Source organism: Desulfovibrio sp. SGI.230 (genome assembly GCF_050313065.1).
Taxonomy (GTDB): domain Bacteria; phylum Desulfobacterota; class Desulfovibrionia; order Desulfovibrionales; family Desulfovibrionaceae; genus Desulfovibrio.
This window is the reverse complement of the sequence record NZ_JBNPKS010000001.1, coordinates 56,580-114,092: the sequence shown is the minus strand read 5'-3', so window position 1 is coordinate 114,092 and position 57,513 is coordinate 56,580. Positions and strand designations below refer to the sequence as shown.

Sequence of the window (57,513 nt, the reverse complement as noted above, 5' to 3'; positions counted from 1 at the left end):
GCTTCTGCTGGCCTGCGGCGGTGCCGCCGTCTACTGGTACTGCTGGCATGAGCGCCCCCTGACACCTGTCCAGGGAACGGCAGCCACCGCTGAGAACATCGCCCTGCTGACCATGAAGGACGTGCGCCAGTACTATGTGAACAACGAAAAGATGGGCAAGATCCTGGTCATCGAGGGCAGGGTGGTCAATGAATTCCCCCAGCCCGTGAGCATGATCACCGTGGAAGCCGTACTTTACGGTCAGGATCAGAAGGTCATCGCCTCCAATCGTCAGACCGCCGGCAACCAGCTGACCCCCTTGCAGCTCTCCGTACTGGACAAGGAAGCCATGGCCAGCCGTCTGGCCGACCCCGAGAAAGAGCAGGGGGCCAATGTGACCCTGCTGCCCGGTGCCAGCGCTCCCTTCATGGTCGTGTTCGACAGCCCGCCCAACGATGTCAGCGAGTTCTACGTCGCCATCGTGGATGCGCAGAAGGGAGTGCCCCTGCCCCGCTAGACATCCCGGCCAAACTGCTCTCAAGCCCCGCAAGGGGCTTTTTTTATGCCCTTGGGATACATCGGTGATGCCGGAAAGCGGGGCGGATAGGCCCCAGAAACTCTGCAATGCCGCGAAAGGGCGCATCGGAAAGAACTATGGGAGTCATGTGATAAAAAACACAAATAGTGATGCACAGTCATGACGCAATTCCGCATCATGACTGCATCCGTGACGGCGCGATATTGCAACACACCGAACACAAGAGCTGAACTTTGCTGCACATGCTTGCATGGGCTGCACTTTTTTTTTATTTTTATGCCATGGCTAAAACGAGAGAAGTCTTTATCTGTTCAGCCTGCGGCGCGCAGACCCTGCAATGGCGTGGTCAATGCCCCGGCTGCCATGAGTGGAACACCCTTCAGGCCGCGGCACAGCCCAAGGCCCTGTCCCGCAGCAACACCAGGGTATCCGTCCCTGCGGGCAACCGGCCTGTTCCTCTGCAGGACGTAGCCGAGACCGGGCATCATCCCTATCCCAGCGGCATCGCCTCACTGGACAGGGTGCTGGGCAAGGGTCTGGTGCCGGGTGCGGCCATCCTCATCGGCGGCGAGCCGGGCATCGGCAAATCCACCCTGCTGCTGCAGGTGGCTGGGCTGGTCGCTGCCCAGGGGGGCAGAGTGCTTTATGCCAGCGGCGAAGAATCCCTGCCGCAGATCAAGGCGCGGGGACAGCGGCTCGGCATGCTGCATGACAACCTGCTGGCCATGTCCACCTCCAGTGTGGACGAGGTCATCGCCGCCCTGGAGCTGGCTCCGCCCCGTTTGCTGGTGGTGGACTCGGTACAGACCATGAGCAGCGTCGATGCCGAAGGCCTTCCCGGCAATGTCAATCAGGTGCGTGCCGTGAGCATGGCCCTGCTGGAAGCCTGCCGCCGTCTGGGCGTCACGCTGGTGCTGGTGGGCCATGTGACCAAGGACGGTGTCCTGGCTGGTCCCCGCCTGCTGGAGCATATGGTGGATACCGTCATCTCTCTTGAAGGCGACCGCCGCCAGATGTTCCGCCTGCTGCGCGTCTTCAAAAACCGTTTTGGCCCCAATGAAGAGCTGCTGGTCTTCCGCATGGGGGGCCGGGGCATGGAAGTGGTGGATGACCCCTCCACCTTTTTCCTGGGCGATCGCGACGCCTCCCTGTCCGGCACGGCGGTGGTCATGGCCGTGGACGGGCAGCGCCCGCTGGCGGTGGAAGTGCAGGCCCTGGTGGCCCGGACCTTCCTCAGCATCCCCCGGCGTGCGGCCCTCGGCTTCGATGCCAACCGTCTGCATTTGCTGCTGGCCGTGCTGGAAAAGCGCCTCAAACTCAATTTCGGACAGGTGGACATCTATGCCAAGGTCGGCGGCGGCATGAAGCTGCAGGAGCCCGGGCTGGACCTGGCCCTGGTGGCGGCGGTGCTGTCGTCGTATTATGACGTGCCGCTGCCGGAAAAGTGTGTCCTGTGGGGCGAGGTGGACCTCAACGGTCAGGTGCGGCCCGTGGCCGCCCACGACCTTCGTCTGGCCCAGGCGCGCCGTCTGGGCTTCGAGCCCGTGATCCATCCCGGCAAGGGCGGCATCGCGACCATCGCCGACCTGCAGCAGAAACTCTTTCATCGCAAACAGTGAGCATGCCATGGCTCTTGAAATAGAACGCAAATATCTCGAGGTCGATTTCGACAGCTTGCGCCGTCGCCTGCGCCAGTATGGTGCGCAGGGAGGTGACGTCCATCTGGAGCGGAACCGCATCTATGACCTGCCTGACGGCTCCTTGCGGGCCGGGCATCACCTGCTGCGCCTGCGCTCGCAGGAATGGCCGGACCATGCGCAAAACGTGCTGACGCTCAAGCTGCCGCCCGTCTCCGCGCCGGATGCGGCCTTCAAGGTCCGTGAAGAGCGGGAGACCCCCGTCACCGATGCCGCGCAGATGCACAGCATCCTGGAAGGCCTGGGCTATGTGGTCCGTGCCTGCTATGAAAAGATCCGGGAGACCTGGACGCTGGAGCATACCAGTATCGACATGGATATCGTCCCCTTTGCCCGCGTGGTGGAGCTGGAGGGGCCCGAGGAAGAGATCCTGCGTCTGGAAGCTCTGCTGGGACTTGACGATGTCCCGGTTAGTACTCAAAGTTATCATTATCTTCATCAGGAGTGGCGGCAGCGGAATAATCTGCCGCCCGACCTGTCGTTTGTGTTCACGCCCGAAGAACTGGCCCGCTGGCGCCGGGATCTGGGCCTGCCTACCGTGGAGGATAGCCCTCATGGCCGATGAAACCTGGAACGAGCCGGGAACGGATACTGCCACCATCGTCAAGAAGAAGGTCAAGGAACCGGACCGTTATGTGGTCCTGCTCCACAACGACGATTATACGAGCATGGATTTCGTCGTCGGCGTCCTGTGCGATATTTTCCACAAGACACCGGAAGAAGCCACGGCCATCATGCTGGCCGTCCATCAGCAGGGCATCGGCCAGTGCGGCGTCTACACGCATGAGATAGCGGAAACAAAGGTGGCGCTCGTCAGGCGGCGGGCCCGCGCGGCGGGCTTCCCCTTGCGCTGCACCATGGAAAAATATCGTTGAGGATCATATGCTCAGTGCTGCTGTTCAGGAAGTTTTGAAGGTTGCCGTCCAGGAAGTGCAACGCCGCAGGCATGAATTGCTGACGGTGGAGCACATCCTGTTCTCACTGACGACCGTGGCCCCCGGCCGTCTGCTGCTGGAAGGCAGCGGGGCCAGTGTGGCGGTGTTGCGCGAACAGCTGGAAGGCTTTTTCCGTAACGAGATGCAGGTGCTGCCGGATCAGGGCGAGCACGAAGTCCATCAGACCGCCGGCGTGCAGCGGGTGCTCGAACGGGCCCTGGGCCATATCCACGCTTCGGGACGGAGCCAGGTGGAACTGGGCGACCTGTTCGTGGCCATCCTGGATGAAGAGGACAGCTATGCCCACTACTTCCTGACGCGTCAGGGAGTGGATCGTCTGGACGCGCTGACCTTCATCTCGCACGGTATGCCGGAAGGAGGCGGATCCCGGGGCGTGTCCCCCGATGCCGCCAGGGAGAAGGAAGAAGGCGAAGCCGGGGAGAACGTTCTGGAAAAGTACGCCACCGAGCTCACCGCCCGTGCCCGTGACGGCAAGATCGACCCCCTGGTGGGCCGTCAGGAAGAACTGGACAGGGCCATCGAGGTCCTGTGCCGCCGCCGCAAGAACAATCCCCTGTTCGTGGGCGATCCCGGCGTGGGCAAGACAGCTCTGGCCGAAGGTCTGGCCCTGCGCATCGCCCAGGGCCAGGTCCCCAAAAAGTTCAAGGACGTCAAGATCTACGCCCTCGATATGGGCCTGATCCTGGCCGGTACCCGCTATCGCGGCGAATTCGAAAGCCGCCTCAAGGCCATCGTGGAAGAGCTCAAGAACATCCCGGATGCCGTGGTCTTCATCGACGAGATCCACACCATCGTGGGCGCCGGGGCCACTTCCGGCGGTTCCATGGACGCCTCCAACCTGCTCAAGCCCGTACTGGCCAGCGGGGAGCTGCGCTGCATCGGCTCCACCACCCATGAGGAGTTCCGCAACCACCTGGAAAAAGACCGGGCCCTGACGCGGCGCTTCCAGCGCATCGACGTGGGGGAACCCAATGCCGAGGATTGCTTTGCCATCCTCAGCGGCTTGCAGTCCCATTACGCGGGCCATCACCGCGTGCGCTACAGCGAGACCGTGCTGCGCAGCATCGTGGACCTTTCCAACCGTTATGTCCGTGACCGTCTGCAGCCTGACAAGGCCATCGACGTGATGGACGAAGTGGGGGCCGCCGTGGACCTGCGCCGCAAGGATGAAAAGCGGACGGCCGCCGTCACGGTGTCCGACGTGGAACGCATCGTGGCCCGTATGGCCGGCGTGCCCGTGAGGACGGTCTCGGGGCAGGAGCGGAACCGCCTGGCCAATCTGGAAAAGAACCTCAAGCAGATCGTCTTTGGGCAGGAAGAAGCCGTGGAGCAGACCGTGCGCGCCATCCTGCGTTCGCGTGCGGGCCTGGGGCAGCGTCAGCGGCCCACGGGCGCCTTCCTTTTCTATGGCCCCACCGGGGTGGGCAAGACGGAGCTGGCCCGCGGGCTGGCCCAGACCATGGGCGTGGAGTTCCTGCGCTATGACATGAGCGAATACATGGAACCGCACACGGTCTCGCGCCTCATCGGTTCGCCGCCAGGCTATGTGGGCTTCGACCAGGGCGGCCTGCTGACCGAGGCCGTGCGCAAGGCCCCGTATTCCGTGGTCCTGCTGGACGAGATAGAAAAGGCCCATCCCGACATCTTCAACATCCTGCTGCAGGTCATGGACTACGGTACCCTCACGGACAATTCCGGCCGCAAGACGGACTTTTCCCACACGGTGCTCATCATGACTTCCAATGCCGGGACGTTCGAGATGTCCAAGGCCAGCATAGGCTTTGGCAAGGCCGCGCCCGAAGATGCGGCCCGCAAGGCCCTGGGGGCTGTGGAACGGTTGTTCACGCCCGAATTCCGCAACCGTCTCGATGCCATGATCCCGTTCCGGGCCCTCACGCCTGCCATGATGCAGCGTATCGTGGACAAGTTCCTGCGTGAGATCGGGAACAGCCTTGCGGAACAGCAGGTCACGTTGGCCTCTACGCCCCGTGCCCGTGCCTGGCTGGCGGAAAAGGGCTATGATCCCGCCATGGGCGCGCGTCCGCTGCGGCGTTTGCTGCGCAGCCGGGTGGAAGACGCCCTGGCCGGTGAGCTGCTCTTTGGCCGTCTGCGCCACGGCGGGCTCGTCCGCCTGGGGGTCAAGGACAATGAACTCGTACTCCAGTTCCCTGACGCGGCCCCTGCACAGGGCGCGGAAGCGGAGGAGGGGGATGACGGCCGCAACGATGCGTAAGCAGATAGCCCTGTATGCGGCGCAGTTCCCCTCGCCGGGATGCTGCACCGCGGAAGGGATATTGTGTGCCGGTGGCGATCTGCTGCCGGCACGTCTGCTGGCAGCCTACAGCCGGGGCATCTTTCCTTGGTACGGTGAGGACATGCCCCTGCTGTGGTGGTGTCCTGATCCCCGTTGCGTGCTGCCGCCGGATGCCTTCCATCTGCCGCGCCGCAGTGCCCGGGCCTTGCGCAACCATCCGTTCGAGCTGCGCATGGATACGGCCTTTTCCCGCGTCATCCGGGCCTGCGCGGCGCCCCGTCGCGACAGTGGAGGGACATGGATACTGCCCGAGATGATAGCGGCCTATGAGCGCCTGCACGCCCTGGGCTATGCCCATTCCGTGGAAGCCTGGCGGGATGGGGAGCTGCTGGGTGGCCTGTACGGTGTGGCCTTAGGGCGAGCCTTTTTCGGGGAATCCATGTTCCACCTCTGTCCCGAAGCTTCGCGGGCGGCCCTTACGGGCCTGGTGGCGTTCCTGCGCGAACGGGATTTCCTCCTGCTGGATTGTCAGCAGGCCACGCCCCACATGCTGGCCATGGGCGCGCGGGAGATCCCCCGCAAGGAATTCCTGGCGCTCCTGCGGCAGGCTGTGCCCGTCCCTGATCCTGAACCTGTCTCCCAGCTGCCGTGGCGGCCGTGGCGGATGTCTTTTCGCCATGATGCTGCCCTGGGCTGGCTTCCCGACGAGCGATGATGAACCAGTCTCCTTTCAAGCTCCATAGCGCCTATGTTCCCACAGGTGACCAGCCGGAGGCCATCGATTCCCTGGTGGCCAATCTGGAAGCCGGCGTGCCGGAACAGATCCTGCTGGGCGTGACCGGCTCCGGCAAGACCTTCACCATGGCCAATGTCATTGCCCGCTGCGGACGCCCGGCGCTGGTGCTGGCCCCCAACAAGACGCTGGCCGCCCAGCTCTACAACGAGTTCCGCGAATTTTTCCCGCAGAACGCTGTGGAGTATTTCGTCAGTTATTACGACTACTACCAGCCGGAAGCCTATGTGCCCGCCTCGGACACCTACATCGAAAAAGATTCGTCCATCAACGATAATATCGACAAATTGCGCCATGCCGCGACCCATGCCCTGCTGACACGGCGCGATGTGATCATCGTGGCTTCGGTCTCCTGCATCTACGGCCTGGGTTCCCCCGAATTCTACGCCCGCATGATCATCCCGGTGGAAGTGGGGCAGCATATGTCCATGGATGCCCTTATCACCCGTCTTGTGGAAGTCCAGTACGAGCGTAACGACTATGACTTCCATCGCGGGACCTTCCGTGTGCGCGGGGACGTGCTGGAGATCATCCCCGCTTACCATCACGAGCGGGCCCTGCGCATCGAATTTTTTGGGGATGACATCGACTCCATGCGCGAGGTGGATCCCCTGACCGGGGACGTGCTGGCGGAAGTGGGCAAGACCGTCATCTATCCGGCCAGTCACTTCGTTTCCGCCCAGGACAACCTCAAGCGGACCACGGCCGACATCCGGCAGGAGCTGCTGGAACGACTGACGGCCTTCAAGACCAGCGGGCACCTGGTGGAGGCGCAGCGTCTGGAGCAGCGGACCCAGCTTGATCTGGAGATGATCGAGGAGCTGGGCTACTGCAACGGCATCGAGAATTATTCCCGCCATCTGGACGGCCGCAAGGCCGGGGAACCGCCTTCCTGCCTGCTCAACTATTTTCCCGAGGATTTCATCCTGTTCGTGGACGAGTCCCACATCACCGTGCCGCAGGTGGGCGGCATGTTCAAGGGTGACCGCTCGCGCAAGCAGACCCTTGTGGATTATGGTTTCCGCCTGCCCTCGGCCCTAGACAACCGTCCCCTGCAGTTCGACGAATTCCGTTCCCTGCTGCATCAGGTGGTCTACGTTTCGGCCACACCGGGCAAATACGAGATGGACCAGTCCCAGGGCATCATTTCCGAGCAGATCATCCGGCCCACGGGGCTGGTGGACCCGGAAGTGGAGGTGCGTCCCACCAAGGGACAGATGGAAGACCTGCTGGGAGAATGCCGGGAACGCATCCGGCGCGGGGAGCGGGTGCTGGTGACCACCCTTACCAAGCGCATGGCCGAAGACCTGACCGAGTATTGCTGCAATATGGGCGTCAATGCCCGCTATCTGCATTCGGATATCGACACCCTGGAGCGTTTGCAGATCATCAGGGCCCTGCGGCAAGGGGAATTCGACGTGCTGGTGGGCATCAACCTGCTGCGCGAAGGTCTGGACATCCCCGAGGTCTCGCTGGTCTGCATCCTCGATGCTGACAAGGAAGGCTTCCTGCGTTCCACCGGATCGCTCATCCAGACCTTTGGCCGTGCGGCGCGCAACGTCCACGGGCATGTCATCCTGTATGCCGATACGGTCACGGCCTCCATGCGCGCGGCCATGGACGAGACCGAACGGCGCCGGGCCAAGCAGACCGCCTATAACACGGAGCACGGCATCACGCCGCGGAGTACCCGAAAAAGTCTTGAATCTCCGCTGGATGCCTTGTATGTGGATACCAGTTCTTCATCCCGGGGCAAGGGCAGGGGGCGTGCGTCCCGTCAGGACGATGCCGTGCCCCTGACTGCCGAAGATACCGCGGCGCTGGTCCAGCGTCTGGAAAAAGAGATGCGCGAGGCGGCCCGGGAACTGGAATTCGAGCGTGCCGCCGCCCTGCGGGACCGTATCCGGGCCCTGCGTGAACGCCTTATCGCCCTGCCGGAGTGATCATGAGTCCAGAACAGCTTTCCCTTTTCGGTGCCCCTGCCGCGCCTGCCCCCAAAAAACGGGCCGAGAAAGAGGCTGCGGAAAAAATCGTCGCGCCGTCTGCCGCATCCGCAGCCCCGGCGTCTGTGGATCCTTTGAGCTTGCCCGAACCGCCAAAGGACAGGCCCCAGGAGCGGATGGCCTGGCTGACGACCATCCTGGAGCACCACAATTATCTGTATCATACGCTGGACAAGCCGGTCATCAGCGACGACCAGTACGATGCCCTGTTCCGGGAGCTGAAGGCGCTGGAGGAAGACCATCCGCAATGGCGCAGTCCCCATTCGCCCACGCTGCGCGTGGGGGGCGGTTTGCTGGGCGGTCTGCCCAAACAGCGCCACCGTCAGCGCATGTACGGTCTGGACAACGTCTTTTCCGCCGAGGAGTGGCAGGAATTCGTGGCCCGCATGCAGCGCGCCCTGCCCGAAGCGCCGCTGGCCTTCTGGTGTGATCCCAAGCTGGATGGTCTTGCCCTGGAGATCATCTATGAGGATGGCGTCCTGCAACAGGCGCTGACCCGCGGTGACGGGGAAGAGGGCGAAGTGGTCACCGAGGCCGTGCGTACCATCCGTACGGTCCCCTTGCGGCTGCGCGGGGCCGGACCCTTCCCGGAACGGCTGGAGGTGCGCGGCGAGGTGGTCATCTACAAAAAGGATTTTGCCGCCATCAACGAGCGTCGGGAATCCCTGGGCCAAAAGCTTTTGGCCAATCCGCGCAATGCCGCTGCCGGGGCCTTGCGCCAGCTGGATGTGGCCAACACCCAGCAGATGCCCCTGCGATTCCTGGCTTACAGTCTGGGCGAGGCCCGCTGGGGACAGGCGGAACCCTGTCATTTCCAGCACGAGCTGGCGACCCGGCTGCGCGATTACGGCTTTTTGACGCCGCCCGACGGCAAACTCTGCGCCGATCCGGCCGCTGTGGAAGCCTATGTGGAAAGCGTGCGTCAGGGCAGGGCGGATTTTCCCATGGAGATCGACGGTGCCGTGGCCAAGCAGGATGATCTGGAGGCACAGGAGGCCCTGGGCTTCACGGCCCGCGCGCCGCGCTTCGCCATCGCTTTCAAGTTCCCGGCCATGCAGGTGCATACCCGTCTGACCGGTATCGAGATCCAGGTGGGACGTACCGGTGTCCTGACCCCTGTGGCCCAGCTGGAGCCGGTGGCCGTAGGCGGGGTCATGGTCACCCGCGCCACTCTGCATAATGAAGACGAGATCCTGGCCAAGGACGTGCGGGTAGGAGATACGGTCATCGTGCAGCGGGCAGGCGATGTCATCCCCGAAGTGGTGGGCCCGGTGCTGGAGGAACGCCCCTCGGGTGCAAGGCCGTTCGAATTTCCGCATATCTGCCCCGTCTGCGGCGAGCCGGCCCACCGCGAACCCGGTGAAGCGGCCTGGCGTTGCGGCAATATCTCCTGTCCGGCGGTGCGCTTGCGCTCCATCTGTCACTTCGTGTCCAAGGCCGGTCTGGATGTGCAGGGCGTGGGACAGAAATGGATAGAGCAGCTGGTCAGCAGCGGGCATGTCACCAGCCCGGAACAGCTGTTTCGGCTCACGGTGCAGGATCTGCTGCCCTTCGACCGTATGGGCGACGTGCTGGCCCGCAAGATCGTGGATGCTTTCGACGATGCCCGCCACAATGCCACGCTGGCCCGCCTCATCAGTGCCCTGGGCATCCGCCATGTGGGCGAGCAGACCGCCCGCATGCTGGCTGCGCATTTTCACGATATGGATGCCCTGGCGGCCGCCGATACCCAGCGCCTGCTGGAGCTGCCGGATGTAGGGCCCGAGGTGGCCAGCTCCATCCGCAGCTTTTTTGAAAGCCCGGCCAACCAGCATATGCTGGCCGGATTGCGCGAGGCAGGCCTGTGGCCCGTGGCTGCGGCAGAGCCTGCCGAGGCAGTCGGGGAGGGCGGTCCCTTGCAGGGGAAGAACATCCTCTTCACCGGCACCCTTTCCATGGCGCGGGGCAAGGCCAAACAGCTGGCCGAGACGGCCGGCGCCGTAGTGCTGGGCAGTGTGAGCAAAAAACTGGATATCCTTGTGGTGGGCGAAAATCCGGGCAGCAAACTGGAAAAAGCCCAAAGCCTGGGGATCACCGTCCTTGATGAAGCAGCTTTCTTGAATCTGCTCGCTGACAGGATGGACGCATAACTTTCAACAGAACAGGACAGGTGAAGCAATGAGCACGCCGATCATCGTCATGGGTGCCAATGGCCGTATGGGCCGGACCATCTGCACGCTGGTGCAGGAAGACCCCGCCTTCACGCTTGCGGGCGTGGTGGAACGCAGCGAATTTGCTGCCGGTCTGGCCGCGTTGTCGTGCCCGGTGAGCCAGAATGTGGAAGAGCTGCTGCAAAGTCTGGACGGCAAAGCTGTCGTCGTCGATTTCACCGCTCCCGAGGTCAGTCTGGCCACGGCCCGCAGTGTGGCCAAGTTCGGTGCCGCTCATGTGATCGGCACCACCGGCTTCACCAATGAACAAAAGCAGGAACTGGCGAAGCTGGCCGAAAGCTGCCGCATGTTCTGGGCGCCCAATATGAGCATCGGCGTCAATGTGCTGCTCAAGGTCCTGCCCGAACTGACCCGCGCCCTTGGGGAAAAGTACGATATCGAGATGGTGGAGCTGCACCATAACCGTAAAAAAGACTCCCCCAGCGGTACGGCCCTGCGTCTGGGCGAATGCCTGGCCGATGCCCGGGGCTGGGATCTGGACGACGTCCGCTGTTCCGCCCGTGACGGTATCATCGGTGAGCGTCCCAAGGCGCAGATCGGCATCCAGGCCATTCGCGGCGGGGATGTGGTCGGTGTTCACACGGTCTACTTCATGGGCCCCGGCGAACGCATCGAAGTGACGCATCAGGCCCACTCGCGCGAGACCTTCGCTCAGGGAGCCCTGCGGGCCGCTGCCTGGCTGTGCGGACAGCAGCCGGGACGCCTGTACGGAATGCAAGACATTTTCTAGAAAATGTCTTGAACTTTGGCGGGGCCTGCGGTAGGCTTCCTGTAAACAACGCAGGAAAATGGCGTCGCAGACGCCTACGGGGGCCCCATGCCACAGGTAGCAGCACGCATCAACGACGAGCAGGAACGCTGGCTCAAGGATTACTTTCGTACCAAGAGCGCCGGAGCTGAATTCATCCTGCCCTGGGCCGTGGATACGTTTTTCCGCGCCATGGCCAATATCAAGCAGATGTTCACCGCAGGCGAACTGAAGACCATCGTGGAAGCGCACAAGGATACGCGCCTGCTGCCTGACCACACGCGTTTGTCCTATCTGCTGCTGCGGGTCAGTGATGCCTGTGAGCTGAACAACCTGCACACCCGGCATGGCGCCAGCCGCTCCAGCCTGGAAAGCAAGCTCAAAAGTCTGGACGACACCCAGGCGACGGCCCTTATGGTCTGGGCATCCGCTTTCTGGGTGAGCCGGAACTGTTCCGCCGGCAGCCTGGACGAATACATCAGCGCTTACTAACAAGGACGCCCTGCGCAAGCAGGGCGTTTCTTTTATGTTTTTTCTTCATTACCGGGCCTTCACAGGCCTTTTTTTCGGCCTTATAACTGAAAAAGACCCGCCGCATGGCGGTCATTTTTTCTCCACTGCCGTATCCGGCATCAAACCGGCCTTCATCTCATGCGCGTACTTCATACATCGGACTGGCATCTTGGCCGCTCGCTTTTCGGCCAGAAACGCTACGAGGAATTTTCGGCTTTCTTGGACTGGCTTGCCCGTACTTTGCAGGAAAAAGAAGTGGATGTCCTGGTCGTTTCCGGGGACATCTTCGATAGCGGCACGCCCAGCAACAGGGCCCAGCGCCTGTATTATGATTTTTTGCGGCAGGTCTATCTTTCCTCCTGCCGACATGTGGTCATCACTGCCGGCAACCATGATTCGCCCTCCATGCTGGGGGCTTCGCGCGAGATCCTGCAGGTGCTGGATGTCCATGTGGTAGGCAACCTGCCCGAAGATCCCGCGGAAGAGATCAAAGTCCTGCGCGATGCCCAGGGCAAGGTCGCGCTCATCGTCTGTGCCGTTCCCTTCCTGCGCGATGCCGACATGCGTCTGGTGGAAGAAGGGGAGAGCAGCGGCGACAAGGAAAGCAAGATGCAGGAAGCCATCCGCCGGCACTACGCGCAGGTTTTGGAAGAGGCGGCGGCGCTGCGGGACCGCCTGGCACCTGACGTCCCCCTGCTCTGTATGGGCCATCTGTTCACTGCCGGAGGCCAGACCGTTGATGGCGATGGCGTGCGTGACCTCTATGTGGGCTCGCTGGCGCATGTCCCGGCGTCCATCTTCCCGCCGTGCATCGATTATCTGGCTCTGGGCCATCTGCATGTGCCGCAGCGGGTAGGAGGCATGGAGCATATGCGCTACAGCGGCTCGCCCCTGCCCATGGGCTTTGGTGAGGCCTCGCAGCCCAAAAGCGTCTGCCTGGTAGATTTTACCGGGCGTTCGGCCCGTGTGGAGCTGCTGCCTGTGCCGGAATTTCAAAAGCTGGAGCGCGTGAGCGGCTCCATGTGCGAGATACTCGGCCGCCTGGCAACACTGCGGGACAGCGACAGTTCCGCCTGGCTGGAAGTTGTCTATATCGGCGATGATCTTGAGGGCAGCCTGCGCCAGCAGGTAGAGACGGCTGTGGCCGGGAGCGGGCTGCGCGTCCTGAAGATCCGCAATGCACGTCTGCTGGACAGCCAGCCAAGCCTGGACGATACGGGCAGGAACCTTGAAGAGCTGAGCGAGACGGAAGTTTTTTCGCGCTGCCTTGCAGCCCGGAAGATAGAAGGCGCCCAGGCCGACTTGCTCATGCGCCTGTACGGCGAGATCCTCACCGCCATGCACGAAACCGACAGTAACGCCGAATAGGGGCCGCCATGCGTATCCAGAACATACGTTTCCAGAACCTCAATTCCCTGACCGGCATCTGGGAGATAGACCTCACCAGGCCGGATTTCGTATCCGCCGGTATCTTTGCCATCACCGGCCCCACAGGTGCCGGTAAAACGACCATCCTGGACGCCATCTGTCTGGCCCTGTACGGGCGGACGCCGCGGCTCAAGACCCTGAGCGACAGCGAGAACGAGATCATGTCCCGCCAGACCGGGGAATGCATGACGGAGGTGGTCTTCCAGATCGCCTCCGGGCGTCGTTACCGTTGTCACTGGAGCCAGCGGCGGGCCAGGAAATCCCCGGAAGGCAGGCTCCAGGCGGCACGGCACGAGATCGCGGATGCGGACAGCGGCCAGATCATCTGTGCCCAGAAAAGGGATATGGCCAGAGTGGTCACCGAGATCACCGGCCTGGACTTCGACCGTTTCACCCGTTCCATGATGCTGGCGCAGGGCGGTTTTTCGGCTTTTCTGGATGCTTCGGCCGACAGCCGGGCGCCCATCCTTGAAAGCATCACCGGCACGGAAAAATACAGCCGTATCTCCATGCTGGTGCATGAACGGCACCGGCAGGAAAAGCTCCTGCTGGAGGATATGCGCAAGGAACTGGCCGGCAAGCCCCTGCTGCCCGCGGACGAAGAGCAGGCCCTGCGGCAGCAGCTGTCCCGGCTGGAAGAGCAGGACCGTCAGTCCAGGAGCCAGGCGCAGCAGCTGCAGCAAGCCTTGCAGTGGTTGCAGGGGCTCGATACGGCCCGGAGCCAGCTGGCCCAGGTAGAAGCGGAAGAAGAAAAATTGTCCCTCCGGGAACAGGCATTCCGCCCACAGGCTTTGCGGCTGGAGCAGGCCCAGCGGGCTGCCCGGCTGGAAGGCAGCTATTCTGCCTTGCTGCAGTTGCGCCACCAGCAAAGTCTGCTGACAGAGCAGCGGCAGAACCACGCTACGGAGCTGCCCCGTTTGCAGGAAAAATTGCAGGAAGCCCGGCACAAGCAGGAGGAGTACGCTCGTCAGCTTGAACAGGCCAAAGCGGAGCAGACCCGCCAGACGCCGTTGCTGCATCAGGTCCGGGCCCTCGACATCCAGCTGGAAAGCTCGGAAAAGGAAGTGCGCCGCGTCCTGCTGGAAGTGCGCCAGCAGGAGCAGGCCCTTGCCTCCTTGAAGGCCCGTCGCGACAGTCGGCGGCAGGCTCTCGACGACCTCCTCCGGGAGCAGGCCGCCGTGGAGAACTGGCTGGGGAGCCATGCGACAGATGCCGGACTGGTAGAGCAGCTGAGCGGCATCGAGGCCGGTATCCAGCGGGTGCATGATCTTGAGCAGAAGCAGCAGCAACGGAGTATGGCCCTGCAACAGATCAGCCAGCAGCTGGAGAATGGAAAAGCCCGGCTGGCGGAACGTCTTCGTCATCAGGAAGTCGCCGCTGCCGAACTGGCGCAGCTAGAGAGCCGGCGGCAGCAATTGCTTGAAGAAAAAGAAAAACTTCTGGAGGGGCGTTCCCTGCTCCAGTGGCAGGAGGAATACAACGGTATCCAGAAAAAGATCCTGCTGTTACAAGCTGTTGAAAAATCTCTGAAGGATGTTTTCCTGTACCATACCGAGGTGCGGCGCTGGCGGCAGAAGTTGCAGCAGTGGCAGGAACAGCACCAGCAAAGCAAGGCTCTTCTGGAACAGCAGCAAGCTTTGCGAGATGCACTGGAGATCTCGCTGGCGAGCCTGGAACGTGAACGTATGCTGGCCCTGCGTATCGCCAGCCTGGAACAGCATCGTGCTTCTCTTGAGGAAGGACATGCCTGCCCGCTGTGCGGCTCTCTGGAACACCCCTACCTCCTGCAGGGCCTGCCGGCTTCCGACAACTGGCAACAGGTGGAAGATGTTCGCCGGCGCTTCACGGTGACGGATCAGCAGTGTGCCGCCTTGCGGGAACGGTTGACGGGCCTGGAGCAAAGTCTGCTCGTTGGAATGGAGGATGCCCGGTCGCTTCAGAACAAGCTCCAGGAAGCGCAGAATTATCTTGCCCAGCTGGCAGAGAAGGCCGGGTTGCCTTCCCTGCTGCGGGAATCTCCGGAAAATGCCGTCACGTTCGTGCGGGAACAGCAGGGCAGGATGGACGAATTCCTTCGGGAGCTCTATCAGCGGATCTCCACAGTAGACAAGCTCGAAAAGGCCTGCCAGATGCTGGAGAGCAATCTTCCCCGTCTGCAGGAACAAAAGACGATGCTGGATCAGACCGTCGAACGGCTCAAGCATGAGCTGGACATGGTCACTGCCGAACAGCAGCGAGTACGGCAGGAAGCCGGGCAATTGCAACAAGAGGAAGAGCAGGGGAAACAGACGCTTGATACGATGCTGGCTGCCTACGGTCTCGGCACAACCGATACCGAACTCTTGTCCATCTTGTCTGTCTTGAAGGCCCGCCGTGCGGAATGGGAACGCCGGACGGCAGAGATGACGCGCCTGACCGCTTCGCGGCAGGAGCTCGAGCTGTCGGCAGGCCAGCATGATCAGGAAGTGAAATCGCAACAGGCTCATCTGGAGTCGCAGCAACGGGAAGCCCGTGAAAGGGAAGGGCAGTGGAAAACGCTGCACGAGCAGCGTCTGGCGCTGTTTGCTGAAAAAGATGTCCAGGAAGTCGAAGCCGATCTGGCCCAGGCCGTGTCACGGCATGAACAGCGGCTTGCCGATCAGACCGCCGCAGTCAGCAGGATGTCGGATGTCGTCACCATGACGGAATCCGCCATCAGAGAAAAAGATGCCCTGCTGGCCAGCATAGCCGAACAGAGCGTGCATGCCGGGCAGGCCTTTGCACAGGGCTTGGAGCAAGAAGCCTTTGCCGATGAGCGGAGCTTTTTACAAGCCTGTCTGCCCGCAGAGGAACGGGAAAGCCTGGAGCGTCTGTCACAGGAACTGCACGCAGCCCGCATGGAACTGGCAGGGCGGGGCAGGGCGGCCAGGGAACATCTGGCCACCGAGACCGCGAAGGCCCTGACGACAAAGGACAGGGAAGAGCTGGGGCAGGAGCTGGCAGTACTGGAGCAGCATCAGGCAGCGTTGCAGCAGGAACAGGGCTCCTGCCTGCAACGACTGGCTGACAATGAGCGTTTGCGGCAGGAGCAGCGCGTACTCGTGGAGCGCATCGAGCAGCAGGAACGTGTGTTCGAACAGTGGTCCGCGTTGCAGGAGCTGATAGGTTCCGCTGACGGGAAAAAATTCCGGAACATCGTCCAGCAGATGAATCTTGAGTTGATGGTCGCCCATGCCAATCGGCAACTGGTCAAAATGACTGACCGTTATTTGCTGGAAGTGGGCAACGGGACGCTGGAGCTCAATATTCGCGACAATTACCAGGCCGGGGAGCTGCGCAGTACCAAGAATCTTTCCGGTGGAGAAAGCTTCCTTGTCAGCCTGGCCCTAGCCCTGGGGCTCTCCCAGATGGCCAGCCGTACTACCCGGGTCGATTCACTGTTCCTTGATGAAGGTTTCGGCACGCTGGATGAGGATGCCCTGGATACGGCACTGAGTACCCTGGCCAGCCTGCAGCAGCGAGGGAAACTCATCGGCATCATTTCCCATGTGCAGGGATTGAAGGAGCGGGTCCCCACCCAGATAGAAGTCCTTCCCATCGGGGGTGGCAGAAGCCGCATCCTTGGTCCCGGGTGCCGGAGCAAAACAGATCTTGATAATTGATAATCGCTCTTGCTTATAGCAATAAAAATGACAAAACTCCAGAAAACGGCCCAAAATCGATTTTAAGCCGTTTTCTGGAGTTTACGATTATTGGGTCGAAAAAAAATTTTTAAGGGCTTAAAATCAAAATTTGAGCTATGTGTTTTTGAGAATGGTTCCGAAAAATTTGTTTCCTGCAGCACGTGAGATATGGATACCGGACATATACGGTCGGCCTGCTCTTTTAAATCCCTTTTTCTTAAAGTTCTACATTAATTTTTTGCAAGAATTGTTTTCTCTGCCGTCCTGTCAGAGAGCATCGTCCAAAAATTGTCCACCTGTCCAAAAATTAGCCATATCCTGTGCCGGAATTGCTGCCAGCATCTTTGTTGTTTTCTGGCGGTGAATGCGCTATACAAGGGAACTTCACAGGAAATTATTTGTTTAAGGAGCAAATATACCATGACTGACGAAAAGAATCTGTCCACCTTCGAAGAAGGCAGCGAAGACTTCGCCGCCATGTTCGCGGCCCAGGAAGCCGGCACTGTGCGCCTGCAGCCTGGTCAGAAAGTGACGGGCACCATCATCACCATCACCGGTGACTCTGTCTTTGTGGATGTGGGCATCAAGCTGGATGGTATCATGGACCGCAAGGACATCCTCGATGCCGAAGGCAACGAAAGCGTTGCCCCCGGTGACAGCATCGAAGTCTATGTTGTGGGTACCTCCGCTGGTGAGATCCGTCTGTCCCGCTCCATGAGTGGCGCCGGTATGGCCGCCCTGGAAGACGCCCGCGACGCCGGTGTGCCCGTGGATGGCCGCGTGACCGGTACCTGCAAGGGCGGTTACACTGTCAGCGTGATGGGCAAGAATGCCTTCTGTCCCGGCAGCCAGATGGACAGCGTGAGCGTGGCTGACGCCGAAGCTCTGGTGGGCCGCACCATGCAGTTCCTCATCATCCGTGTGGAAAACCGCGGCCGCAACATCGTGGTTTCCCGCCGCGCCCTGCTGGATCGCGAACGTCAGGAAAACCTGGAAAAGGTCCTGGCTTCCCTCAATGTGGGCGATACCGTGGAAGGCCGCATCACCCGTCTGGCCTCCTTTGGTGCCTTCATGGAACTGGCCCCCGGTGTGGAAGGCATGATCCATCTTTCCGAACTCTCCTGGTCCCGCGTGAACAGCGCTGACGAAGCTGTGGCCGTGGGCGACATGGTGCGCGCCAAGCTGCTGTCCGTCAGCAAGGACGACAAGGGCCGCACCCGCATCTCCCTGTCCCGCAAGAAGGCTGAAGGCGATCCTTGGCTGCAGGCCGCTGACCGTCTGGCCGCCGGTACCGTGGTGGAAGGCAAGGTCGTGCGCATCGCTCCCTTCGGTGCCTTCGTGGAACTGCTGCCCGGCGTGGAAGGCCTGGTGCACCTTTCCGAAATGTCCTGGACCAAGCGCGTGAACAAGGCCGAGGACGTGGTGAACGTGGGCGACGTGATCTCCGTCAAGATCAAGGAGATCAATGTGGAAAGCCGCCGTATCTCCCTGAGCCTGCGTGACGCCGAAGGCGATCCCTGGCAGGATGCCGACCAGCGTTTCGCTGCCGGTACCGTGGTGACCGGTACGGTGGAAAGCCGCAGCCAGTTCGGTCTGTTCGTGAGCCTGGCTCCCGGCATCACCGGTCTGCTGCCCGCCGGCGTCATCAAGAACGCCAAGAACAGCGGTGAATTCTCCAAGCTGGACAAGGGCGACAGCGTGACCCTGGTCGTGCAGTCCGTGGATACCACTGCCCGCCGCATCAGCCTGGCCCCCGAAGGCATGGAAGAAGCTTCCGCCGCCGAAGACAAATCCTGGAAACAGCACACCAGTTCCGCTCCCAAGGATGCCGGTATGAGCATCATGGCACAGGCTTTGCAGAAGGCTCTGCAAAACAAACGCTAAGGAGTGTGCCCTGTATGAGGATTAAACACTTTCTCCCTGCCGTGCTGACTCTTGTCCTGTTCACGGCAGCGCAATTCGCCCAGGCGGCCAGCCTTCCTGAGTTCAGTGAACTGGCTGCCAAATGCGGCCCGGCTGTCGTCAACATCAGTGCGGAGCGGACCTCCCCGGCTGCGGCCGGTCCTGAGGAATTCTTCGGCGAGATGTTCCGTGGCATGCCGCCGGGAGCGGACCGCTTCTTCGAATTCTTCGGCGGTCCCAATGCGCGCGGAAAGCGTCCTCCGCAAAAACAGATGTCGCGTGGTTCCGGTTTCATCATCTCGCCTGACGGCTACATCGTGACCAACTATCACGTGGTGGCCGATGGCGACAGCATCCAGGTGACGCTGGACGAAAGCAACGGCAAGACTGCCCCTCTGACGGCCACGGTCGTGGGGACGGACGAAGATACTGACCTGGCTCTGCTCAAGGTCGAGGCCAAAAAGGATCTGCCTTTCCTCAAGTTCGGTGATTCCGACGCCCTGCTGGTAGGGGAATGGCTGCTGGCCATCGGCAATCCTTTTGCTCTGGACCACACGGTCACGGCCGGCATCCTTTCGGCCAAGAACCGTAATATCCATGCCGGTCCGTTTGACAACTTCCTGCAGACGGATGCCTCCATCAACCCCGGCAACAGCGGTGGTCCGCTGCTGAACATGAAGGGTGAAGTCATCGGCATCAACACGGCCATCATCGCCAGCGGGCAGGGGATCGGCTTTGCCATCCCCAGCAACATGGCGGCTGGCATCGTGGAACAGATCAAGAGCGGCAAAAAGGTCAGCCGCGGCTGGATCGGTGTGACCATCCAGGATGTGGATGAAAATACGGCCAAGGCCCTTGGCATGGAACATCCTTCCGGTGCCCTGGTGGCCAGTGTCCTGGACGATGAACCGGCGGCCAAGGCCGGCATCGAAGCCGGTGACGTCATCACCAAGGTCAACGGCAAGAGCGTGGAAGACGCCTCGGCCCTGCTGCGAGCCATTGCGGCCCACAAACCCGGCACTTCGGTGACCCTGGACGTGTGGCGCAACGGCAAGGCCGTGACCATGGATGTGACGCTGGGCGATCGTCAGACCGGCGTCAACAGCGGCAAGCCTTCCGAAGCCGGCCAGAAGCAGCAGAATCAGGGCCAGCTCGGCCTGACGGTGCGTCCCATCAAGGATGAGGAACGCCGCGAACTGAAGCTGGAAGGCAAGGGTGGCCTGCTGGTCCTGGATGTGGATCCCAGCAAGCCTGCTGCCGAAGCCGGTGTCCGCCCCGGTGATGTCATCGTCAAGGCCAACCGTCAGGCGGTGTCTTCGCCCGAAGACCTGTCAAAGATCGTGGCAGGCGAGGGCAGCAAGCGAGGCGCCGTCATGCTGCAGATCAACCGTCGTGGTGAGAACATCTTCCGCGCGGTTCCTGTCAGCAGCGGAAAATAATCCGGATATGCAATCGAGAGAGGGGGGCTTCAAGCCCCCCTCTTTTTTTGCCCGGGGCTTGCGGGCCGACAGGGTAAACGATAGAAAGGGGCAGGAGGATACATCATGGCAGTACATCCCCATGCCGGCAAACTGCCGGCGCCCGAGACTCTGGAGAATATCCCCGCGCTCGTCAGTGCCTACTATACGGAATCGCCTGACCCGCATCAGGCCGCACAACGTGTGTCTTTTGGAACGTCCGGGCATCGTGGTTCTTCGTTGAAGCAGACCTTCAACGAACGCCACATCCACGCCATCACCCAGGCCGTCTGTGATTACCGCAAACAACACGGCATCACCGGTCCGCTGTTCATGGGCGGAGATACGCATGCCCTGTCGGAGCCGGCCTTTCGCAGTGCGCTTGAAGTCCTGACGGCCAATGATGTACAGGTCCGCATCTCCCACGACGGTTCCGCCACAGCGACCCCTGCGGTCTCCCATGCCATCCTGTGCTGGAACAGCGAGCACGGCGGTCAGGCTCTGGCTGACGGCATCATCATCACGCCGTCTCACAACCCTCCGGCTGACGGTGGTTTCAAATACAATCCGCCGCATGGCGGCCCGGCCGAAACAGCGGTGACCGCCTGGATCGAAAAGCAGGCCAATATCTATCTTGATCACCTCAATTGTGACGTCCATCGCCTGCCGTACAGCAGTGCCCGACGGTCTTCGCTGGTGCAGGGCTATGATTTTACCGCCCGCTATGTGGAAGACCTGCCGCGCATCCTGGATATGGACAGCATCGCGGCTTCCGGTATTTCCCTGGGGGTCGATCCTCTGGGGGGAGCCAGCCTTTCCCTATGGGAGCCCATAGCCGAGCGCTACAAACTGCGCCTGACCGTGGTCAACAAAGTCATCGACCCCACATTCCGTTTTGTTCCCTGTGACAAGGACGGCAAGATCAGGATGGACTGCTCTTCGCCGTATGTCATGAGTGGCCTGCTCGATATGCGCGACCGCTTCGACTTGGCCTTTGCCTGTGATCCGGACTCGGATCGTCACGGCATCGTGGCCAAAAGCGGTTTGATGAATCCCAACCATTATCTGGCCACCGTTGCCTGGCATCTGTTCCGCAGCCGCTTCCAGTGGCAGGCCGATGCCGGAATCGGCAAGACTCTGGTGACCAGCGCCATGCTGGACAGGGTAGGCCAGGAGCTGGGACGCAAGGTCATCGAAGTCCCGGTCGGTTTCAAGTGGTTCGTGCCCTATCTGACAGACGGCAGCTGCGGCATGGGCTGTGAGGAAAGTGCCGGCGCTTCCTTCCTCTGCTTTGACGGCAGCCCCTGGAGCACCGACAAGGATGGTCCCTTGCTCTGCCTGCTGGCAGCGGAAATGGCCGCACGCGAAGAGCGCGGGCCGGACGAGATCTATCGCAGCCTGACCGAACAGTTCGGCGCTCCGCTGTACCAGCGCCAGGATGCTCCGGCCGACGATCACGTGCGGTCCTGCCTCAAATCATTGAAGGCAGAGGATGTCCAGATGCGGACGGTAGCGGGATCCCCGGTCACTGAGATCCTGACGACAGCGCCGGGGAACGGAGCTGCCATTGGCGGGGTCAAGGTCTGCAGCCGGAACGGCTGGTTCGCCATCCGGCCTTCCGGGACGGAGGCTATCTGCAAGGTCTATGCGGAAAGCTTCCTTGGAGAGCAGCATTTGCATGCCCTGCATGAAGAAGCCCAGGCCTTGCTGCAGCGCTTGCTGGCCTGAGCAAATAAGCAAATTTGAACCGCAAAAAAAGGACGCCGTCAGGCGTCCTTTTTCATACTTCATCCCATGTGCGTGGGCTATTGGGTATCTGCCATCCGGGACAGAACGTCCCTGTGCTCACTCACCATATAAGGTTTTCCTTAAGCTGCTGATATCAGGCCAGCACACTCTCCTTATGAGCGCCGGATCTCCGCAGCCTGGAGCAGGGCAGCGGTCTCTGCGGCTGACAAAAAACGGCACTCGCCCACAGGAAGATCGCCAAGGCCAAGGGGGCCGAGACGGATGCGCTTCAGACGCAGGATGGTCAAGCCAAGATCCCGGCACATGCGGCGGATCTGGCGGTTGACCCCCTGATGCAGCACCATCCGCAACCGCGTATGCCCATTGGCCTGCAAGCGGCTTTCCACTTCGACTGGGCGCAAATGCTCTCCCTCAGCCAATGTCATGCCACGGCGCATGGTTGCCAGCGCGGCAGCCGGGACAGTTCCCCGCACAAGGACATCGTAGGTCTTTGGCTGATGATGCCGGGGATGCATCAGGCGCTGTGCCAGCTCGCCATCATTGGTCAGCAGCAATAGCCCCTCAGAAAAATAGTCAAGCCTTCCAACAGGATAGACTCTATTCCGCCGCATCTCCGCTGTCAGGCAATCCAAAACTGTAGGCCGCCCCTGCGGATCGTGTGCCGTACACATGACCTGGATGGGCTTGTGCAGCATGATATAGGAAAAAGAGGCGGGCAGAGCCGCCAGTTGCTGGCCTTCGACCTGGATGAGGTCATCAGGAAGGATGCGCCTGCCGGGAGAACGTTCCACCACCCCGTTGACCTGGACAGCTCCGGCAAAAATAAGCTCATCGGCCTTGCGGCGAGAGCAATAGCCGGAAGCTGCGATGAGCTTGTTGAGCCGGGTCCCGTCCTGCAGATCTTCCTCTAGCCCAGATGGAAAAGAGCTGTTGTTCCGTGGAGCAGGGGAGGAATGACCATTTTGGGGCGATCTGGGGGCAAGCTGATTGGAACGACGCTGGGGGCGTCCATCGCGGCTGCGGAAAAAAGAGGATTTGGCGTGCATGCCTTAGAGGTGTGGCAAAAAAGCAGCCATGTCAAGCGTACGGGGGAATGCCATAGACGGCAGAGTCAGACGCCAGAAAAATTCAGGTACATGCTGACTGGCCCAAGACTATTCTTAAAGTGCAGCTTGAGCAAAAATATATGGCGAAAAATTTTCTGTCTGATCCTGGAGAGAGGAGTGCCTACTTTGTCGTCTCATGGATAAAAGTTTACATAATTATCATTATGGGACATTTATAATAGTTAATGCTTACACATGGTTATCATGTATTTTACGAATAAGGGGTTTTCATACCGAAAGCCTTTTTCCTCACCATGGGCTCTGCTGCTTTGAAGGTCGCAGCAGAGATTCCCATATGGGAAATGGAAAAATGGACGCTGAGATTTGAAGCGATCTCATGTCCCACAGCTCCCACAGCTGCTTTTCCATGCCCATATGTGATCCGAGTTCCCCAAAATCGTGAATGCCCCGCGTGACGCTTGTGAACCGCCTCTTTGACATCTAATAATCGGTATTAATAAATATATGGATCATCCGGATGCGCCTTGCCCCAGCTACCAGAAGCCTTCTGGAAATGCTCACTGTGGCTCCCCGGCGAAAAATCTTCCTGCTAGGCCGATCCAGGCCTTTGTCCTGCGCCGGCGATGACGCATCCACGGGCTACCTGACTCAAATATCCACTGCGTATATTATATAATGTTGCATCTGCCCTGCCCCACGGAAATCCACAGGCTTCGGGCTTGCAAGAATCTGCCGCACTGCGTACAAGAATGACACGCCTCCTGGCGCATATCACAGAAAGGAGCCAGTATGGGTTTTTGTAATGCTTCGTGCAGCTTTACCCGTTTCAGGATCATCGACCCCATCCCTTCGGAACTTTGGACGCAGATCCCCGACAAGCTGCGCCAGTTCGCCTTCCGGGACATCGACGACCTGCCCGAGATGCAGGCCTATGGCTGGGTATGCTTCGAGGATATGCTGGACTCCGAATGGCGGACGGCCCCGCCGCACAAAGGTGCCTATCTGCTCTTCTCCCTGCGTCTGGATACCCGGCGCATCCCGGCCGCTGTCATCAAAAAGCATCTGACCCTGGCACTGAAGGCCGAAAAGGAAAAAATGCAGGAACAGGGCAAAAAGTTCATTTCCCGTGAGCGCAAGAAGGAACTCAAGGAACAGGTCCTGCTTCGCCTGCGGCAGCGCTTCCTGCCCATCCCGGCCGAGTTCAATGTCATCTGGGCAACGGATCGTAATGAGGTCTGGTTTGCCTCCACCCAGGGGAAGATGATCGATCTGTTCATGGAGGCATTCCTCAACTCCTTCGAACTGCATCTTGAGCAGATCACCCCGTACAGCCTGGCCGAGACCATGCTCGACGAAGCGGCCATGAGCCGTCTGGATCGTATCGAAGCCACACAGTTCGCCGCCCTTTCCTGATTCACGAGGTCATCCCATGAGTGATACACCCTGTCTGGATTCTACGGACAACATTCTTGGCCAGGAGTTCCTTACCTGGCTGTGGTACCAGAGCGATGTGGCGCCCGGGGCCTTTGTGGACAAGGAAGGCCAGCCCTTCTCTGTCTCCATGGAACAGCGTATCGTCGTCCAGGGCGGCGAAGGGGACGCCAAAGAAACGGCGACCGTTGCCGGGACGCTCTCCCCTCTTCGCGAGGCCCGTTTCGGCCTTGGCACGGGGAAAAAAGTCACCCGCGCCCTCATCCGGCTTGAAAAGGAAGAATTGGCCTTCCAGTTCACCCTCAAGGCCGAAGACTTCACCCTGGGCAGCCTGAAGACTCCCAAGGTGGAAAAGCCTGAAGAGGATGACGACCCGGACGCCATGCTGCTGGAAAAGATCTACCTGATGGAAGTCTGCCTCGGCCTGCTGGACAGCCTGTATGCCCGCTTCCTCCAGCTGCGCCTTTCGCCGCAATGGCAGCAGGAGGTGGCCGACATGCGGCAGTGGATGACCCGGACGGAATAATAACGGAGGATATGCGTGCAGGCGGTCTGTTCATCCCGCAATGCGGCCCTGCTGCAGCTGACGTTGCGCATCGTGCGCAAACTGCTGTGGATGCTGCTGGTCTTATGGGGGATCACCCTCATCAGCTTTTGGGTCATCCATCTCGCGCCAGGTTCGCCCACCGATATGGAAACGACCCTCAATCCTCTGGCCGGTGAGGCGGCCCGCCAGCGGCTGGAGGCCCTGTACGGCCTGGACAAACCCCTGCATGTACAATATCTGGACTGGCTCTCACGCCTGGTACGTCTGGATTTCGGCCTGTCCATGTCAGCGGACGGGCGGCCCGTGCTGGACAAGATCATGGAGCGCCTGCCCCTGACCGTGGGCATGAACGTCATCTCCCTGATCCTGACGCTCATCATCGCCATCCCCATCGGCATCCTTTCGGCCTGCCGCCAGAATTCCCTTCTGGATCGGGGCGTGACGGTCTTCGTCTACCTCGGTTTTGCCATGCCCTCGTTCTGGCTGGCATTGCTGCTGATGCTGTTTTTCGGTATCCATCTGCAATGGCTGCCTATTTCCGGCCTGACGTCCATGAATTTCGACAGTCTCGGGCCTGTGGACAAGGTGCTTGATCTGGCGCAGCATCTGGCATTGCCGATCCTGGTCTATACCATCGGCAGCCTGGCGGGCATGTCCCGCTACATGCGGGCCTGCATGCTCGAGGTCCTGCGGCAGGACTACATCCTGACAGCCCAGGCCAAAGGCTTGTCCCCCCGCACGATCATCTGGCGCCATGCCCTGCGCAATGCCCTGCTCCCGGTCATCACCCTGCTGGGCCTCTCGGTCCCCGGGCTCATCGGCGGCAGCGTCATCATCGAGTCCATCTTCGCCCTGCCGGGGCTGGGGCAATTGTTCTATGCCGCAGTCATGGCCCGCGACTATACCATGATCATGGGCAACCTGGTCCTGGGGGCCGTGTTGACCCTGCTGGGGAACCTGCTGGCGGATGTCTGCTACGGCCTGGCCGATCCGCGTATCCGCAGCAGCCGGGAGGTTCGCTGATATGTGTGGTCCCTTGCTGCGTCGCTTTCTCGGCCGCCATCTCATGCTCTGTCTGGGGCTGGGTATCGTGCTGGTCATGTCTCTGGCAGCGCTGTGCGCTCCCCTGCTCGCGCCTTATGATCCCAATGCCCTGCATCTGGATCACATTCTGGAGCCGCCGTCCTCCATGTTCTGGCTGGGTACGGACCGTCTGGGGCGGGACGTTTTTTCCCGGCTGCTCTACGGCGGACAGATCTCGTTGTGGGTCGGCTTTGTCGCTGTGGGCATTTCCGTCAGCATCGGGACGGGGCTGGGCCTGATCAGCGGCTATTTCGGCGGTCTGGTGGATGAAGGGATCATGCGCGGTGTGGACATCATGCTCTGCTTCCCCTCGTTTTTCCTGATCCTTTCGGTCATCGCCTTTCTGGAACCGAGCCTGACCAACATCATGATCGTGATCGGCCTGACCTCATGGATGGGGGTCGCCCGTCTGGTCCGTGCCGAGACCCTGAGCCTGCGCCAGCGGGATTTCGTATCGGCGGCGCGTTTGTCCGGCTGCTCTACCTGCCGGATATTGCTGCGCCACATCCTGCCCAACACGCTGGCCCCGGTGCTCATTTCCGCCACGCTGGGCGTGGCCGGCGCCATCCTGGTGGAATCGGGGCTCAGCTTCCTCGGGCTTGGTGTCCAGCCGCCCGCGGCCAGCTGGGGGAACATGCTCATGGAAGGCAAGACCGTCCTGGAAGATGCCCCCTGGCTTTCCTTTTATCCGGGTGTCGCCATCCTGGTGACCGTGCTGGGCTACAACCTGCTGGGCGAAAGCCTGCGTGACCTCCTTGATCCCCGTCTCAAAAAATAGGTCCTATCCATGCTGGAATATTTGCGTATCCGCAACCTCGCTCTCATCGAAGACGCCGAACTCGACTTTGCCCCGGGCATGAACGTGCTCACCGGCGAAACAGGGGCAGGAAAAAGCTTTATCCTCAAAGCCCTGGGCTTTCTGCTGGGCGACAGGCTGGGCGCCGATATGGTACGGCAGGGAGCGGAAAAGGCCCAGGTCGAAGCACAGTTCCAGATGGACGGACGGGAGATCGTCATCCGGCGCAGCCTGCTGGCCGAGAGCGGCCGCAGCCGCCTGTACGTTGATGATGCCCTGCGCTCCCAGGAATGCGTGCGTTCCCTGCGGGAACAGCTGCTGGCCCATGCCAGCCAGCACGGACAGCAGCAGTTGCTGCAGCCTGCCTTCCAGGCCCGGCTCATGGAAAGCACCTTGAAGGATCCCGACCTGTTGCGCCGGCGTGACGAGCTGCTGGAACAGCTGCGCTCCGTGGAAGCCCGCCGCAAGGAGCTGCGGGCCCGGGAGGCCCACCTTCTGGAACGCCGGGACATTCTGGAGATGCAGCAGCAGGAGATCGACAGGGTCGCCCCTGAAGCCGGAGAAGAAGAACGCCTTGAAGAGCAGCGGGCCATCGTCCGTGCCGCCGAACAGACCCGCGAACAGTATGAGCTGGCGCTGGGCCTGCTGCATGGTGAGGAAGAACCCGGCCTGCTCGATATGCTGGGACGGCTGGAGCGCTGCCTGCACCAGATGGCGCGGACAGACGACTCCGTCAGCGAAGATGCCGATGCCGTCACGGCCCTGCGTCAGCAGCTTTCCCATCTGAGCGGCCGTTTGCGTCGTCCTCCCCTGCCGGAAGACATGCCCGATGTGGAACAGATGGAGGAGCGGCTCTACGCTTTGGCCCAGCTCAAGCGCAAACTGCACCGTTCGCTGGATGAGATCCTGGAGCTGCGCGAAGAGATCCGTGAAAATATCTCCTTCCTCGATGCCTGCGCGCTGGACATCACTCTGCTGGACAAGGAAGAAAAGCAGCTGGCCGCCCAGCTGCAGGAGGTGCTTTCCGCCCTGCTCCCCCAGCGCCGCGAAGCTGCCGCGGACTTCGCCCGCCAGCTGGAAGAAGAACTGCGCCAGCTGGGATTCTCCGAACAGGTCCGGGTCATCCCCGATTTCATGCCGCAGGAAGTCTGGCCCGGCCTCATGGATGAAAAAGTGCGTATCCTCTGGGCCCCCAACCCCGGGCAGGCTCCCCAACCTCTGGACCGGATCGCTTCGGGCGGCGAGCTTTCCCGTTTCCTGCTCGCCCTGATGAGCGTCCGCCCCAAAGCGGAAAGTGCGACCTACATCTTTGACGAAGTGGATGCCGGCGTGGGCGGTCTTACATTAAACAAGCTTGCGGAAAAGCTGGAAAATCTTGCAAAGCAGCGGCAAATGCTGGTCATCACGCACTGGCCGCAGCTGGCAGCCCGGGCACAAAAGCATTTCCAGATCAGCAAGACCATTCGGGACAATGCCACGTTCACGACCTGCGTCCCGCTCGATGCCCGCCAGCGCCATGCGGAACTGGTGCGCATGGCAGGGGGAGGCCAGCAGGGCGAAGCCCTGGCGGCCAGCCTTGAAGGGCGCAGTTATCAGCTGACGATGTTCTAAACGCTCGATTCTTAAAGTATCGCTTTAATCTTCAAGCACGCTCTCACCTCAGTCGCTGGAGCTTCCGGCGCATTTGTCCGGCGCATGCGCGTGTCGTGCCGTGCGCATGGAAACACGCCGGCTGTGCGTACGGCACAGCGACATGGACAGCAAAAGGGCTCTTTCCCCACAGGGAAGGAGCCCTTTTTTCATCAGAGCTGCTCTAAAGGTTTGTTTCAGGCAGCGCTGCCCTGCGTTCCCTGAGGGGTGCCCGGCATGCTGCGCACCGGCAGGACAGCCCGCACGATATTCTCCAGGCCATCGACCGCCGCTTCCAGCTTGCCGGAATTGTCGATGCGTACGAGCCGCTCCAGGCCAGCGGCAGGCAATGGTGCCAGCGCGCGATGCAAACGTTCTTCCAGGTCTTTGCCCTGCTCTCTTCCCCGGGCCAGCAGGCGTTGCCGCAGGATGGCCAGCTCCACCTCCACCAGCACGGGAAGAAGATCAGGATAGCGCCGCAGGGCTTCCGGCAGATATTCCCGAGAACCGTTGACGATCACGCAGATGCCGTGCTCCAGACTGCCGTCGATGGAGCGGCCGATGCCGTACTGGCAGCCGTGGCTGCTCCAGCGCATGGCCAGACGCCCCTGAGCTTCCATGGAAAGGATGCTCCCGGCGGAAAGGGCCATATGCTGTTCTCCCCCGGCGCAGGCAGGACGGCTGATGTAGCGCCGGGCAAAGGCTACCGGCAGGCCGCGCAACCGGGGCCGCAGGGCCGACAACAGGCTGTCCTTGCCGGATCCCGACGGTCCCATGACATAGATGAGTGTGCCGCGCATCAGTACACCTGCACGCCCTGACGCCAGACATTGCGGACCACCGGCATGTCGTCCATATGGTGGACGCGGACCATATCCGCACGGCGTCCGGTATCGATGCGGCCGCGGTCATCCAGTCCCACGCTTTCGGCCGGATTGGCGCTGACCAGATTGACGGCTGCGGGCAGGGGCATGATCTCCTTGGCGGCCAGCTCAAAGACCGCGGCCAGCAGGCTGGCGGGCACGTAGTCGGAGGACAGGGCCCCCAGATGCCCTTCTTTGGCCACGTCCAGAGCCGAGGCATTGCCGGAATGGGACCCGCCGCGCACGACATTGGGGGCCCCCATCATGACCAGCATCCCGTTTTCCGAGGCGCAGCAGGCAGCCTCCGTGGTGGTGGGGAATTCGCTGATGGAGATGCCGTTGCTCAGGGCCTCTTCCACATGTTCCACCAGCGTATCGTCATGGCTGGCCATGGGCAGATGGCGCTGACGGCAAAATTCCATGACCGAGGCGGCATTGTCGTTGGCGCAGCTGTCCCGCACCTCTTCCAGCTCGTGCATCATGGCCGTGAACTCTTCATCGGTCCAGGATTTGATATTGCTGTAATAGGTCCGGTAGGCCGTGGTATCGCGCCACTGGCGCTGTCCGGGCGTGTGGTCCATCAGGGAGACCAGCTTCAGGCAGGGCGTGTCCGACAGGGGGAAGAACAGGTCCCGCATGCGGGGATCGGCCACTTCACAGCGCAGATGCAGCAGGTGGTCGGCACGCAGCATGCCCGACTGGCGGCAATGGTTCAGGGCATCCACACCGCGGCCCAGCATGGCGATGCGCCCCTTGTCGTGGTATTCGCCCACGGACAGGGCATCGAACACGGTGGTGATACCGGCCGCCACGATCTGGGCATCATGGGCGAAAAAGGCGGGTTCCGCCTGCGGCCAGACAACTTTGGGACGGGGCACCAGATGCTTTTCCAGATTGTCGGTGTGCAGTTCCACAAAACCGGGCAGCAGATAGTCACCTTCGCAGTCGATGCATTCCAGGGCGGCAGTGGGCTGGATGTCGCCTTCGTCCACATCGGCAACCAGGCCGTCACGCACCAGCACATGGCCATGCATCACGGTGGTGGGCGTCACCACCCGGGCGTTACGCAACACATATTCTTTCATGGATGATCTCCGATTATGCTTCTGTGATCGTTGGTTCTTGCGGATCGGCGCGGTTACGGCCTGTCCATGGGGACGATCCTGTCCGCCACGGCATTGCGGGCCACATCATCATGGAAGATGCCCACGATGGCACTGCCCCGCTGCCTGGCCTCATGGATGAGGTCGATGACCACCTGCCGGTTGATGCCGTCCAGAGAGGCGGTGGGTTCGTCCAGCAACAGCAGGGGCATGGGCCGGATGAGCCCGCGCGCGATGTTCACACGCTGCTGCTCCCCGCCGGAGAAGGTAGCCGGGGCCACATGCCAGAGGCGCTCGGGCAGGTTGAGGCGGGTCAGCATCTTCTGCGCGGCATCAAGGGCCGTCTCACGGTCTTCACCGGCATCCAGCAAAGGTTCGGCCACCAGATCCAGGGCACTCACACGCGGGATGACACGGAGGAACTGGCTGACATAACCGATGCATTCCCGGCGCACACGGCTGATGGCACGCGTGGAGGCCGTGGCCATATCCGTCTCGCAGTCTTCGCAGCGGACGATCACCTGCCCGGAACTGGCCAGATAGTTACCGTACAGGGTCTTGAGCAGGGTCGACTTCCCGGCCCCGGAAGGCCCGTGCAGGGCCACACATTCTCCGGCACGCACGTCAAAATTGACGTCCTGCAGCGCCTGGATGCGGATGCCGCCCTGCTGGTGCAGGACAAAGGTTTTGCACAGGTGACGCACCTCCACCACAGGAGCGTCGCCGGCAGGATGATTGAACTGATGCATGTGAACGCTCCTTGTCAGCACTGCAGGATGGAAGAGACCAGCAACTGGGAATAGGGGTGCTGCGGATCGTCCAGTACCTGATCCGTCAGACCGGTCTCCGCCACTTCACCGTGGTACATGACGATCAGACGGTGCGAGAGCAGCCGGGCCACCGCCAGATCGTGGGTCACAAGCACCACGGCCAGTCCCATGTCGCGCACCAGATGGCGCAGCAGGTCCAGCAGGCGGGCCTGGACAGACACGTCCAGACCGCCGGTAGGTTCGTCCATGAAGACGAGGCGCGGCGTGGTCACCAGATTGCGGGCGATCTGCAGACGCTGCTGCATGCCGCCGGAATACTGGGACGGCGTATCGTCCACACGCTGCACGGGGATCTCCACCCGTTCCAGCCAGTCCAGAGCCGTGGCCCGCAGGTTCCCGTAATGCCGGGCTCCGTTGGCCATGAGCCGCTCGCCGATATTGGCGCCGGCACTGACCGACATGCGCAGACCGTCGCGGGGATGCTGGTGGACGAAGCCCAGTTCGGTACGCAGCAGACGGCGGCGCTGGGCTTCATCCAGGCTGTGGATATCCAGTACCTTGCCGTCAGCTGCCGTGTAATGGACATGCCCGGCGGAAGGTTCCAGACGGCCGGAAAGCATGTTCAGCAGCGTGCTCTTGCCGGAGCCGGATTCGCCCACGATGCCGAGGACTTCCCCGGGCCACAGATCCAGTGAAACGTCCTTGCAGCCGATGCGGCTGCCGTAACGCCGCGTCAGCTGGCGGGCGGAAAGGACGGGATCAAGATTGGTATCCAAGAGGCTCACGGCTATTTCTCCTCCCTGGGAGCGGCAGTACCGCCCTGCCCGGCCACGCGCCGGGCACAATTGTCGGTATCGGAACAGACGAACATGCGCGTCCCGGCGTCATCCATGACGATCTCGTCCAGATAGGTGTCTGTGGCGCCGCAGATGGCGCAGCACTGATCCCAGCTCTGGGGCGTGAAGGGGTAATCCTCAAAGTCGAGACTGACCACATCCGTATAGGGCGGGATGGCGTAGATGCGCTTTTCCCGGCCGGCACCGAAAAGCTGCAGCGCCGGGCATTGGTGCATCTTGGGATTGTCGAAACGCGGGATGGGCGACGGGCTCATGATGTAGCGGCCATTGACCTTTACGGGATAGTCGAAGCCGGTGGCGATATCGCCATGCCGCATGATGTCCTCATACAGCTTGATGCTCATGATGCCGTACTCTTCCAAAGCATGCAGGGTACGGGTCTCTTTTTCGCTGGGTTCGAGCCAGCGCAGGGGCTCCGGCATGGGCACCTGGTAGACCATGATCTGATCCTCGCGCAGGGGCTGCTCGGGGATGCGGTGACGGGTCTGGATGATGCTGGCTTCTCCGGTGTGGGTGGTCGTGGTCACGGCCGCGGTACGTTCGAAGAAACGACGGATGGAGACGGCATTGGTCGTATCGTCCGAGCCCTGGTCGATGACCTTGAGCACGTCGTCCCGGCCGATGATGCTGGCCGTGACCTGGATGCCGCCCGTCCCCCAGCCGTAGGGCATGGGCATCTCACGGCTGGCAAAAGGCACCTGGTAGCCGGGGATGGCCACTGCCTTGAGCAGGGCCCGGCGCACCATGCGTTTGGTGCCTTCATCAAGATAGGCAAAGTTGTAGCCTTCCAGCCCGGAGGCCGCAGGCGTGGTCGTCAGGTTCTCAGGCATGGCTGGCCTCCGCATGTTTTTCGGACGCGGCAGCAGCCTGCTCTTCCGCGTGCTTACGTTCCCGCAGCTGGCGGATCAGGGAAAGTTCCGCCTGAAAGTCCACATAGTGCGGCAGTTTGATGTGCTGCACGAAACCGGACGCATCCACGTTATCCCCATGCATGAGCACGAACTCGGGGTTCTGGGCAGGACCGATCTGGTCTTCCTGCAATTCCCGGGCACGCAGGGCGCGGTCCACGATGGACATGGACAGGGCCTTGCGCTCGTTGTTGCCGAAGACGAGCCCGTAACCGCGGGTGAAGCAGGGCTCGAGGGCACGGCCGGTGTACCGGCTGACCATGTCGCATTCGGTGAGCTCCACTTCGCCCAGGGTGATGGCAAAGCCCAGCTCTTCCGGGATGACGGTCAGCTCCACGAAACCGCGGCGCAATTCCCCGGTGAAGGGGTGGACAGCGCCGTAACCGCGCTGGGTGGAATAGGCCATGCCCAGCAAAAAGCCTTCATCGGCACGGGCCATGGATTGCAGGCGCACGGCCCGGTCCCCGGAACCGTCGGCCGGCAGCTCCAGCGGTTGGCGGGTGATGTCCGGGCAATCATTGCCTTCATGCGAAGGGGCCACGGATTCCATCAGGCCTTCGCGCCCAAGAGCGTCCATGGCTCTGGGCAGCGGCTCCTGCAGCAGAGCCTGCGCATCGGCCGCCATCATCGCCAGATCTTCCGCCGTCCTTTCGGGCTCCACGTCCCGGGGAGCTGTCCCGGGCACGGCCAGACCGCGATCCAGCAGGCGGTGCGTATAGTCAAAGGTGGATCCCAGGATCTGTCCGCCGGGCAGATCCTTCCAGGTGGCGGAGATGCGCCGCTCCACCCGCATGCGGGAAGTATCCATGGGCTCGGAAACACCGAAACGGGGCAGGGTCGTGCGATAGGCGCGCAGCAGGAAGATGGCTTCCACGGCATCGCCCTGGGCCTGTTTGAAGGCCAGTGCGGCCAGTTCGGGGCTGTACAGGGAGCCCTCGGCCATGATGCGGTCCACGGCCAGCTTGAGCTGCCCTGTCAATTGTTCAAGTGTTACTTCAGGAATTTGCACATCGCCCCGCCGCTCCCGGGCAAGCAGGGCATGTGCCGCGGCAATGGCTTTTTCGCCACCTTTTACAGCTACATACATTTGGACACCTCGTCTGCGGCAGGGGTCAGGCAGGTCGTACGGGGCAGACCGGTCAGGCGGCCCGGCCCGCAAAGCAGCATGTCCACACCCAGCGGGAATTGCTCATGGTTGCTCTGCCACTGGGCCAGAAAATCTTCCGGCATACGGCAGGCAAAGGTGCAGCTGCCCACGATGCCGGGACCGGAAGCGGTGATGCCGGCCGTTTCCCCCTCCTCCACTCCGCCAAGGCAGATGGTCGTGGAGCGATCCGGGTATTCAGCCTCTCCCTGATGGAAGCAGCGCAGGTCAGGCAGCGCTTCCGTACCGGGGACGAAGGCGAATGCGGCTTGGGCAGGTTCGGCCACCAGGACCGTGCCGCAATGGAAACGGAACCAGGCTCTGACGTCTTCCGTATCCAGTCCGGGCGCCAGCCAGACCGTGGTCTCGTTATCGCACAGCGAAAGGGCCAGGGCCGCCAGTTCCGGACTCAGCCCGGCAGGCAGTTCATCCGCAGCGGTATCCGCCGGGCAGGGCACGAAAGCATGCGCCTGGGCAGGCCGGGACAACGCGGTAAGAGCCAGACGGAACACCTGCTGTGCCTGTCCTACAGGATCTGCCCAGGACAGGCGGGAACATTGCTGATCGCTCACTGGTCTTCTCCGCGGACAAAGGTGAAAAAGTTGACTTTCGTACCTGCCGCATCGCGGGCGGCAGCCTTTCTTTTTTCGTCTATGGCCTGTTCCAGGCAGGGGCGCAGCTTTTCGTCCAGCAACGCCGCGTAGCTTTCCTGCTGCCACAGGGCATCGCACAGGGCCGCCAGTTCCGCATGGCGGGGGGATTCCCCCATGATCCAGGCATGGCCAAGCGTCTTTTCTTCCAGCTGGACGACACAACGGGTGACCAGCACTTCCCCTACGTTGAAGACATCGCCGACATTGCCGACGCGTCCCCGGGCCATCACGAGCCCCGTTTCGGGCCCGCGCACGATGCGGTAGCCAGGCAGGCTGATCCCGGACAGGGCCTCATCAAGGCTGGTCTCCGGGGCAAGCGCCAGCAGGCGCATGCGTTCCTGCCGCAAACTCATGTTCATGATACTTCCAATAGTCATTATGTTAGGCATTCCCGGTCCGCGCCAAAGCGAAGCGGGTCGTCAGGCGGAAGGGCAATGCCCGGTCCGCCTGGCAAAAAAGACACACAGAATCCATGGTCAGGGGCTTGTCGATCACCGGTTCCAGATACTGGTTCAGGGCTGCTTCCACCTGCTCCGCCCCCTCATGAGGCAGAGGACCCGTCAGGGTGATGTGGAAACGGAACAGATCCAGCACATGGTGATAGCCCCAGCGCAGGAGATTGCGCCGCTCATCAAGACTCAAAGGCTCCCGCCGTTCCACGTCCCTCTGGTCGAGAGGGGCCCGGAAACGGTCCAGTTCCGTCACGCAATCCCGCTCCAGAGCGGCCATGGCCGATTCCGACGCGCTATCCCCCTGCCGGGGGACCAGGGCCAGAAAGGATGCCTGGCGCTCACCGGAGTGGACGGGCAGCCGCTGCAAGCCCAGCGGCGCCGTCAGCCAGGAGGCATGGCGTTCCGCCACCTTCCGGCAGGCATTCTTCAGGGCGGCCAGCATGCCCTCCGAGGTGGAGCGCAGCTCAAAAGGCGCCTTGAGCGTGGCATGCAGACCGTAATGGGCCGGCGTTTTTGCCAGGGATGTCCAAAGACCATGTTCCACCCCCGCAGGAGCTACGGGGCCGCCCGGCAGGCGGCTGCCGTCCCGGCAGTCCCGGCCGAACAGAGGAGCCATCAGGCGGTACAGGGGCTCGTCCTTGTGGGGGGCGTAGTAGAGAGCGTAACGGGCGGCCATCTTACAGCACCATCTTGCGCAGACGCTGGGAAAGCAGGTCGAACAGGGTCACCACCAGCACGATGATGGCCATGACCGCGCACGTCTGCTGGAAGTTGAAGCTGCGGAACAGTTCCCACAGCACCATGCCTATACCGCCGGCACCGACCATGCCCACCACCGTGGCAGAGCGCACATTGGCCTCGAAGCGGTACAGCGAGTAGGATATCCAGAGGGGGAACACCTGCGGGATGACCCCGAAGATGATCTCTTCCAGAAAGCTGGCCCCGGTAGAGCGGACGCCTTCCACCGGCGAGACCTCGATGGCCTCCACCGCCTCGGAAAAGAGCTTGGCCAGCGTGCCCGTGGTGTGCACCCAAAGGGCCAGCACACCGGCAAAGGGGCCAAGGCCCACGGCAACCACGAACATCATGGCGAAGACCATCTCGTTGATGGCGCGGGCCGCATCCATGAGGCGGCGCACCGGCTGGCAGATCCACCAGGGAGCGATATTCTCGGAAGACATGATGCCCAGCGGCACCGCGCAGATGACCGCCAGCAAGGTGCCCCAGATCGCCACATGCAGGGTGACGATCATTTCTTCCACATACATGCGCCAGTCCGTAAAGTCCGGCGGGAAGAAATCGGATATCAGGGTAAGGATGTTGCCGCCCTGCTCCACCAGCGCCATGGGCTTCATCTCGGCGCCGCGCCAGGCCCAGGCCAGCATGGCCAGAACAAGGCCCCAGATGACCAGGCGGCAGGTCTCGGCGCGCAGATCGCGCGGCGGCTGCAGGACCATTTTCATTTCAGCTTCCATAACGATGCGTTCCTTGTGCCCTGTCCCCGCTATTTGCCGAGTTCGGCCAGCTTACGCTCGATCTCGGCGATCTTGGCGGCCTTTTCCTTGGCATCCATATCCTTGTTGCCTTCCAGCACCGTCTTGGCGCGGAACAGCTCCAGCTGGCGCAGCGGGATCAGCTGGCTGTTGTCGGACTTGATGAAGGGGCCCCACTGCAGGGCGGTCAGGATCTTGCGGGCCTGCTCCACGTTCTCGCCCTTCACGCCGTAGCTGAAGATGAAGTCCGTGATCTTTTTCTTGGTCTCTTCGGGCAGGTCCTTGCGCCAGACCAGGGGATCGCTGGGGATCAGGGGAGATTTCCAGATCACGCGCAGTTCCTTGGCCTTTTCGGGTGCGGTGATGGCCAGACGGGCCAGACCTTCATTATTGCAGGTCGCCACGTCCACGGTATTGTTGGCTACAGAGAGCGCATTGGCCTCATGGTTGGCCGATACGGTACGGGCGAAGATCTTCTGGGGATCCTTGCCGTTTTTGGCAAAGACATAATAGCCGGGCACCAGGAAGCCGGAGGTGGAGTTGGGGTCGCCATTGCTGAAGCTCAGCTTGGAGGCCTGGGCAAACATGTCGTCGAGGTTCTGGAGCGGGCTCTTCTTGTTGACGATCAGGCAGGAGTAGTAGCCCTTGCTGCCGTCGGGAGCGGTGGTCTGGGCAAAGACCTCGCCATTGGCGCGGTCCACCATCACCATGGCACCCTTGTTGCCGATCCAGCTCAGGTCGACTTTCTTGAAGCGCATGCCTTCGATGACACCGGCATAGTCACTGGCAAAGAAGGCTTTGACTTCCATGCCGAGGGCCTTGCTCATATCCTTGAGGAAAGGATCCCAAAGCACCTTGAGATTCTGGCTGGCCTCGGTGGAGATGATGCCGAAATTGAGGGTCTGCTGCGCCTGGGCAGTCAGCGCGCTGCCCAGCAGCATGGCAGAGACCAGCAGGCCGGAAAGAAGACGGGAAAACATGTATTTTCTCCTTGGATAAAGTAGTGAGGCAAAGGGATCAGGATGGGACCTAGGCAGCGCGGGACGTCTCGCGGACAGGGCTGCCGGGCAGCGTCACCGCTTCCTGGGCGGCGCTGGTCTTGGCGGCAAAAAGCTCGTCGCTTTCAGCGCCGTACAGTTCCGCCAGGAACTGGGGCGTCAGACGTTCCGTAGGACCGTCGTAAACGATCTCGCCCTTTTTCAGGGCCACGGTACGGGGGCAGAAGCGCATGGCGTAATCCACCTGGTGCAGGGTCACCACAACGGTGAGGCCATCCTTCTGGTTGAGGTCGCGCAGGGTCTGCATGACATTGCGGGCCGATTCAGGGTCCAGCGAGGCGATGGGCTCGTCAGCCAGCAGCACGCGGGCACGCTGCACCAGAGCACGGGCGATGGCGGCACGCTGCTGCTGCCCGCCGGAAAGGGTACCGGTGCGCTGCCAGGCCTTTTCCCCGATCCCCACGCGGGCCAGGGCCCGAAGGGCAAGCTCCCTGTCATCCGTGTGGAAAGCACCGGTCAGGCTGCGCCACAGACTGGTGCGGGCCAGAGCCCCCAGCATGACGTTGCGGGCCACGCTCATGCGCTCCACCAGGTTGAACTGCTGGAAGATCATGCCGATACCGGCGCGGATGCGGCGGATGTCCCGGCTGATACAGCCGTTCTTCTGCACGATCTCGTTATCGACCCGCACCAGGCTCTCGCCCTTGTCTGCGGCGGTCAGACCGCAGATGTGACGCATGAGCGTGGATTTGCCGGAACCGGAAGAGCCGATGAGGGCCACCATCTCTCCCGGGGCCACATGCAGGTTGATGTGAGAAAGGCCTTTGCTGCTGCCGAACGTTTTATTGAGATTGCTGATGTGGATCATGCGAATGCTCCCGTTGAAGTTGACTGGCTCACAATGGGCAAAACGCATGGCGAAACGGTGACGCGTCCGTGATGAAAGGCCGACGTTTCCGTCACCGTTTGCAAGAGGGAATGTGACGATTCGGCAGCATCTCCTGCCACCTCCAACGACAAAAGGCATCCTTCCACGGAGGAAAGGATGCCTTTTGTTTTCAGGTAGATGAAAGCGGCTATCGGCTCACCAGCGGCTGGGATCGCGGCATTCCTGCCGCCCGAAGGTGCAGACGCCGCACATGTCGGAACTGTCTACAAAACGGCCGTCCACAGTATAAAAATCGACCACGGGCCCATGCCCGCAAATGATGCACTGGCGTTCATAATCCGGACAGGCACGGCACAGGGGCGGAATATCCGGACTGCCTGCCATCATCTTCTCCACAGAAACACGCGTAAATTCCGGCTGGGACAGGTTGCTTTCAAACATATCAGAAGAAGGTACGTCGCAAAGGACGGTTCATGTTCTGGGGGACGAACTGACAGCGGGAAAGACCAAAGCATTCGGAACGCTCGCCACAGGGAAGACGCGATGCCGTCAGGTGCATGCGCGGGCAGGTAGCCAGCATCCCCTGGTCAAGCATGTCCTGCCAGCGGGATTCCACAAGCTGTACAGGCACGCGTACCGGCTCCACGGCTCTGGAAGAACGCGCCTCCACGTTCGTCTGTGCCCGGGATTCTGTCGTCCAGGTGGCTCGGGGGCTTCTGACAGGCAATTTTTCCCGATTCATGCGCCGTTCCTTCTGGCACTGGGGGCAGATATGCCCACGCGGTCCGGGGGCAATGAACGAACGACCACAACGGCTGCAACTGACTGGACAAAATGAGGGAATCATGCGCCACCTCCCTGAAAGGGGCTGGGTGCCGGACAGGATCGAGCAAGGAGGGACAAAAGGCAGCATCTTGCCGCCGGTCTGCTTCCTGCCCGGATGTGCTTTCAGACTGTCCCGTCCATTCGTCAACGCTGTGAGCGCCCGGTGACAATTCCGCTCCACTTGCGGCGGCGCACAGCGGTGTACAAAAGCCTTCGAGCTTTCCTTATGCGCCTCGCTCCATCCCGTTCCTCTCCTGAAATGGCCGCAGACCAGGCTCTTCCGCAAGAGCCTGAAATCTGTATCCTCCCGTCGCGTCCTGTTCTGCAGCTGCCGCAGGTCCCCGGCCGGGCATAAAAAAAGAGCCGGAGAAGCTCTCCGGCTCTTTTCCATGCCTGGGCTCTGCTGCAGGGATCCTGTCAGCGCAGGGCGCGCTTCAGGGCATCCCTGTAAATGCGCAGGACCATCAGGCGGGCATACTTCTTGTTCTCCGCGGGGACCACATGCCAGGGGGCATCTTCCGTGCTGGTACGCAGGAACATCTCGTCCGCGGCGCGGGCGTACTCGGGCCATTTGTCACGGTTACGCCAGTCTTCATCGGTGATCTTGTAGCGCTTCCACGGGATGGCCTCACGCTCCCGGAAGCGTCGCAGCTGTTCCTCCGGCGAGATGTGCAGCCAGAATTTGAGCAATATGTTGCCGTTGTTGGTCAGCTGATGCTCAAAATGATTGATCTCGGCATAGGCGCGGGCCCAGTCTTCCTTGGGGGTCAGCTTTTCCACCCGTTCCACAAGGACACGGCCGTACCAGGAGCGGTCATAGATGGTGATGAAACCGGCGCGGGGGATGTGCCGCCAGAAACGCCACAGGTAATGGTGCGCCAGCTCTTCATCCGAAGGCGCGCTGATGGGGATGACACGCGTGATGCGGGCATCTGTCCCGGCCGTGAGGCGCCGGATGGCTCCCCCCTTGCCGGCGGCATCCCAGCCTTCAAAGATGAGTGTGGACGAGATGCCTTTTTTGTACGCCCGGAACGAAAGCTGATAGATCTCCTTCTGCAGGCGTTTCAGTTCCTTCTGGTAATGCTCGGGAGCCTGCACGCTGGAAAGGTCGATGGCATCCAGGGTGGAGACCAGGGACTCACGGGCGTCCTCTTCCACTTCGGGCACGGATTCCAGCACCTTGAGGCGGGCGGCACGGGCATCATGGGCGGCGATGGTCCGCTCGATGCCCGCGATGATGGCTTTCACCACGGACAGGTTGCGGAAATTGGGATCCGCGGCGTCGATGATGCTCCAGGGCGCATTGTCGCGGTCTGTCAGCATGATGGCCCGGGACGCGGCACTGACCATGCCATCGTAATCCGCTGCGATCTTCTTGTCGGATGGCGAAAAATGCACCAGGGCCCGGTTCTCCTGACGCTCCTTGAGCGCGCGGGCATGGTCCTTTTTGTTGAGATGGAGCCAGAGCTTGATAATGGCCATCCCGGATTCCGCCAGCCCGGATTCCAGGGCCTGCCAGCGATGCATGCTGGCGGTGAATTCGTTTTCTCCCACATCCTTGCAGCAGCGCTGCCGCATGGCCTCACCATACCAGCCGTCATAAAAGACCGCCGTCTGTCCGGCAGCAGGAAGCTGCCGCCAGAAGCGCCAGGGCCAGGGACGGGCCTTCTCTTCGTCGGTCACCAGCCAGAAAACATGGTTTTGCACATGCTTGCTGTCCATCCATTCCGACAAAAGGTTGATGATGGCGCCGCGTCCGGAACCGACCAGACCGGCCACCGTAATCAGGACGGGGATCTTGCGCTCGATGCACTGCAACTGAGCATTGAAAAGACGCATGCGCAGCTGGGGGGCTTTTTCTTCAAATTCTTTGTTACTGCATGCTCTGCCAAGGGCTGCCGATTCAAACATAGTATCCAACCTTGCTCAAAATGTTCGCACGGGAAGCGGATACGCAGCTCCGGAACATTCCCGGCACTCCAGGACGGTCAACGCACATTCTGCTCCCGGAGTTTTGGAACAGCATAGCTTTTTTCTTCGGCTTCGTCAGCCCGCGCTGGCCGGAATATCCTGCGAATCCTGCCCTTCTCCCTAACCGGATACCGGGATGCACGGTACTTTCCGCAGCAGGCGCCGTCTGTGCCGCCCGCTTGCAGCGCGCAGCAAACGGCATGGCCGCCCCATGTGCGGCTTTTCTTCCCATCCAGACGATGATCTGTGTTCCTGGTGTGTTACATGCATCTTTTCTATGACCTGCCAAGTATCCAATTGCGTCTGGACATATTCCTGGGGCGTCAAAGGGCCGCCCTTTTGCCCCTGAGCTACGAGGATACCAAGCTGTATGACGCATCTTTCCAAAATGTCCACGAGCATCTGATTTTGCTTCACGTTGTCCCCCATCGCAATCATGAGATCACCTCTGCACGTTTCTTGAAAAGAATCTGTCCGAGAATCGTTCCAAAGGACGGAATCATCTTTCGGGATCTGCAAAACCAATCAAATAACTTCCAGGCTAGATTTGTCGCAGGGATATACGATATAATACCAGATGGTTTTCTATGGAATACTGGCAGATGCTACTCTCGATGGGCGAAGGGGCTTGCATGGCACAAACAGGGACAAACAGGGACGACAAGGGACTGTAACCCCGCGAAAAGAAAAGGCCCACAGTGTCTTTGGGTACACCGTGGGCCTCTGGGACATGCGCTGATGGTGGAGGCGGGGGACATAGAACAATATGCTTAACTATTTATAATATAAGAGTATCTTTAAAATATCTCGAATTCAATACCCCCGAATGTACCCCGTTTCTTTACCCGCTATACGGGTTCAACTCCCCTGCCCCCTTCGAAGGAAGAAACTGTGATCGAAATGAGCGAAAAATTTTTTCAGCGCTCAAATTTTAATTTTAAGCCATAAAAAATTTTTTCTGGAACGTGGTATGGAAAAACACGAAAAACTCCCTAGAACGAAAATATGGAGCGCTGTGACGAAATGGGCTTTTTTATAGTTCTGGGAATTTCCCAAAAGAGACTTCTGCGGGTCAAAAGCGCCTTAAGCACAGACTCCCCATGGCGTGTTGACAGAAATGGTAAAATATGTACTTATATCTGTACAAAAGGAGGCGCATATGTCGCAGGCCATCACCTACACCGAGGCACGGCAGAACCTTGCAGAAACCATGAACCGGGTCTGTGACCACCACGAGCCCGTCATCATCACGCGCCAGAAGTCTCCCTCCGTGGTGCTGATGTCCCTGGAGGACTACAACGCCATCATGGAGACAGCCTACCTGCTGCGTTCCCCGGCCAATGCCGCCCGGTTGCGGGAAGCATTGCACGCCGCTGACGCGGGCAAGACGGTACAGCATGACCTTGAGGACTGACCATGCTGCTGACCTGGACGCCCCAAGCGTGGGAAGATTATCTGTACTGGCAGGCTACCGACAAACGGACAGTGAAGCGCATCAATGAGCTGCTGCGTGATGCGCTCCGCAATCCGTTTGAAGGCCTTGGCAAGCCGGAGCCGCTCCGCTTTGACCTTGCGGGATGCTGGTCCCGCCGCATCAATCAGGAAGACCGCCTTGTGTATCGCCTTGACGAGCAGGGGGCGGCCCTGATCGTCCTCCAGTGCCGCTACCACTACTGAAGGCTTCGCCTTCGCTGTCTACCTGCATTACCCAGCTCTTTTGTCTACGAGAGGCGGCTCTTCGGGGCCGCCTTCTTTTCTCTTTCCTCATCCCTCCATTGCCCCATCCCAGTCGACATGGTAGCCTGCCGCTATCGTCAATGAATTATTCTGAGGGGGAAAATCAAATGCAATTTTTTAGCATAATACTAGGAATCGCCTATTTAGGAATGGGGATTGTCCAAATATCCGCTATTGCAGACGGCATCCATGCTTGGTTGGGATGGGATGGTCTGCTCGCTGGCTTCCTTGCTTTTATTCTTGGATATTTTCCTCTTATTGGCAGTATATGCGGTGTCGCAGGTGCCTATTATGCATGGGGATGGGGGTTAATACCTTCAATCGTTTTATTTTTTTGGTATATACCACTCATAATAGCCTTTTTTGTCGCATCATCATTTCAAAATTACTTTGAAAATAAAAAACATACAAAAGAAGTTGATGCTCGTGAAATAGATATTTGTATAAATAATAAAAATTTTTTTCATAAAATTATAAATGGGGATGTTTCACTTCCAATCATATTTTGGATATACGGCGTTGCTGTATCAACAATATGTAAAATGTTTATAAAATCAAAATTTGCAGAAAATTTTTTTGCAATTATATATCATAATTATGATTTAATTGGAGTAAAAGTTGTTGGAATAGCATATGATACATTTCTAATTGTATATACAATAATTATTTGTATTGGCGTATGGAGAAGTGCGAATAAATATACAGGTCATTTCATATGGGCAGCAATAGCAAAATTCTTTTCTATTTTATGGATGATATCCATAATAATAATTGTTGCAGACATATTTAGCCTTATCAATATGCAACTTCCTGGATCTACAGAAGAGTTACCTCAATGGCGTCTTGAAGGATATAAAAAATCCATAGATTCTCTTATTAACCATTGACATTCCCCCCATTTTGTGGCGTGGTAACTGCACTACAGCTTAGGCAGTGTCCACGCCACTGTTTTTAAACGACGCGTGCCCCTGCCCGGCATCCTATGCTGGGTCTTTCTTTTTCAGGTATTGAGCATTTCTCAAGACCTGTCCCTTCGCATATTCTTGCCGGGTCGATAGCCTCTAATACAATACCCTTCGGGGGAATAAAGGCAGCCGTCCTAAGCGGTAGTTGAGTCCCGGCATTCTCACATAATTGCCGCACTACTAAACTTAGGAGGCTCGTCATGAGTCAGGCTACCCTTCTTCCTTCGGAACACTTCTCCCCTTCCGTCTCTCTGCACTCCGGCCGCCCGGCCACCACGTCCCTTGAGGTTGCTCAGTTTTTTGGAAAGCGTCACGATCATGTGATGCGCTCTGTCAGAGATTTGATGGATAACTGCCCGGAAAAATTTACTGCCCCCAATTTTGGGGTGAGTGAATACATCGATGAAACAGGCCGCTCCCTGCCCATGTTCATCCTCTACCGCGACGGCTTCATGCTGCTGGTCATGGGCTACACCGGCAAGAAGGCCCTGGCCATGAAGCTGGCCTACATCGAAGCCTTCAACCGCATGGAAGAAGAGCTGGCCCGGCAGAAGGAAGCCGCCCGCAACATCACCCAGGACATCGTGGACTTTCCCGGCACCCTCTCCATCACGCCGTCCAGCGTAGCCGATCGCAAGCCCCTGCGGGCGCTGGTAAGCTCGTGGGCCAAGCTGTCCAACGCGCCCTTTGATGCCTGCTGGAACCAGCTCAAGGCCGCCTTCAACCTCGCCAACATCAAGGATCTGCCGCAGCAGTGGATACCGGATGCGCTGGCGTGGGTGCAGGCCAAGATCGACGCGCTGCCCAAGGCCCTGCCGCCGCAACCGGAGCGCCTGCCCCTGTACCGCAACGGCTGCTTCTACCCACCGCACCACAACCGGAGCCACGTCTCCGGCCCGCAGGAGGCCGCGCTGCTGGAGCTGTGGCAGGACTGGACCCGACGTGAGGCCGGCCTCCGGCAAGAGTTCATGGCCATGCTGCGGGAACTGGACGCCCGCCGCGGTGAGCGGATACCATGTTCAGCCCGCAGTGCCTGCTGGACAGCCTGTTCCAGAGCCGTACGGAAGCCGAGCAACGATTCCGCCAGGCGCTGGATGATGCCAACCTACACTTGCGCTTGAGCCTCAACGTGGCCGTGGCGCTGGGAAGGTAATAATATTTGCCCAATCAAATAAACGGCCCGGGAGCTTTTTTAAGCTCCCGGAGCCGAAATTTTTTTATTGTTGCTGACTGAGAATTTTTCCTACAAAAAGAGTGCAAAATCCATTGCCAGTGACGACAAAGAAGGTTAGTTTTTGAAAAAAGGAGACAATTATGCCGAAGACTGCCATGCAAGTCATCGCCGAGCATTGGGATGATGGCAGCCTCCCGGTTGACCCCGCCTACATCGCCGCACAGATGGGGATCGCCGTGCTGGCTGACCCAAAGCTTGTGGCAAGCGGCCATTACGAACCGAAGGGATTCAATGATGGCCCTCTCATTACATACAATCCTACGGAACCCCCTGTACGCCAACGTTTTACTATTGCGCATGAACTAGCTCATTTCGTACTTAACCATGGAGCCCGCGACCGAGATACACCAGACAATTTTACTATGGCCGTCCATGATCAAAAGGAAGTAGCTGCTAATAAGTTTGCGGCTTGTTTACTAATGCCCAAGAGCTTTGTAGATGCTGTCGTCCAAGTAAATATGGTCCGTAGCCTTCCTAAGCTGGCAAAGATTTTCGGTGTATCTAAGGCCGCTATGAGTTATCGCCTTAAGGAACTTGGATATGACGTCGCAAAATAATATTGTTATACGCGACTTGTCCTCAGATGAAGATACCCAAGATGAGGAAGGATATCGAGCTAGCCTTGGGAAACAAAAGCTTTCTCAACGTTGGGTTATCTTCTGGACATGTTTTATTATTTGTATTCTTCTCTACCTTCTTTTTGCTCTTTCGCTTGTCTTTGCTGTCATTGATCCACTCCTTTGGATAGCGATAATAGAGCACAAACATTTAGTAGCTCTTCTCGGAGCGCTACTTGTTGTACCTTCTGCCCTCTTATGGGGCATGGTTCGTGCGGCGTATACTCCTGAGAAAGAAGGCATTGATATAGAAGATGTAGCAAAAACGATCAAAGGAATACAAGGAATCCATCCAACCGTATAGGAATGTAATTCCCCAAGCCCTCGCTCCATCACGGAACGGGGGCTTTTTTGCGTGCTGCGGGCTTTAGCCTACATGAAGCCACCGCCCTTGCGGATGATATGGCTGGGCGTGAGGTCAAGACTGCCAAGCCGGAAGTAAGTCTGGTTGAAATCCTCCTTCATCTTGCGCTCCGTACGCCGTAAAGTGCCGGGACTCATCCACTCCCTCATGTGGTAGAAGAACATGTAATCTAGGGCCGAACGCGTATACCAGAGGTTGGCGAACGGCAAATTGCCGGTCACGAGGCGCAGGGCGTCTTCCCCGGCGTTGCCGAAATCGCCGCGCACGAGCTGGCCAGAGATGGGCATGATTTTGGACAGTTCCGTGAGACCGGGGCCAGCAAGGGAGGCGATGGCCTGCCCGCCAAAGCGGTCAGCTTGCCCAAACATGAAGTCTCCCATAATGCCCAGTCCACCCCCCTGTAAGAGTGCCGCAATCCATGTTTCCTTCTTGTCCAAGCTGCGCGGTTCGCGCCCCTTGGTGATATCCTTGGCCGCTCCAGACAGGTAGCCGAACAGCACCGAAGCCACGGCGAACTGCATGAGCCCCCACGGATCACCGGACACAAAGCGTGTCCTGTCGGCGGAGGCCCGCTGCCAGCGGGATTCCATGAGGATACGCTGGCCATAGGTGAATGGGAAAGCCTTGAACTGCAGGATAGTGCGCAACAACTCTCCCGTCACGGTACCGGGACGCGTGCCGCGGTACATAAGGGCACGGGTCTTGGCGTCGGGCTCCAGGATGGCGTATCCGGTCTCATCACTGAGGAAGCTCATCACGTCTTCCATGAGCTGCTGCCGCTGTCGGTCGAGGGCTTTCTGCCGCATGGCCTGCCATGTAGCATCGTCAGGGGCTTTATGCCCATTCCGGTCATAGACGCTTTTGTCCCGCAGATGCTCAGGCAGGAAGGGCTCCAGCTGGGCGTCGGACAGATTCAAGGCTTTTTCGGGCAGTATGTAGTCCGTGCCTTCCACAGTGGTCAGCATTTCCCGCAGCAGAGGCCAGCGCGATTCCAGTCCGTTGCGCCGCAGGGTGACGGCAAAGTCAGGATTTACGTCAGCGAAGTTTTTTTTCGCAGCGTCGGCCAGCATGCCGGAGAGCGTGAAGGCGTAACCGCTACGGTGTCCTTCCGTCCAAGCCTCCAGACCGGAGAGGCGGAAGAAAGTATCCATCCAGCGGCTCATCTTGCCGGGCAGGCCGTCCTGGATATCGAAGCGGTTATAGATGGAGCCCAGCATCCCCTGCGTATACAGGCCGATGCCCCGGCCATACTCGATACGATCGGCGCTGGAGAATCTCTCCAGATTGAAGCGAAAAGCGCCTCGCCAACGCTCAAGGAAGTTCTAGCCGTTGTGCCGCAGAGCCATGGCTTTCACGGGAATGTCCGCGAAAGAAGACAGTACGGCTCCGCCCAGCTTGGCCATACTGATGATGCCGCGGGCGCAGGCGAAGATCCGGGCCGCCGTCAGGTTGCCGGGCGTGCCCATTTCACCGGACAGGGCCTTGTACCAATTGGCGACTTTGCCGTCACCTCGCATCGTCCAGAGGTCGGCCACCTTTTTTGCGTCCTTGTCGGCCAGAGCATGCTTGAGACGCTGGGCTTCGCCGTCGATAAGGCTGGTCAGCATGGCTTCTGGGTTGGGGCCAAAGGTCTGCATCAGAGCCAGTTTGTTGGCACTGCCCTGCAATCTATTCAAAACAGCGGTCACGATGGTGCCCTGCCCAAACTCCTTGTGGTAGGCCACGGCACTTTCCGCATCCCTGAAATGCAAGACACGCTCTTTAGCGAGACTGTTGGCCAGATTGCGCGGGCGCAGCGGACCGGAAGGTCTCTCTTCCGATTTGGACGGGATGCCAGTGGTGATGCCCATATAGACGTTGGACAGGAACGCGGAACGCTGTTCCGGTGTGGAATCCGGCAGGGTGCGTTCCCAGTCGATCTTGCCGATGATGGCATCGTGCCATTGTTGCAGCCCTGCTTTCAGGATCTTTGCCTCGTCGTGGGACTGGGGGGCATAGTTATCCAGCTTGCCGATGTCCGCCCCGACCTCGTTGAGCCGCTGCCGGAACTCCTCAAGGTAGCGCGAGAAGATGTCGGCGCAGGTGCGCATGTCCTTGTTGCCGGTGCTGCCTGGCTCGATCATCTCTCGCATCACGCCTTCGCCGAAGGTCCGATCCTTGTTGAGCAGGGGCACCATGCCGGTAGCGTCCAGTTCTTTTGCAAGGCTCCCGCTCCACAGGGCCTTGATGGCTCCACGTTTGCGACTGACGCTCTCGCGGCTGCCTGAGAACCGCTCATTGCTGCCCACCAGCAAGGCTTCCAATGCATCGGTGAAGCTATAGCCCTGGGCCTGCACGTCCGTGATAAATTGCTCCACCTGCGCCCGTTTTACGATGGCGATGGCCGCCTGCCTGCGTGCCACCCTGGCGGCACGAAGGTCAAAGGGTTTTCCGTCGCCCAGGCCAGTGTCTTCCAGCGTCTGCCGCAGCTCAAAGAGGCTGCGTGTCCGCCTGTCCTTCGGGATGTCTATTGCCCTTGCCCGGTCAATGGTCAGGGCCTCGGAAAGCAGACGGGCCACATCATCAGCGTCGGCATCGGCACGGAGCAGGCCGGAATCGAACAGCGCCCGGCCCACGCTGGCAGACACCACCAGTTCATCGCCATCCAGTGGTGCTCCCCGTTCGGTCAGCAGGGCATTGAGTTCCGTTGTCCGTTCCGGGGACATGGTACCGAAGGTGACAGAGCTGTAGTTGCCGCTGTCGAGCAGTGCCCGAATCTGGTTGTTCCGTGCTCGCTGCATGGCCGGGCCCAACTGCAGTTCCTCCACCCAGCGGCCTACATCCAGATCCTCGCCGTCTCGCATGGCGATCATGGTGCGGTCGAGCAAACGGCCGGCACTCATGCGGTCAAGACCGGCCAAAGAACCGCGAACCAGTCGGGAGGCCTCCCGACTGTGGGGCATGTCAGCCATGACGGAGATAGCCTGTTCCGCGCTCCTGCCTGCGGCGTAACTGTCCATGCCCGCATCGGTCAGAACGCTTTGCAGTGCCGCTCGCTCCCCTTCCAGCGCCGCCACACGCCGGTTGTGCAGCAGGCCGCCTGCCGCGCCAAGTCCACCACCCAGCAAGGCACCGAAGGTCACATCCAGGGCGAGGTCGCCGAAGTCTACATCATCGCCACGGCGGACCGCCTCGGGCATGAGGATAGCGTCGGCCGCCAGCGTGGAGACAGCTCCTTCCCGGGCTGCGAGGAAGGCCCGTCGGCCAAGGCTGGCGCCACGGGCCGCAGCCCCGCCAAAAGGGATGAGGTTCACCGGATCAGGCATGTTTGCCAGTAGAGCCGCGCCAAAGCCCACGGCCGTGCGAAAAGCACCCTGCCCGTCACGCTGCAGCAGTTCAGCCTCAATCTGTCGCCTGTCGTAGGTCTCGGCCAGTATCTGCGCCCGCTGGGGCGTCATGTCCGACGTCCACTGGATCTTGCCCTTGCGGTCAAAGCCCTGGGCCTTGAACTCCTCCGGTGTCATGGCTTTGGGAGTAACGCTGGGCATACCCACCAGGCCGCCCACCCACCAGTCTTCATTGGCAGTCCCGGCGGCCTCTTCAGCTTCACGGATGCGTGTATCCTCGGCGATGATGCCCGCAGTGGTGCGCTCGAAGGCGTGACGCATGGCCATGCCGGCAAAGTCGCCCATGTCGGCCTGGAACCCCATCTGGGCCACGCCGCGCATGAAGTCCGTGTCGTTGGTGCGGTCAGGCGTCCACGGAGCGGAAAGGATGGCTGGATCGCTCATGTCCTCATCTCCTACGGGATGTAGTTGTCGGCTTGTTCCAGACGGGCGCGAGTCTGCTTCACGTCCTCAAGGGTGAAGGTAAAGTCCTTGCCGCCCACGCCCCTGTAAATCGAGCCTGTGGTACCATCCAGCACAACGAAGCCCTTACCGTCTGGGGAATTGACCACCATGCCCACTTGCCGCAGACGGGCCACTTCGCGGTCGCGTAGGATCTTGTCTGTCCCGGCATTACCGGTGGACATTATATTGGCGCCGACGACCTCCGGCAGACGCTCAAGGAATGCCATCTGCACATCCTCACTGGTGATGCCCAAGCCGTAGGAAGCGGGTAAGATGATGGAGACATTGTCATCATCAAGGACGCTACGACCGAAAGACAGAATCGCTGTCACCTTGTCCGGGTCACGCCCGGCCCGCAGCAGTTTTTCCGCTGTCTCGCGGTACTGCGTCGCGGTCTTCCACGCTTCGGGGCTTTGCAGCATGCTCGCCCGGCGTAGCATGGCCCGATACATTTCGCTGCCGTCAAGGACAGCCTGGAGGGCGCTTTTGTCCTCCAGTTTGGGCAGCTCCTTGGCGTCCATGGCCGAGACGGCGAAGACCTCCCGCGCGTTGAGGGCATTGCGGGGATCGTCGCCTATGGACAGGGCCGCGTCGATCTCCGGCGTGGACAGGCCCATCTCGGACAACACATGGGGCGACAGGTCGCCGTATGCCCTACTGATCTCCGTGACCATGCTGAAGCGGGCCTCTGCCGGAGCAGACTGCCACTTCTGGGCCATATCCGCTGCCTCCACCTTGGTCAGGACGCGCTGAGCAACTACCGGGATACCGTTACGCTGCTGGTAGGCGATACGGGCCTGGGCCCTATCTCCCGGCGTCGACTCACTGGGCAGCAGACCTTGCCTGTCAAGATTCTCCTGCGCTGCCTGCGCCGGATCTTTTTTCAGGCCTGAAAGACGGGCGCTGTAGACTCTGGTCATGGCTTCCAGCTCGCCAGCTTTGGCTTTGTGTTCCTTGATGGACAGAGATGGAGCCTTGCCGTCTTTGGGGGCCAGCTCCCTCTGCAACTGACCGATACGAGCCGCCACATCCGGGAACGAAGCGTTACTGGCAAAATCCGCAGCAGCTTGGTTGCGCTGCCAGAAGTCCGCTGCCGTCTCCAGTTCTGCGGCTTCAGTCCCCTTACCGATGGCACGGAGCTGGCTTGCCATGCGGATCAAGGGCTTCACATCCCCCATAAACTGCGCCGCATAGACAGCATCCTTCTGCTTATCCAGTATCTCACGGGCTTGCTTGTTGACGTTGGCTTCCTGCCGATTGCGTTCTGCTGTGATCATGCGCATGTAGGCCAGGCGATCAGCAGGGTCGAGCCCTTGGATGCCGCTACCAGTGCCACCAGAGCCGGCCCCCCTGCCCTGCAGCCTGCCCATGACGGACGGGACATAGTCCAGGCTCTCTTTGGGCCTTGCTTGGCCTCCAAGGCCTTTTCCAGTCTTAAAGTATTCGTCTACGTTGGCCGGGCCCCAATTATACGCCATAAGAGCGCGTTCCACGTTCCCGCCGTAACGTTGCAGCATTTGCTTCAGGTAGCGCGTACCTCCACGCACGTTGGCTTCCGGGTCATTCGGGTCGACCCCCAGTTCCTTTGCCGTTCCCGGCATAAGCTGCATGAGCCCTGTGGCACCGGACCTGGATACCACATCCTGCCTGCCACCGCTCTCCTGCATGATGACGGCCGCGATTAGATCAGGGGCGACCCCTTCTTCCCGGGCAACCTTCTCCACTATGGCATCCACGTCTGCGGACAAGGCGACTTTGCCACTGGAAGCCGTTCCCCCAGAGCCCATGCCGAGCATGGATTCCGCCGCATCCCAGTTGCCAGAAGAGATGGCTCCATCCATGCGGGCCTGTGCCAATTTACGGTCGACCGCTATCTTGCGGGCACGGTTGTCTTCCCCAAGGAACATGGCGTCAATCTGATCGTGCAGGCCCTGTCGCTGGAACTCGGCATAGTCTGTGTTGGACCAGTTAGAGGCTACTGCCTGCTCTGCTGTGGCCACGGAGGAGTCGAAGACGGATTTGTCCCACGTTGCCCTCTCCTGCCGGGCGTAAGCCACACCCTGCTCACTGAAATGCAGCATCGCTCCGGCGGCCCGCTCTTTGAAGGTATCCGCGAACCGCCCGGAAAAGCCGCCCTCCTGCAGGTATTTTTGCGCCGTCTTCCGAGCGAAATCAGCAAAGTGTTAACCGGCGCCCAGAGCATCCTGCCCCTTGTTTTCGGCCATGTAACGGTCGCGCTCCGCATTGAGCTCCTGCTGCATCCCCAGCAAGGACTGACTGACGCGCGTGGTCTCGTCCTTGACGTATTCCTGGATGGCGATACCGGTGAGCTGCTTCCCCGCCGCCAGCACGTCCGCCCAAAGGCTGTCCTGCGCCGTGCCGCGCACGTCCCGGATGACACCGCGCGGCGCGCCGGGGTCTATGGGGCCCGCCTGGATGCGCCGGGGGCCGGAGCCGTAGGTCTGTACCCTGATGGCCATGTCTCCCCCTATTTCCACACCGTGCCGCGAGCCTTCTTCGAAAACTCCAGCGCGTCTTTGACCGGCTCATTGAACAGGTCACCAAAGAAACCACTTTCGCCCCCAAAGCCTCCCGCCGTGGCGTAGGCGCCGATGCCGCTGGTCAGGCCGGAAAGACCGGCCGTCAGCAGGGTGCTGCCCAGCCCCTTCACCGAATTTCCATACCAGCTGGCGGCCGCGTCGTAGTTGGCGGCGTTGGTCAGGCTGGCTTTGACGTTCTCGTCCGTCTCCCACTGGTTGACGGCCTTCTGGTAGCGGTTCAGGCCCACGTCCCCGGCATAGCGGGATGCATTGCCGGAAAGCACGTCCATGGCGCTGCCGCTGCTCATGTCCACGCCCAGGGCACCAAAGCTGGCCACGTTCCCGGCCTGCAGGTCGGCATATTGCCGTGTCAGGGCGTTACGCTCGCGGTCAAGGTTCTCGGCCTCGATACGGCCTTTCTCCGCCGTGACCTTGGCCTGGTTGCGTGCGGCCTGGGCCTGGGCCTCGGCCATCTTCTTGTTGTACTGGGCCTGCCGGTTCTGCTGGCTGGTACTGGCGATGCTGCTCAGTGCCGACAGGCCGCCCATGGTCAGGGCCAGGGTCATGGCTCCCATCAGAACGTCCCTCCTCCGGTATAGGGAGAAATCTCCAGGGTGGTGACCAGCGCCAGGATGGTCAGGGGCGTGGCGCTCTGCACCTGGAACACCAGGGGAGAGGCCGCCGACCAGCCGGCGCAGGTATCGAGGTCAAGATCGGTTCCTTCGCTGAAGAGCGGTGCCAGCCCACGATCTCCTGTTCCTTCATGTAGGTGAGCCCGGCCAGCGTGCCGTCGGAAAGGACGCTCCAGAGCACGGCATAGGGCTCCTGCTGCCAGCTCCAGGCCACCACGTCCACGTCCCTGAGCATGTGCCGGGCCAGGATGTTCAGGTCCTGCCCCAGGTATTTGTCGGCGCTGTAGTTGTAGGCGAACTCCCGTATGGCCCCGGCGCCGCGCTGCACATAGAGTACGCTCCCTCCCACGGAGAGGGCCGCCACGGCATCGCTGCCGCCGTTGGTGGTCTGGAGCTGGAAGGACGCCGTGGCCGGGGTCAGGGCCACGCCCTCGGAAGGCTCCAGCGTCCATTCGCTGCCTTCCGTGCCAAAGGCCAGGGCGCTGCGGTCAGGTTGCAGCCAGACGATGCGGCTGGCCTGGGTGGCGGCCAGCGTGACCTCGATGGCGTCGTCGTCCTTGGGCGGCGTGGACTTGGCCATGCTCTCGAACTCGCCGGAACGAGAGAGCCAGATGGTGATGGGGCGGCTGTTGCTGGCGGCAAAGCCCAGGAGCTGCTGGTGGAAGAAGACCTGCGAGGGATAGTTGCCCTCGCCCTCGAAGGGGTCCTCGTACTCCGGGGGCGTGTCTTCGGTGTCCGCACCGATGTTCTTGTCGTCGATGTGGGTCTCGTCCGCGCCCCCCTTGCCGATGTAGCCGAAGACCCCCATCTTTTTCTTGTACACCCGGTAGCCCGTGGCACCCTCCACGGCCTCCCAGCTGATGCGGATGTGGAAATCCACGCTGTTGAGGGCCTGGGCCGAGATGCTGGCCGGTTCGGAGGGCGAGGATTCCTGCCCCTTGTCGTCGATGGCCGTGACGCAATAGGTGTAGTCCGTCTTCTTGTCCCCCTCCGGGGTGCCCACCGTGGAGAGCGCGGGCTTCTTGGGCGTGGCGATGGCGGGCATGAAGGTCAGCTCGGACCAGCGCCAGTCATCGTCGGCATGGCGTGCGAGCTTGCGCGGCGTATAACCAGGATGCGCGAAATAGATGACGTCCGCCGACTGGGCATAACGCACCGCCCGCAGGTCGGCGGCGGCGAAGGGGGACTCGAAGATCTTGGAGGAGCCCTCCTCGTCCTCCACCTTGGCCCTGTCCAGTGCCTGCTCGAACATCTGCAGGTAGCCTTCCGCCTGCGCGCCGCCCTGGGAGATGTAGGGTGCCATCTCGAAGGCCACGCGCCAGGCCAGCATGTCGGCGAACAGCTCGGGGAAAGTCGTCACGAGGCCGCTCACATAGGTCAGCAGCACCCCGTCCGCATCGGTCTCCAGCCTGTCCCCCACGATCTCGAAACAGACATCAGGGCCCGGTCGTGCCGTGAATGGGTCAGGACGTGCCGCCCCCACCACGCGCACACTGTCGGACGGCAGGGCGAAGGCGAACGGCCACGGCCCCTGCGCGGCCTCTGCCGACAGGACAAGACGCTGGCGACGCAGGGCGAACGACCACGGGTACAGCGACAGGCACAGGGTACGGCATTTGTCATAGACGGCCCCTGCACCTGCATGGCGGGCGTATCCTGAAAGCCGGCATTGCCCATCCGGGCGCCCACCCGGACAAGGGCCGTATTGAGGACGGACGTTTTATTCTGCATGGCGATGTTCCCTTGTGCGCGACAGGACATCCGGCCCTGAGACCGGTGATGCCCTGCCTGCGAGCAGCAAAATATAAAGTTTTACTTTAAGTTTTTACGCGAGCGACGGCAGCATCCATGCAGGATCAGATCGTTCCTGCCTCTTCCCACTGCCACAGGCCTTCCGTGCCCGGCACCCAGACGCAGGCGGGCATGTCGGCCTTGGCCAGCCAGAGCTTGCCGTCATAGCTGTAGTAGCTGTCCTTCGTGACATCCATGCCGTAGAGGAAGGCATAGGGATGCTCCTTACTGCCATCCGGCTCGTCGCCAGTCTCCGGGTCCACGGACAGCGGACGGTACACGGCCAGCATCCCGGTGGCATCCGGGGGCTGGTTCTCGATGGTGGTCACTTCCTGCATCACCTCATAGACGATGCCCTTGTGGGCCAGGCGGTAGCCCTTGGCGTAAGTCTGGCCGGCGGCCCACTCCGTGAACAGCCCGGCCCTGGCGAAGGTGGCGAACTCGGCGGCGGCGAAGGCGCCTGTCTGCACCATGTCCGCCTGCATCCGGGCCATGAGGATGCTTCGCGACTGCGCCTGAGCTTCGGCCACGGCCTGCGCGGCCAGCTCTTCTTCCGTGGGCGGGCGATTGGCCTCTTCTTCCCGGCGAGCCTTCTCCTCTTCCCACAGGGCCACGAAGGGGGCCACGCGCTCGGCATAATCGTCGGCGGCAAGCGCTTCGTTGGGCAGGCCGTCGCCGGGCTCCACATGGCCCGCGCCGTCGTGCCACTGGAGGGCGTGGAAGGTCTCGGACGTGATGCCGTCCAGGAACAGCACTTCCCCGTCCACAGAGATGATGCCGTCGGACGGGATGACGGTGACGTGTGTTTTCATGCTAGACCACCTTGATGAAGTAGTTCATGGCGAGATGCGGGTCGGTGTGGGTGCCGGATACCGAGCCGGACAGGGGATGCGTGTGGGAGCCGTTGCCGCCCGTTGCGGAAGTACTGGAACTGCCGCTGTCGTATAGGTTCCCGCTCTCCATATACCGTCCTTTAGTCGATATGACGGCAGAGAACGGGTGCGTGTGGCTGGGTATCTGCGCTGTACTCAGCGTCGTGGCCCCGGTACTGCCGGAAAGATCCACAGCGACATCTTCGCTGCCGCCTTCCGTGCCTTCGGGCTCGGCTTCGCTGGCACCACGGACATAGCGGCCCTGCAGGTCAGGCACGGTGCCGTCCTTGCCGTCGCTGCCGCCGTCGCAAAGAAACCATTCTTCGCGTGCCTGCTCTTCTCCAGGCATGATGGCCCGGCGTCCGTCGCTGCCGCCCAGCCCCGCGCCCCAGATGGGGACAGGGACGAAGGGCGGGAACATGTCCCAATAGTCGGGCCTGGGCACCCAGCTTTCATCCAGTGTGCCATCTTCCCCGGCCTGGGGCACGGCGTTGGCTGTCGCCGTGGTGCTGGCCAGCACACCGCCGCGCTGTGTGGCTGTGGCCTTGCGGACGCGCAGTTTGCCGTCCTTCTCCAGCGTGAGGCCGTCCTCGTCGCCGGTCTGGGGCATGACGCTGCCCAAGCTGGTAGGGGTGGCGATGGCCGACGCACCAGAATCACCCTTGGGGATGCCGAGATGCAGGATGCCGGTCTCCGGGTCATAATCGCCGCTGGCGGGCAAGCCGGGATCGAGCGTGGCCACCTCCACCTGTAGCTCTAGGATGGACGCGGCGCTCTGGGCGGCCCTGTCCTCGCTCTCTGCCGCGGCCTCCGCGCTCTGACGCGGCCTCCGCGCTCTGACGGGCTGCCGTGGCGTTTTGGGAGGCGGCAGCGGCACTGGCGGCTGCCTCCGCCCGGCTTTGATCGGCGCCCTCTGCCGAAGCAGCCGCGGCCTGTGCGCTGGCAGCAGCCTGCGAAGCGCTGGTGGCGGCTGCCTGCTCGCTCCCCTCCGCGGCCTGCTCGCTGGCAGCGGCGGCCGTAGCGGCGTCACGGGCCTTGTAGAGCGAACCCAGCAGCTCTTCCGGTGTGCCGCTGTCCGTGACGTTGGCCTTGACCGCCCGCGAAAGGCCGTCGTCCAGTTGTTGGATCATCTGCACCATGCGGTCCAACTGGCCTTCGGTGGCTTCGGTGTCCACAGTGGCCGTATTGGAAAGGTCAAGTTCCTGCGTCAGGGGCACGGCAGACTCGATGGCCAGCGTGGCACCGGCAGGCACTTTCCCATCTGCCAGCGTCACCTTGCCGCCCGTCATGTCCCGGAAGACCGTCACGCTGTAATCACTGCCCGGCGCGAGTCTGGTCTGCGTCTCCGTATCCCCGGCAGCGGCCCAGGAGACGTTCACGTCTCCCGTGCCGTACAGGGCAAAGGGCACGGAGTATTCCAGCACACCGGTCGTGACGGTGTAGCGGACAAGGACTTTCTGGACTGGTATCATGGAGCCTCCACAAAGGGCGTGATGCGGCAGGACGACCCCACCGCATCACGACGGGACCTGGCTAGCGGGCCAGATAGGAAAGGACGACGTC

52 protein-coding genes (2 of these 52 running past the window's edge) are annotated in these 57,513 nt (G+C 60.8%); 26 read left to right on the top strand and 26 right to left on the bottom strand.

Going from position 1 to position 57,513, the window contains the following annotated elements; genetic code table 11:
• The 15 genes from ACQRAG_RS00515 to pgm form a co-directional block, all read left to right on the top strand.
• A protein-coding gene (locus ACQRAG_RS00515; protein WP_289616018.1) for a DUF3426 domain-containing protein crosses the window boundary here: on the top strand, window positions 1-496 show its 3' portion. 212 nt of this gene lie to the left of the window's left edge; only the last 496 of its 708 coding nucleotides appear in the window; the start codon falls outside the window, past its left edge; the stop codon is at window positions 494-496.
• Between the two features lie 302 nt (window positions 497-798).
• A complete protein-coding gene (gene radA / locus ACQRAG_RS00510) occupies window positions 799-2,136 on the top strand; it encodes a DNA repair protein RadA (protein ID WP_297159824.1) in 1,338 nt (445 codons plus the stop codon).
• Window positions 2,137-2,143: 7 nt separating this feature from the next.
• Window positions 2,144-2,779 carry a class IV adenylate cyclase gene (locus ACQRAG_RS00505; RefSeq protein WP_297138298.1) on the top strand — a complete coding sequence of 212 codons (636 nt, stop codon included), beginning with the start codon at window positions 2,144-2,146 and terminating at the stop codon, window positions 2,777-2,779.
• The gene (clpS, locus tag ACQRAG_RS00500; protein ID WP_168935730.1) at window positions 2,769-3,089 is read left to right on the top strand and encodes an ATP-dependent Clp protease adapter ClpS; all 321 of its coding nucleotides are present in this window, start codon (window positions 2,769-2,771) and stop codon (window positions 3,087-3,089) included. Before ACQRAG_RS00505 ends, clpS begins: the two co-directional genes overlap by 11 nt.
• Window positions 3,090-3,096: 7 nt before the next feature.
• Complete coding sequence (gene clpA, locus ACQRAG_RS00495; RefSeq protein ID WP_302261556.1) at window positions 3,097-5,403, top strand: ATP-dependent Clp protease ATP-binding subunit ClpA; 2,307 nt, start codon at window positions 3,097-3,099, stop codon at window positions 5,401-5,403.
• On the top strand, window positions 5,396-6,139 hold the full coding sequence (aat, locus tag ACQRAG_RS00490) for a leucyl/phenylalanyl-tRNA--protein transferase (protein WP_427803769.1): 744 nt from the start codon (window positions 5,396-5,398) through the stop codon (window positions 6,137-6,139). The genes clpA and aat overlap by 8 nt, the downstream gene beginning before the upstream one ends.
• Window positions 6,139-8,160: an excinuclease ABC subunit UvrB gene (gene uvrB, locus ACQRAG_RS00485; RefSeq protein WP_427803717.1), complete on the top strand. Its 2,022-nt coding sequence runs from the start codon at window positions 6,139-6,141 to the stop codon at window positions 8,158-8,160. Before aat ends, uvrB begins: the two co-directional genes overlap by 1 nt.
• A gap of 176 nt (window positions 8,161-8,336) precedes the next feature.
• Window positions 8,337-10,349, top strand: coding sequence for an NAD-dependent DNA ligase LigA (ligA, locus tag ACQRAG_RS00480; RefSeq protein ID WP_427803716.1), 2,013 nt, complete (start codon window positions 8,337-8,339; stop codon window positions 10,347-10,349).
• Between the two features lie 28 nt (window positions 10,350-10,377).
• Complete coding sequence (gene dapB / locus ACQRAG_RS00475) at window positions 10,378-11,160, top strand: 4-hydroxy-tetrahydrodipicolinate reductase (protein WP_304020768.1); 783 nt, start codon at window positions 10,378-10,380, stop codon at window positions 11,158-11,160.
• 87 nt (window positions 11,161-11,247) lie between these two features.
• Window positions 11,248-11,670, top strand: coding sequence for a hypothetical protein (locus tag ACQRAG_RS00470; RefSeq protein ID WP_204625891.1), 423 nt, complete (start codon window positions 11,248-11,250; stop codon window positions 11,668-11,670).
• 159 nt (window positions 11,671-11,829) lie between these two features.
• Window positions 11,830-13,059, top strand: a complete 1,230-nt coding sequence (locus ACQRAG_RS00465; RefSeq protein ID WP_427803715.1) for an exonuclease SbcCD subunit D C-terminal domain-containing protein — start codon at window positions 11,830-11,832, stop codon at window positions 13,057-13,059.
• A gap of 8 nt (window positions 13,060-13,067) precedes the next feature.
• The gene (locus tag ACQRAG_RS00460; protein WP_427803714.1) at window positions 13,068-16,760 is read left to right on the top strand and encodes an AAA family ATPase; all 3,693 of its coding nucleotides are present in this window, start codon (window positions 13,068-13,070) and stop codon (window positions 16,758-16,760) included.
• Between the two features lie 441 nt (window positions 16,761-17,201).
• Entirely contained in the window at window positions 17,202-18,665 is a 1,464-nt protein-coding gene (locus ACQRAG_RS00455; protein WP_168935737.1) for a 30S ribosomal protein S1, read from the top strand.
• Window positions 18,666-18,679: 14 nt separating this feature from the next.
• Window positions 18,680-20,122, top strand: a complete 1,443-nt coding sequence (locus ACQRAG_RS00450) for a DegQ family serine endoprotease (RefSeq protein WP_168935738.1) — start codon at window positions 18,680-18,682, stop codon at window positions 20,120-20,122.
• Window positions 20,123-20,227: 105 nt separating this feature from the next.
• On the top strand, window positions 20,228-21,868 hold the full coding sequence (gene pgm / locus ACQRAG_RS00445; protein WP_303865815.1) for a phosphoglucomutase (alpha-D-glucose-1,6-bisphosphate-dependent): 1,641 nt from the start codon (window positions 20,228-20,230) through the stop codon (window positions 21,866-21,868).
• A 173-nt stretch (window positions 21,869-22,041) separates the two neighbouring features.
• Here pgm and ACQRAG_RS00440 read toward each other — a convergent pair whose 3' ends face one another.
• A complete protein-coding gene (locus tag ACQRAG_RS00440) occupies window positions 22,042-22,935 on the bottom strand; it encodes a pseudouridine synthase (RefSeq protein WP_427803713.1) in 894 nt (297 codons plus the stop codon).
• 810 nt (window positions 22,936-23,745) lie between these two features.
• Here ACQRAG_RS00440 and rdgC point away from each other — a divergent pair.
• Genes rdgC through ACQRAG_RS00415 form a run of 5 tightly spaced genes read left to right on the top strand, consistent with a single transcriptional unit; the run spans window position 23,746 to window position 28,424 of the window.
• A complete protein-coding gene (gene rdgC / locus ACQRAG_RS00435) occupies window positions 23,746-24,369 on the top strand; it encodes a recombination-associated protein RdgC (RefSeq protein WP_204625658.1) in 624 nt (207 codons plus the stop codon).
• A 16-nt stretch (window positions 24,370-24,385) separates the two neighbouring features.
• Window positions 24,386-24,913 (top strand): hypothetical protein, encoded by a 528-nt coding sequence (locus tag ACQRAG_RS00430; RefSeq protein ID WP_072332943.1) that lies wholly within the window; start codon window positions 24,386-24,388, stop codon window positions 24,911-24,913.
• A gap of 15 nt (window positions 24,914-24,928) precedes the next feature.
• The gene (locus tag ACQRAG_RS00425; protein WP_204625657.1) at window positions 24,929-25,957 is read left to right on the top strand and encodes an ABC transporter permease; all 1,029 of its coding nucleotides are present in this window, start codon (window positions 24,929-24,931) and stop codon (window positions 25,955-25,957) included.
• 1 nt (window position 25,958) lies between these two features.
• Entirely contained in the window at window positions 25,959-26,795 is an 837-nt protein-coding gene (locus tag ACQRAG_RS00420) for an ABC transporter permease (protein WP_427803712.1), read from the top strand.
• A 9-nt stretch (window positions 26,796-26,804) separates the two neighbouring features.
• Window positions 26,805-28,424, top strand: a complete 1,620-nt coding sequence (locus tag ACQRAG_RS00415; RefSeq protein ID WP_168936498.1) for a DNA repair protein RecN — start codon at window positions 26,805-26,807, stop codon at window positions 28,422-28,424.
• Window positions 28,425-28,639: 215 nt separating this feature from the next.
• Here the strand turns inward: ACQRAG_RS00415 and phnN are convergent, their stop codons facing one another.
• The 15 genes from phnN to pap all read right to left on the bottom strand — a co-directional run bounded on the left by phnN (window position 28,640) and on the right by pap (window position 41,308).
• Complete coding sequence (gene phnN / locus ACQRAG_RS00410; RefSeq protein WP_427803711.1) at window positions 28,640-29,242, bottom strand: phosphonate metabolism protein/1,5-bisphosphokinase (PRPP-forming) PhnN; 603 nt, start codon at window positions 29,240-29,242, stop codon at window positions 28,640-28,642.
• Window positions 29,242-30,390 (bottom strand): alpha-D-ribose 1-methylphosphonate 5-triphosphate diphosphatase, encoded by a 1,149-nt coding sequence (locus ACQRAG_RS00405; RefSeq protein WP_204625655.1) that lies wholly within the window; start codon window positions 30,388-30,390, stop codon window positions 29,242-29,244. Before ACQRAG_RS00405 ends, phnN begins: the two co-directional genes overlap by 1 nt.
• 53 nt (window positions 30,391-30,443) lie before the next feature.
• Entirely contained in the window at window positions 30,444-31,157 is a 714-nt protein-coding gene (gene phnL / locus ACQRAG_RS00400) for a phosphonate C-P lyase system protein PhnL (RefSeq protein ID WP_427803710.1), read from the bottom strand.
• A gap of 14 nt (window positions 31,158-31,171) precedes the next feature.
• A complete protein-coding gene (gene phnK / locus ACQRAG_RS00395; protein WP_204625653.1) occupies window positions 31,172-31,963 on the bottom strand; it encodes a phosphonate C-P lyase system protein PhnK in 792 nt (263 codons plus the stop codon).
• Window positions 31,964-31,965: 2 nt separating this feature from the next.
• The gene (locus tag ACQRAG_RS00390) at window positions 31,966-32,865 is read right to left on the bottom strand and encodes an alpha-D-ribose 1-methylphosphonate 5-phosphate C-P-lyase PhnJ (protein WP_204625652.1); all 900 of its coding nucleotides are present in this window, start codon (window positions 32,863-32,865) and stop codon (window positions 31,966-31,968) included.
• A complete protein-coding gene (locus ACQRAG_RS00385; RefSeq protein ID WP_427803709.1) occupies window positions 32,858-34,030 on the bottom strand; it encodes a carbon-phosphorus lyase complex subunit PhnI in 1,173 nt (390 codons plus the stop codon). The genes ACQRAG_RS00390 and ACQRAG_RS00385 overlap by 8 nt, the downstream gene beginning before the upstream one ends.
• Window positions 34,021-34,659: a phosphonate C-P lyase system protein PhnH gene (phnH, locus tag ACQRAG_RS00380; protein WP_303877355.1), complete on the bottom strand. Its 639-nt coding sequence runs from the start codon at window positions 34,657-34,659 to the stop codon at window positions 34,021-34,023. Before phnH ends, ACQRAG_RS00385 begins: the two co-directional genes overlap by 10 nt.
• Window positions 34,656-35,099, bottom strand: coding sequence for a phosphonate C-P lyase system protein PhnG (phnG, locus tag ACQRAG_RS00375; protein WP_204674068.1), 444 nt, complete (start codon window positions 35,097-35,099; stop codon window positions 34,656-34,658). Before phnG ends, phnH begins: the two co-directional genes overlap by 4 nt.
• Before the next feature lie 22 nt (window positions 35,100-35,121).
• On the bottom strand, window positions 35,122-35,868 hold the full coding sequence (locus tag ACQRAG_RS00370; RefSeq protein WP_427803708.1) for a DUF1045 domain-containing protein: 747 nt from the start codon (window positions 35,866-35,868) through the stop codon (window positions 35,122-35,124).
• Between the two features lies 1 nt (window position 35,869).
• Complete coding sequence (gene phnE / locus ACQRAG_RS00365) at window positions 35,870-36,655, bottom strand: phosphonate ABC transporter, permease protein PhnE (RefSeq protein ID WP_427803707.1); 786 nt, start codon at window positions 36,653-36,655, stop codon at window positions 35,870-35,872.
• 41 nt (window positions 36,656-36,696) lie between these two features.
• Window positions 36,697-37,665, bottom strand: coding sequence for a phosphonate ABC transporter substrate-binding protein (gene phnD / locus ACQRAG_RS00360; protein ID WP_204625646.1), 969 nt, complete (start codon window positions 37,663-37,665; stop codon window positions 36,697-36,699).
• 49 nt (window positions 37,666-37,714) lie between these two features.
• Entirely contained in the window at window positions 37,715-38,551 is an 837-nt protein-coding gene (gene phnC, locus ACQRAG_RS00355; protein ID WP_302261538.1) for a phosphonate ABC transporter ATP-binding protein, read from the bottom strand.
• A gap of 216 nt (window positions 38,552-38,767) precedes the next feature.
• A complete protein-coding gene (locus ACQRAG_RS00350; RefSeq protein WP_289616004.1) occupies window positions 38,768-38,959 on the bottom strand; it encodes a hypothetical protein in 192 nt (63 codons plus the stop codon).
• Window positions 38,960-39,014: 55 nt separating this feature from the next.
• Complete coding sequence (locus ACQRAG_RS00345) at window positions 39,015-39,203, bottom strand: hypothetical protein (RefSeq protein ID WP_303899538.1); 189 nt, start codon at window positions 39,201-39,203, stop codon at window positions 39,015-39,017.
• Between the two features lie 611 nt (window positions 39,204-39,814).
• A complete protein-coding gene (gene pap, locus ACQRAG_RS00340) occupies window positions 39,815-41,308 on the bottom strand; it encodes a polyphosphate:AMP phosphotransferase (RefSeq protein ID WP_204625642.1) in 1,494 nt (497 codons plus the stop codon).
• Window positions 41,309-42,527: 1,219 nt separating this feature from the next.
• Here pap and ACQRAG_RS00335 point away from each other — a divergent pair.
• The 6 genes from ACQRAG_RS00335 (at window position 42,528) to ACQRAG_RS00310 (ending at window position 46,225) form a co-directional block, all read left to right on the top strand.
• The gene (locus ACQRAG_RS00335) at window positions 42,528-42,782 is read left to right on the top strand and encodes a type II toxin-antitoxin system Phd/YefM family antitoxin (protein WP_006005864.1); all 255 of its coding nucleotides are present in this window, start codon (window positions 42,528-42,530) and stop codon (window positions 42,780-42,782) included.
• Window positions 42,783-42,784: 2 nt separating this feature from the next.
• Entirely contained in the window at window positions 42,785-43,045 is a 261-nt protein-coding gene (locus ACQRAG_RS00330) for a Txe/YoeB family addiction module toxin (RefSeq protein ID WP_072332989.1), read from the top strand.
• 167 nt (window positions 43,046-43,212) lie between these two features.
• On the top strand, window positions 43,213-43,992 hold the full coding sequence (locus ACQRAG_RS00325) for a hypothetical protein (RefSeq protein WP_427803706.1): 780 nt from the start codon (window positions 43,213-43,215) through the stop codon (window positions 43,990-43,992).
• Window positions 43,993-44,270: 278 nt separating this feature from the next.
• Window positions 44,271-45,191, top strand: coding sequence for a Rha family transcriptional regulator (locus ACQRAG_RS00320; protein ID WP_427803705.1), 921 nt, complete (start codon window positions 44,271-44,273; stop codon window positions 45,189-45,191).
• 193 nt (window positions 45,192-45,384) lie between these two features.
• Complete coding sequence (locus tag ACQRAG_RS00315; protein ID WP_427803704.1) at window positions 45,385-45,861, top strand: ImmA/IrrE family metallo-endopeptidase; 477 nt, start codon at window positions 45,385-45,387, stop codon at window positions 45,859-45,861.
• Window positions 45,845-46,225, top strand: a complete 381-nt coding sequence (locus tag ACQRAG_RS00310; protein WP_427803703.1) for a hypothetical protein — start codon at window positions 45,845-45,847, stop codon at window positions 46,223-46,225. Before ACQRAG_RS00315 ends, ACQRAG_RS00310 begins: the two co-directional genes overlap by 17 nt.
• A gap of 68 nt (window positions 46,226-46,293) precedes the next feature.
• Here the strand turns inward: ACQRAG_RS00310 and ACQRAG_RS00305 are convergent, their stop codons facing one another.
• The 10 genes from ACQRAG_RS00305 to ACQRAG_RS00260 all read right to left on the bottom strand — a co-directional run.
• Window positions 46,294-47,502 carry a hypothetical protein gene (locus ACQRAG_RS00305; protein ID WP_427803702.1) on the bottom strand — a complete coding sequence of 403 codons (1,209 nt, stop codon included), beginning with the start codon at window positions 47,500-47,502 and terminating at the stop codon, window positions 46,294-46,296.
• 105 nt (window positions 47,503-47,607) lie between these two features.
• Window positions 47,608-50,055, bottom strand: coding sequence for a hypothetical protein (locus ACQRAG_RS00300; RefSeq protein WP_427803701.1), 2,448 nt, complete (start codon window positions 50,053-50,055; stop codon window positions 47,608-47,610).
• A gap of 11 nt (window positions 50,056-50,066) precedes the next feature.
• Window positions 50,067-52,196 (bottom strand): lytic transglycosylase domain-containing protein, encoded by a 2,130-nt coding sequence (locus ACQRAG_RS00295; RefSeq protein WP_427803700.1) that lies wholly within the window; start codon window positions 52,194-52,196, stop codon window positions 50,067-50,069.
• A 102-nt stretch (window positions 52,197-52,298) separates the two neighbouring features.
• Entirely contained in the window at window positions 52,299-52,595 is a 297-nt protein-coding gene (locus tag ACQRAG_RS00290) for a hypothetical protein (RefSeq protein WP_427803699.1), read from the bottom strand.
• Window positions 52,596-52,603: 8 nt separating this feature from the next.
• Window positions 52,604-53,230 carry a virion core protein, T7 gp14 family gene (locus tag ACQRAG_RS00285; RefSeq protein WP_427803698.1) on the bottom strand — a complete coding sequence of 209 codons (627 nt, stop codon included), beginning with the start codon at window positions 53,228-53,230 and terminating at the stop codon, window positions 52,604-52,606.
• A 61-nt stretch (window positions 53,231-53,291) separates the two neighbouring features.
• Entirely contained in the window at window positions 53,292-54,779 is a 1,488-nt protein-coding gene (locus tag ACQRAG_RS00280) for a hypothetical protein (RefSeq protein ID WP_427803697.1), read from the bottom strand.
• Window positions 54,780-55,143: 364 nt separating this feature from the next.
• The gene (locus ACQRAG_RS00275) at window positions 55,144-55,890 is read right to left on the bottom strand and encodes a hypothetical protein (protein WP_300644903.1); all 747 of its coding nucleotides are present in this window, start codon (window positions 55,888-55,890) and stop codon (window positions 55,144-55,146) included.
• A 1-nt stretch (window position 55,891) separates the two neighbouring features.
• On the bottom strand, window positions 55,892-56,692 hold the full coding sequence (locus ACQRAG_RS00270; protein WP_427803696.1) for a hypothetical protein: 801 nt from the start codon (window positions 56,690-56,692) through the stop codon (window positions 55,892-55,894).
• Window positions 56,649-57,422, bottom strand: coding sequence for a hypothetical protein (locus tag ACQRAG_RS00265; RefSeq protein ID WP_427803695.1), 774 nt, complete (start codon window positions 57,420-57,422; stop codon window positions 56,649-56,651). Before ACQRAG_RS00265 ends, ACQRAG_RS00270 begins: the two co-directional genes overlap by 44 nt.
• 61 nt (window positions 57,423-57,483) lie before the next feature.
• Window positions 57,484-57,513: the end of a hypothetical protein gene (locus tag ACQRAG_RS00260; RefSeq protein WP_300644907.1), read on the bottom strand. It continues 381 nt past the right edge of the window; 30 of the gene's 411 nt are visible here — the last part of the coding sequence; the start codon falls outside the window, past its right edge; it ends in the stop codon at window positions 57,484-57,486.

Bases quoted from the DNA above. Each gene is read 5' to 3' on its own strand.
- ACQRAG_RS00430 (WP_072332943.1), top strand. From the start codon at position 24,386: ATGAGTGATACACCCTGTCTGGATTCTACGGACAACATTCTTGGCCAG.
- phnD (WP_204625646.1), bottom strand. From the start codon at position 37,665: ATGTTTTCCCGTCTTCTTTCCGGCCTGCTGGTCTCTGCCATGCTGCTG.
- ACQRAG_RS00315 (WP_427803704.1), top strand. From the start codon at position 45,385: ATGCCGAAGACTGCCATGCAAGTCATCGCCGAGCATTGGGATGATGGC.
- ACQRAG_RS00335 (WP_006005864.1), top strand. From the start codon at position 42,528: ATGTCGCAGGCCATCACCTACACCGAGGCACGGCAGAACCTTGCAGAA.
- pgm (WP_303865815.1), top strand. From the start codon at position 20,228: ATGGCAGTACATCCCCATGCCGGCAAACTGCCGGCGCCCGAGACTCTG.
- clpS (WP_168935730.1), top strand. From the start codon at position 2,769: ATGGCCGATGAAACCTGGAACGAGCCGGGAACGGATACTGCCACCATC.
- ACQRAG_RS00285 (WP_427803698.1), bottom strand. From the start codon at position 53,230: ATGGGAGCCATGACCCTGGCCCTGACCATGGGCGGCCTGTCGGCACTG.
- dapB (WP_304020768.1), top strand. From the start codon at position 10,378: ATGAGCACGCCGATCATCGTCATGGGTGCCAATGGCCGTATGGGCCGG.
- ACQRAG_RS00455 (WP_168935737.1), top strand. From the start codon at position 17,202: ATGACTGACGAAAAGAATCTGTCCACCTTCGAAGAAGGCAGCGAAGAC.
- ACQRAG_RS00415 (WP_168936498.1), top strand. From the start codon at position 26,805: ATGCTGGAATATTTGCGTATCCGCAACCTCGCTCTCATCGAAGACGCC.
- ACQRAG_RS00450 (WP_168935738.1), top strand. From the start codon at position 18,680: ATGAGGATTAAACACTTTCTCCCTGCCGTGCTGACTCTTGTCCTGTTC.
- ACQRAG_RS00405 (WP_204625655.1), bottom strand. From the start codon at position 30,390: ATGAAAGAATATGTGTTGCGTAACGCCCGGGTGGTGACGCCCACCACC.
- ACQRAG_RS00290 (WP_427803699.1), bottom strand. From the start codon at position 52,595: ATGGCCATCAGGGTACAGACCTACGGCTCCGGCCCCCGGCGCATCCAG.
- ACQRAG_RS00305 (WP_427803702.1), bottom strand. From the start codon at position 47,502: ATGCTGGGCTCCATCTATAACCGCTTCGATATCCAGGACGGCCTGCCC.
- ACQRAG_RS00310 (WP_427803703.1), top strand. From the start codon at position 45,845: ATGACGTCGCAAAATAATATTGTTATACGCGACTTGTCCTCAGATGAA.
- phnC (WP_302261538.1), bottom strand. From the start codon at position 38,551: ATGATCCACATCAGCAATCTCAATAAAACGTTCGGCAGCAGCAAAGGC.
- ACQRAG_RS00465 (WP_427803715.1), top strand. From the start codon at position 11,830: ATGCGCGTACTTCATACATCGGACTGGCATCTTGGCCGCTCGCTTTTC.
- ACQRAG_RS00275 (WP_300644903.1), bottom strand. From the start codon at position 55,890: ATGAAAACACACGTCACCGTCATCCCGTCCGACGGCATCATCTCTGTG.
- ACQRAG_RS00390 (WP_204625652.1), bottom strand. From the start codon at position 32,865: ATGCCTGAGAACCTGACGACCACGCCTGCGGCCTCCGGGCTGGAAGGC.
- ACQRAG_RS00295 (WP_427803700.1), bottom strand. From the start codon at position 52,196: ATGCTGCATTTCAGTGAGCAGGGTGTGGCTTACGCCCGGCAGGAGAGG.
- ACQRAG_RS00505 (WP_297138298.1), top strand. From the start codon at position 2,144: ATGGCTCTTGAAATAGAACGCAAATATCTCGAGGTCGATTTCGACAGC.
- ACQRAG_RS00320 (WP_427803705.1), top strand. From the start codon at position 44,271: ATGAGTCAGGCTACCCTTCTTCCTTCGGAACACTTCTCCCCTTCCGTC.
- ACQRAG_RS00470 (WP_204625891.1), top strand. From the start codon at position 11,248: ATGCCACAGGTAGCAGCACGCATCAACGACGAGCAGGAACGCTGGCTC.
- aat (WP_427803769.1), top strand. From the start codon at position 5,396: ATGCGTAAGCAGATAGCCCTGTATGCGGCGCAGTTCCCCTCGCCGGGA.
- ACQRAG_RS00440 (WP_427803713.1), bottom strand. From the start codon at position 22,935: ATGCACGCCAAATCCTCTTTTTTCCGCAGCCGCGATGGACGCCCCCAG.
- ACQRAG_RS00300 (WP_427803701.1), bottom strand. From the start codon at position 50,055: ATGAGCGATCCAGCCATCCTTTCCGCTCCGTGGACGCCTGACCGCACC.
- ACQRAG_RS00325 (WP_427803706.1), top strand. From the start codon at position 43,213: ATGCAATTTTTTAGCATAATACTAGGAATCGCCTATTTAGGAATGGGG.
- ACQRAG_RS00460 (WP_427803714.1), top strand. From the start codon at position 13,068: ATGCGTATCCAGAACATACGTTTCCAGAACCTCAATTCCCTGACCGGC.
- phnE (WP_427803707.1), bottom strand. From the start codon at position 36,655: ATGAAAATGGTCCTGCAGCCGCCGCGCGATCTGCGCGCCGAGACCTGC.
- ligA (WP_427803716.1), top strand. From the start codon at position 8,337: ATGGCCTGGCTGACGACCATCCTGGAGCACCACAATTATCTGTATCAT.
- ACQRAG_RS00385 (WP_427803709.1), bottom strand. From the start codon at position 34,030: ATGTATGTAGCTGTAAAAGGTGGCGAAAAAGCCATTGCCGCGGCACAT.
- ACQRAG_RS00265 (WP_427803695.1), bottom strand. From the start codon at position 57,422: ATGATACCAGTCCAGAAAGTCCTTGTCCGCTACACCGTCACGACCGGT.
- uvrB (WP_427803717.1), top strand. From the start codon at position 6,139: ATGAACCAGTCTCCTTTCAAGCTCCATAGCGCCTATGTTCCCACAGGT.
- clpA (WP_302261556.1), top strand. From the start codon at position 3,097: ATGCTCAGTGCTGCTGTTCAGGAAGTTTTGAAGGTTGCCGTCCAGGAA.
- rdgC (WP_204625658.1), top strand. From the start codon at position 23,746: ATGGGTTTTTGTAATGCTTCGTGCAGCTTTACCCGTTTCAGGATCATC.
- phnN (WP_427803711.1), bottom strand. From the start codon at position 29,242: ATGCGCGGCACACTCATCTATGTCATGGGACCGTCGGGATCCGGCAAG.
- ACQRAG_RS00370 (WP_427803708.1), bottom strand. From the start codon at position 35,868: ATGGCCGCCCGTTACGCTCTCTACTACGCCCCCCACAAGGACGAGCCC.
- ACQRAG_RS00420 (WP_427803712.1), top strand. From the start codon at position 25,959: ATGTGTGGTCCCTTGCTGCGTCGCTTTCTCGGCCGCCATCTCATGCTC.
- pap (WP_204625642.1), bottom strand. From the start codon at position 41,308: ATGTTTGAATCGGCAGCCCTTGGCAGAGCATGCAGTAACAAAGAATTT.
- ACQRAG_RS00350 (WP_289616004.1), bottom strand. From the start codon at position 38,959: ATGATGGCAGGCAGTCCGGATATTCCGCCCCTGTGCCGTGCCTGTCCG.
- radA (WP_297159824.1), top strand. From the start codon at position 799: ATGGCTAAAACGAGAGAAGTCTTTATCTGTTCAGCCTGCGGCGCGCAG.
- phnL (WP_427803710.1), bottom strand. From the start codon at position 31,157: ATGCATCAGTTCAATCATCCTGCCGGCGACGCTCCTGTGGTGGAGGTG.
- phnG (WP_204674068.1), bottom strand. From the start codon at position 35,099: ATGAACATGAGTTTGCGGCAGGAACGCATGCGCCTGCTGGCGCTTGCC.
- ACQRAG_RS00330 (WP_072332989.1), top strand. From the start codon at position 42,785: ATGCTGCTGACCTGGACGCCCCAAGCGTGGGAAGATTATCTGTACTGG.